At 66.4% G+C, this 56,576-nt stretch carries 59 protein-coding genes and 2 pseudogenes (1 of these 61 running past the window's edge); 46 read left to right on the forward strand and 15 right to left on the reverse strand.

The window, feature by feature from the left end:
- Positions 1-131: 131 nt before the first annotated feature.
- The 7 genes from R4P95_RS07850 (at position 132) to truB (ending at position 6,031) form a co-directional block, all read left to right on the forward strand.
- A complete protein-coding gene (locus R4P95_RS07850) occupies positions 132-422 on the forward strand; it encodes a DUF503 domain-containing protein (protein ID WP_109330827.1) in 291 nt (96 codons plus the stop codon).
- A 115-nt stretch (positions 423-537) separates the two neighbouring features.
- Positions 538-1,026: a 30S ribosome-binding factor RbfA gene (gene rbfA, locus R4P95_RS07855; RefSeq protein ID WP_109330825.1), complete on the forward strand. Its 489-nt coding sequence runs from the start codon at positions 538-540 to the stop codon at positions 1,024-1,026.
- Positions 1,027-1,036: 10 nt separating this feature from the next.
- The gene (locus tag R4P95_RS07860; protein ID WP_317746542.1) at positions 1,037-2,038 is read left to right on the forward strand and encodes a bifunctional oligoribonuclease/PAP phosphatase NrnA; all 1,002 of its coding nucleotides are present in this window, start codon (positions 1,037-1,039) and stop codon (positions 2,036-2,038) included.
- 12 nt (positions 2,039-2,050) lie between these two features.
- Entirely contained in the window at positions 2,051-3,433 is a 1,383-nt protein-coding gene (locus R4P95_RS07865) for an MATE family efflux transporter (RefSeq protein WP_397517643.1), read from the forward strand.
- Between the two features lie 68 nt (positions 3,434-3,501).
- The gene (locus R4P95_RS07870) at positions 3,502-4,431 is read left to right on the forward strand and encodes a metallophosphoesterase family protein (protein ID WP_109335170.1); all 930 of its coding nucleotides are present in this window, start codon (positions 3,502-3,504) and stop codon (positions 4,429-4,431) included.
- The gene (npt, locus tag R4P95_RS07875; RefSeq protein ID WP_213571705.1) at positions 4,428-5,081 is read left to right on the forward strand and encodes a 4'-phosphopantetheinyl transferase Npt; all 654 of its coding nucleotides are present in this window, start codon (positions 4,428-4,430) and stop codon (positions 5,079-5,081) included. Before R4P95_RS07870 ends, npt begins: the two co-directional genes overlap by 4 nt.
- A 35-nt stretch (positions 5,082-5,116) precedes the next feature.
- The gene (gene truB / locus R4P95_RS07880; RefSeq protein ID WP_213571706.1) at positions 5,117-6,031 is read left to right on the forward strand and encodes a tRNA pseudouridine(55) synthase TruB; all 915 of its coding nucleotides are present in this window, start codon (positions 5,117-5,119) and stop codon (positions 6,029-6,031) included.
- Position 6,032: 1 nt separating this feature from the next.
- Here truB and R4P95_RS07885 read toward each other — a convergent pair whose 3' ends face one another.
- Positions 6,033-6,746: a metal-dependent transcriptional regulator gene (locus R4P95_RS07885; protein WP_109330819.1), complete on the reverse strand. Its 714-nt coding sequence runs from the start codon at positions 6,744-6,746 to the stop codon at positions 6,033-6,035.
- A 164-nt stretch (positions 6,747-6,910) separates the two neighbouring features.
- Here R4P95_RS07885 and R4P95_RS07890 point away from each other — a divergent pair, with 164 nt between their 5' ends.
- The 3 genes from R4P95_RS07890 to R4P95_RS07900 all read left to right on the forward strand — a co-directional run bounded on the left by R4P95_RS07890 (position 6,911) and on the right by R4P95_RS07900 (position 10,853).
- Positions 6,911-7,885: a bifunctional riboflavin kinase/FAD synthetase gene (locus R4P95_RS07890; protein WP_213571707.1), complete on the forward strand. Its 975-nt coding sequence runs from the start codon at positions 6,911-6,913 to the stop codon at positions 7,883-7,885.
- Positions 7,886-7,996: 111 nt separating this feature from the next.
- Complete coding sequence (gene rpsO / locus R4P95_RS07895) at positions 7,997-8,266, forward strand: 30S ribosomal protein S15 (RefSeq protein WP_213571708.1); 270 nt, start codon at positions 7,997-7,999, stop codon at positions 8,264-8,266.
- Between the two features lie 313 nt (positions 8,267-8,579).
- Entirely contained in the window at positions 8,580-10,853 is a 2,274-nt protein-coding gene (locus R4P95_RS07900; protein WP_213571709.1) for a polyribonucleotide nucleotidyltransferase, read from the forward strand.
- A gap of 72 nt (positions 10,854-10,925) precedes the next feature.
- Here the strand turns inward: R4P95_RS07900 and R4P95_RS07905 are convergent, their stop codons facing one another.
- Entirely contained in the window at positions 10,926-11,339 is a 414-nt protein-coding gene (locus tag R4P95_RS07905; RefSeq protein ID WP_317746543.1) for an SRPBCC family protein, read from the reverse strand.
- Between the two features lie 136 nt (positions 11,340-11,475).
- Here R4P95_RS07905 and R4P95_RS07910 point away from each other — a divergent pair, with 136 nt between their 5' ends.
- The 7 genes from R4P95_RS07910 to R4P95_RS07940 all read left to right on the forward strand — a co-directional run bounded on the left by R4P95_RS07910 (position 11,476) and on the right by R4P95_RS07940 (position 17,916).
- Positions 11,476-12,177: a HemK2/MTQ2 family protein methyltransferase gene (locus R4P95_RS07910; protein ID WP_317746545.1), complete on the forward strand. Its 702-nt coding sequence runs from the start codon at positions 11,476-11,478 to the stop codon at positions 12,175-12,177.
- A gap of 92 nt (positions 12,178-12,269) precedes the next feature.
- Positions 12,270-13,616, forward strand: coding sequence for a pitrilysin family protein (locus tag R4P95_RS07915; protein WP_317746546.1), 1,347 nt, complete (start codon positions 12,270-12,272; stop codon positions 13,614-13,616).
- A 32-nt stretch (positions 13,617-13,648) separates the two neighbouring features.
- Positions 13,649-14,755 carry an alcohol dehydrogenase catalytic domain-containing protein gene (locus R4P95_RS07920; RefSeq protein ID WP_317746547.1) on the forward strand — a complete coding sequence of 369 codons (1,107 nt, stop codon included), beginning with the start codon at positions 13,649-13,651 and terminating at the stop codon, positions 14,753-14,755.
- 135 nt (positions 14,756-14,890) lie between these two features.
- Positions 14,891-15,649 (forward strand): 4-hydroxy-tetrahydrodipicolinate reductase, encoded by a 759-nt coding sequence (gene dapB / locus R4P95_RS07925; RefSeq protein WP_317746548.1) that lies wholly within the window; start codon positions 14,891-14,893, stop codon positions 15,647-15,649.
- Positions 15,646-16,128 carry a hypothetical protein gene (locus tag R4P95_RS07930; RefSeq protein ID WP_159926277.1) on the forward strand — a complete coding sequence of 161 codons (483 nt, stop codon included), beginning with the start codon at positions 15,646-15,648 and terminating at the stop codon, positions 16,126-16,128. Before dapB ends, R4P95_RS07930 begins: the two co-directional genes overlap by 4 nt.
- A 28-nt stretch (positions 16,129-16,156) precedes the next feature.
- Positions 16,157-16,615 carry a flavodoxin family protein gene (locus R4P95_RS07935; RefSeq protein WP_317746549.1) on the forward strand — a complete coding sequence of 153 codons (459 nt, stop codon included), beginning with the start codon at positions 16,157-16,159 and terminating at the stop codon, positions 16,613-16,615.
- Positions 16,616-16,683: 68 nt separating this feature from the next.
- Complete coding sequence (locus tag R4P95_RS07940; RefSeq protein WP_317746550.1) at positions 16,684-17,916, forward strand: winged helix-turn-helix domain-containing protein; 1,233 nt, start codon at positions 16,684-16,686, stop codon at positions 17,914-17,916.
- Positions 17,917-17,919: 3 nt separating this feature from the next.
- Here the strand turns inward: R4P95_RS07940 and R4P95_RS07945 are convergent, their stop codons facing one another.
- On the reverse strand, positions 17,920-18,354 hold the full coding sequence (locus R4P95_RS07945) for an SRPBCC family protein (protein ID WP_159926281.1): 435 nt from the start codon (positions 18,352-18,354) through the stop codon (positions 17,920-17,922).
- 103 nt (positions 18,355-18,457) lie between these two features.
- Complete coding sequence (locus R4P95_RS07950) at positions 18,458-18,937, reverse strand: toxin-antitoxin system HicB family antitoxin (RefSeq protein ID WP_213571716.1); 480 nt, start codon at positions 18,935-18,937, stop codon at positions 18,458-18,460.
- Positions 18,938-19,104: 167 nt separating this feature from the next.
- Here R4P95_RS07950 and thyX point away from each other — a divergent pair, with 167 nt between their 5' ends.
- The 6 genes from thyX to R4P95_RS07980 all read left to right on the forward strand — a co-directional run bounded on the left by thyX (position 19,105) and on the right by R4P95_RS07980 (position 27,346).
- A complete protein-coding gene (gene thyX, locus R4P95_RS07955) occupies positions 19,105-19,857 on the forward strand; it encodes an FAD-dependent thymidylate synthase (protein WP_213571717.1) in 753 nt (250 codons plus the stop codon).
- Between the two features lie 43 nt (positions 19,858-19,900).
- Positions 19,901-20,809, forward strand: coding sequence for a 4-hydroxy-tetrahydrodipicolinate synthase (dapA, locus tag R4P95_RS07960; RefSeq protein ID WP_109330791.1), 909 nt, complete (start codon positions 19,901-19,903; stop codon positions 20,807-20,809).
- On the forward strand, positions 20,806-22,794 hold the full coding sequence (locus tag R4P95_RS07965) for an RNase J family beta-CASP ribonuclease (protein ID WP_317746552.1): 1,989 nt from the start codon (positions 20,806-20,808) through the stop codon (positions 22,792-22,794). The genes dapA and R4P95_RS07965 overlap by 4 nt, the downstream gene beginning before the upstream one ends.
- A gap of 25 nt (positions 22,795-22,819) precedes the next feature.
- Positions 22,820-23,443: a TIGR03085 family metal-binding protein gene (locus tag R4P95_RS07970; RefSeq protein WP_213571719.1), complete on the forward strand. Its 624-nt coding sequence runs from the start codon at positions 22,820-22,822 to the stop codon at positions 23,441-23,443.
- A gap of 78 nt (positions 23,444-23,521) precedes the next feature.
- Entirely contained in the window at positions 23,522-26,155 is a 2,634-nt protein-coding gene (locus tag R4P95_RS07975) for a DNA translocase FtsK (protein WP_213571720.1), read from the forward strand.
- A gap of 207 nt (positions 26,156-26,362) precedes the next feature.
- On the forward strand, positions 26,363-27,346 hold the full coding sequence (locus R4P95_RS07980) for a TerC family protein (RefSeq protein ID WP_317746553.1): 984 nt from the start codon (positions 26,363-26,365) through the stop codon (positions 27,344-27,346).
- A gap of 42 nt (positions 27,347-27,388) precedes the next feature.
- Here R4P95_RS07980 and R4P95_RS07985 read toward each other — a convergent pair whose 3' ends face one another.
- Entirely contained in the window at positions 27,389-27,673 is a 285-nt protein-coding gene (locus tag R4P95_RS07985; protein ID WP_317746554.1) for a YciI family protein, read from the reverse strand.
- 71 nt (positions 27,674-27,744) lie between these two features.
- Positions 27,745-28,269 (reverse strand): amino-acid N-acetyltransferase, encoded by a 525-nt coding sequence (locus R4P95_RS07990; RefSeq protein WP_159926295.1) that lies wholly within the window; start codon positions 28,267-28,269, stop codon positions 27,745-27,747.
- Between the two features lie 117 nt (positions 28,270-28,386).
- On the opposite strand from R4P95_RS07990, the gene pgsA reads away from it, so the two are divergent.
- The 13 genes and pseudogenes from pgsA to recX all read left to right on the forward strand — a co-directional run bounded on the left by pgsA (position 28,387) and on the right by recX (position 38,551).
- Positions 28,387-29,049 carry a CDP-diacylglycerol--glycerol-3-phosphate 3-phosphatidyltransferase gene (gene pgsA, locus R4P95_RS07995; RefSeq protein WP_213571723.1) on the forward strand — a complete coding sequence of 221 codons (663 nt, stop codon included), beginning with the start codon at positions 28,387-28,389 and terminating at the stop codon, positions 29,047-29,049.
- Complete coding sequence (locus R4P95_RS08000) at positions 29,046-29,546, forward strand: nicotinamide-nucleotide amidohydrolase family protein (RefSeq protein WP_317746555.1); 501 nt, start codon at positions 29,046-29,048, stop codon at positions 29,544-29,546. Before pgsA ends, R4P95_RS08000 begins: the two co-directional genes overlap by 4 nt.
- A gap of 70 nt (positions 29,547-29,616) precedes the next feature.
- Positions 29,617-29,979, forward strand: a complete 363-nt coding sequence (locus R4P95_RS08005) for a helix-turn-helix domain-containing protein (RefSeq protein WP_213571725.1) — start codon at positions 29,617-29,619, stop codon at positions 29,977-29,979.
- Positions 29,980-30,134: 155 nt separating this feature from the next.
- Positions 30,135-30,956, forward strand: coding sequence for a phage shock protein PspA (gene pspA / locus R4P95_RS08010; RefSeq protein WP_159926303.1), 822 nt, complete (start codon positions 30,135-30,137; stop codon positions 30,954-30,956).
- 16 nt (positions 30,957-30,972) lie between these two features.
- The gene (gene pspM / locus R4P95_RS08015; protein ID WP_317746556.1) at positions 30,973-31,803 is read left to right on the forward strand and encodes a phage shock envelope stress response protein PspM; all 831 of its coding nucleotides are present in this window, start codon (positions 30,973-30,975) and stop codon (positions 31,801-31,803) included.
- A gap of 204 nt (positions 31,804-32,007) precedes the next feature.
- Positions 32,008-32,184: a hypothetical protein gene (locus tag R4P95_RS08020; RefSeq protein ID WP_201453468.1), complete on the forward strand. Its 177-nt coding sequence runs from the start codon at positions 32,008-32,010 to the stop codon at positions 32,182-32,184.
- A 16-nt stretch (positions 32,185-32,200) separates the two neighbouring features.
- Positions 32,201-32,917: a PIG-L deacetylase family protein gene (locus R4P95_RS08025; protein WP_213571729.1), complete on the forward strand. Its 717-nt coding sequence runs from the start codon at positions 32,201-32,203 to the stop codon at positions 32,915-32,917.
- A 211-nt stretch (positions 32,918-33,128) separates the two neighbouring features.
- A complete protein-coding gene (locus R4P95_RS08030) occupies positions 33,129-33,752 on the forward strand; it encodes a TetR/AcrR family transcriptional regulator (protein ID WP_213571730.1) in 624 nt (207 codons plus the stop codon).
- Positions 33,749-35,281 (forward strand): glycerol-3-phosphate dehydrogenase/oxidase, encoded by a 1,533-nt coding sequence (locus tag R4P95_RS08035; protein ID WP_397517642.1) that lies wholly within the window; start codon positions 33,749-33,751, stop codon positions 35,279-35,281. Before R4P95_RS08030 ends, R4P95_RS08035 begins: the two co-directional genes overlap by 4 nt.
- Positions 35,282-35,307: 26 nt before the next feature.
- Entirely contained in the window at positions 35,308-36,456 is a 1,149-nt protein-coding gene (locus R4P95_RS08040; protein ID WP_317746557.1) for a glycosyltransferase, read from the forward strand.
- A 35-nt stretch (positions 36,457-36,491) separates the two neighbouring features.
- Positions 36,492-36,671: pseudogene (locus R4P95_RS08045) on the forward strand (DUF3046 domain-containing protein); the annotation flags it as partial.
- Between the two features lie 310 nt (positions 36,672-36,981).
- Positions 36,982-38,025, forward strand: coding sequence for a recombinase RecA (recA, locus tag R4P95_RS08050; RefSeq protein ID WP_317746558.1), 1,044 nt, complete (start codon positions 36,982-36,984; stop codon positions 38,023-38,025).
- Between the two features lie 10 nt (positions 38,026-38,035).
- Positions 38,036-38,551 carry a recombination regulator RecX gene (recX, locus tag R4P95_RS08055; protein ID WP_249353691.1) on the forward strand — a complete coding sequence of 172 codons (516 nt, stop codon included), beginning with the start codon at positions 38,036-38,038 and terminating at the stop codon, positions 38,549-38,551.
- 61 nt (positions 38,552-38,612) lie between these two features.
- On the opposite strand, the gene R4P95_RS08060 is transcribed toward recX, so the two are convergent.
- The 4 genes from R4P95_RS08060 to R4P95_RS08075 form a co-directional block, all read right to left on the reverse strand.
- A complete protein-coding gene (locus tag R4P95_RS08060) occupies positions 38,613-39,515 on the reverse strand; it encodes an amino acid ABC transporter permease (protein ID WP_317746559.1) in 903 nt (300 codons plus the stop codon).
- On the reverse strand, positions 39,512-40,192 hold the full coding sequence (locus tag R4P95_RS08065; RefSeq protein ID WP_213571734.1) for an amino acid ABC transporter permease: 681 nt from the start codon (positions 40,190-40,192) through the stop codon (positions 39,512-39,514). Before R4P95_RS08065 ends, R4P95_RS08060 begins: the two co-directional genes overlap by 4 nt.
- 88 nt (positions 40,193-40,280) lie before the next feature.
- Complete coding sequence (locus tag R4P95_RS08070; RefSeq protein WP_213571735.1) at positions 40,281-41,114, reverse strand: glutamate ABC transporter substrate-binding protein; 834 nt, start codon at positions 41,112-41,114, stop codon at positions 40,281-40,283.
- An 88-nt stretch (positions 41,115-41,202) separates the two neighbouring features.
- The gene (locus tag R4P95_RS08075; RefSeq protein ID WP_109335165.1) at positions 41,203-41,931 is read right to left on the reverse strand and encodes an amino acid ABC transporter ATP-binding protein; all 729 of its coding nucleotides are present in this window, start codon (positions 41,929-41,931) and stop codon (positions 41,203-41,205) included.
- Between the two features lie 208 nt (positions 41,932-42,139).
- Here R4P95_RS08075 and miaB point away from each other — a divergent pair, with 208 nt between their 5' ends.
- Together miaB and R4P95_RS08085 are read left to right on the forward strand one after the other, a co-directional pair.
- Entirely contained in the window at positions 42,140-43,657 is a 1,518-nt protein-coding gene (gene miaB, locus R4P95_RS08080; RefSeq protein ID WP_317746560.1) for a tRNA (N6-isopentenyl adenosine(37)-C2)-methylthiotransferase MiaB, read from the forward strand.
- Positions 43,654-44,259 (forward strand): hypothetical protein, encoded by a 606-nt coding sequence (locus R4P95_RS08085; RefSeq protein ID WP_317746561.1) that lies wholly within the window; start codon positions 43,654-43,656, stop codon positions 44,257-44,259. The genes miaB and R4P95_RS08085 overlap by 4 nt, the downstream gene beginning before the upstream one ends.
- A gap of 18 nt (positions 44,260-44,277) precedes the next feature.
- Here R4P95_RS08085 and R4P95_RS08090 read toward each other — a convergent pair whose 3' ends face one another.
- The gene (locus tag R4P95_RS08090) at positions 44,278-45,663 is read right to left on the reverse strand and encodes a DUF349 domain-containing protein (protein WP_317746562.1); all 1,386 of its coding nucleotides are present in this window, start codon (positions 45,661-45,663) and stop codon (positions 44,278-44,280) included.
- A gap of 202 nt (positions 45,664-45,865) precedes the next feature.
- Between R4P95_RS08090 and R4P95_RS08095 the strand changes: the two genes are divergently transcribed.
- The 7 genes and pseudogenes from R4P95_RS08095 to R4P95_RS08125 all read left to right on the forward strand — a co-directional run.
- Positions 45,866-46,582, forward strand: coding sequence for a class III extradiol dioxygenase subunit B-like domain-containing protein (locus R4P95_RS08095; RefSeq protein WP_317746563.1), 717 nt, complete (start codon positions 45,866-45,868; stop codon positions 46,580-46,582).
- Positions 46,579-47,508, forward strand: a complete 930-nt coding sequence (miaA, locus tag R4P95_RS08100; RefSeq protein WP_317746564.1) for a tRNA (adenosine(37)-N6)-dimethylallyltransferase MiaA — start codon at positions 46,579-46,581, stop codon at positions 47,506-47,508. The genes R4P95_RS08095 and miaA overlap by 4 nt, the downstream gene beginning before the upstream one ends.
- Entirely contained in the window at positions 47,505-48,353 is an 849-nt protein-coding gene (locus tag R4P95_RS08105; protein ID WP_317746565.1) for a TrmH family RNA methyltransferase, read from the forward strand. Before miaA ends, R4P95_RS08105 begins: the two co-directional genes overlap by 4 nt.
- Before the next feature lie 60 nt (positions 48,354-48,413).
- Positions 48,414-49,283: a diaminopimelate epimerase gene (gene dapF / locus R4P95_RS08110; RefSeq protein WP_317746566.1), complete on the forward strand. Its 870-nt coding sequence runs from the start codon at positions 48,414-48,416 to the stop codon at positions 49,281-49,283.
- Between the two features lie 58 nt (positions 49,284-49,341).
- Positions 49,342-50,796 carry a GTPase HflX gene (gene hflX, locus R4P95_RS08115; protein ID WP_213571743.1) on the forward strand — a complete coding sequence of 485 codons (1,455 nt, stop codon included), beginning with the start codon at positions 49,342-49,344 and terminating at the stop codon, positions 50,794-50,796.
- Positions 50,789-51,904 carry a hypothetical protein gene (locus R4P95_RS08120; RefSeq protein WP_317746567.1) on the forward strand — a complete coding sequence of 372 codons (1,116 nt, stop codon included), beginning with the start codon at positions 50,789-50,791 and terminating at the stop codon, positions 51,902-51,904. Before hflX ends, R4P95_RS08120 begins: the two co-directional genes overlap by 8 nt.
- Positions 51,905-51,954: 50 nt before the next feature.
- A pseudogene (locus tag R4P95_RS08125) lies at positions 51,955-52,119 on the forward strand (DUF6596 domain-containing protein); the annotation flags it as partial.
- Positions 52,120-52,220: 101 nt separating this feature from the next.
- Here R4P95_RS08125 and R4P95_RS08130 read toward each other — a convergent pair.
- Genes R4P95_RS08130 through R4P95_RS08145 form a run of 4 tightly spaced genes read right to left on the reverse strand, consistent with a single transcriptional unit; the run spans position 52,221 to position 56,366 of the window.
- Positions 52,221-52,478: an HPr family phosphocarrier protein gene (locus tag R4P95_RS08130; protein ID WP_213571745.1), complete on the reverse strand. Its 258-nt coding sequence runs from the start codon at positions 52,476-52,478 to the stop codon at positions 52,221-52,223.
- A 43-nt stretch (positions 52,479-52,521) separates the two neighbouring features.
- Complete coding sequence (locus R4P95_RS08135) at positions 52,522-54,606, reverse strand: fructose-specific PTS transporter subunit EIIC (RefSeq protein WP_317746568.1); 2,085 nt, start codon at positions 54,604-54,606, stop codon at positions 52,522-52,524.
- Positions 54,607-54,621: 15 nt separating this feature from the next.
- Complete coding sequence (gene pfkB / locus R4P95_RS08140) at positions 54,622-55,602, reverse strand: 1-phosphofructokinase (RefSeq protein ID WP_213571747.1); 981 nt, start codon at positions 55,600-55,602, stop codon at positions 54,622-54,624.
- Positions 55,599-56,366 carry a DeoR/GlpR family DNA-binding transcription regulator gene (locus R4P95_RS08145; protein WP_159926334.1) on the reverse strand — a complete coding sequence of 256 codons (768 nt, stop codon included), beginning with the start codon at positions 56,364-56,366 and terminating at the stop codon, positions 55,599-55,601. Before R4P95_RS08145 ends, pfkB begins: the two co-directional genes overlap by 4 nt.
- Before the next feature lie 208 nt (positions 56,367-56,574).
- On the opposite strand from R4P95_RS08145, the gene ptsP reads away from it, so the two are divergent.
- A protein-coding gene (ptsP, locus tag R4P95_RS08150; protein WP_213571748.1) for a phosphoenolpyruvate--protein phosphotransferase crosses the window boundary here: on the forward strand, positions 56,575-56,576 show a 2-nt sliver of it. It continues 1,666 nt past the right edge of the window; only 2 of the gene's 1,668 nt are visible here; only part of the start codon is in view: it crosses the right edge, with 2 bases visible at positions 56,575-56,576; its stop codon lies off the right edge, out of view.

A 56,576-nucleotide genomic window follows, 5' to 3' on the forward strand; every position in this document is an offset into this window, starting at 1 on the left:
CCCCCCCGCGCGGGCCCGGGGCGGCGCCGGGCGGCGCGCGGTGGGCGCGGGGGCCGGGCGGGCGCGGGGGGCGGGCGCGGCGGGGGGGGGGGGGCGGGGCCACCCCCCCACGTCTCCCCGAAGGAGGAAAGTTGTACGTCGGTGCGCTCGAGCTCGACATCTTGCTCGGTGACGTGCGATCTCTGAAAGAGAAGCGTGCAATGGTCAAACCGGTTCTCGCGGAGCTGCGTCGCTACGGTGTGTCCGCCGCGGAAACCGGCGAACAAGATCGGTACCGCCGGTCGATGCTGGGCGTCACCATGGCGAGCTCGGCCGTCGATCACGTACACGAAGTGCTCGACACCTGCGAGCGGCATGTTGCAGATCTGCCGGAGCTGCAACTACTCGCCGTGCGGCGGAGAATTTTCGGGCCCGAGGACTGACTCGGTATGCCCTGCCCGGCGGGTCGTCACGACGCCCCGGCGTGCAGAATGAGAAAGACAGAGCAAAAGTAGGACCACAACTTATCGAGCGGCCAGGGAGAGGAGTCTGATTGTCATGGTGGATCCCGCCCGGGCACGCAAGCTCGCCAAGCGCATCGGCACCATTGTTGCGACGGCAATCGATCACGAAATCAAGGACCCCCGCCTGGCGTTCGTGACCATCACCGATACCAAGGTGACGGCCGACCTCCACGACGCGACCGTGTACTACACCGTGATGGGCGCCGACCTCGAGTCGGAACCCGATCTCGCTGCTGCGGCCGCAGGCCTGGAGAAGGCCAAGGGTGTTCTGCGCTCCAAGGTCGGTGCCGGTACCGGCGTGAGATTCACGCCGACGCTGACGTTCGTCGCGGACACCGTGCCGGACACCGCCCGTCATATGGAAGAACTCCTCGCCCGCGCTCGTGCCGCGGACGACGAGGTCGCCCGTGTCGCTGCCGCGGCGTCCCCGGCCGGAGACCCGGACCCGTACAAGGAGCCACGAACCGAGGACTCGGACGACGTGGATGTCGACGAGCCGTCCGGTTCCCGCCAGGCGGACTGACGCCGACGACATGACCCACACTCAGGAGACGTCCCTGTCTGATCTCGATCGCCACGAGGTGTATCTGCCGCAGGCGGTCGCCGTCCTCGAGAACGCGACGTCGGTGACGGTTCTGTGTCACGTTCAGCCCGATGCCGACACCATCGGCAGCGGCCTTGCGCTCGGATTGGTTCTCGAGCGCAAAGGTATCCCGGTGCAGGTGGCGTTCGCTGCTCCGGACGAACTGCCCGAGTCGATGCGCGAATTGCCCGGCACCCACCTGCTGGTGCCGGCGGATCAGGTGCATCGAAACGTCGATCTGCTGGTCACCGTCGACTGCGGCAGCGCAGGGCGGCTCGGCACGCTCGCCGGCCGCCTCCATGATGCGGCGGAGACGCTCGTCATCGACCACCATCGGTCCAACACCCGGTTCGGACGGATGAACCTGGTGGACGAGTCGGCGGAATCGACCACTGCAGTCCTGGCTCAGATGTTCGACCTGTGGGGCGTGGAGATCGACGCCGACCTCGCGCACTGCCTCTACGCCGGCCTCGTGACCGACACCGGTTCGTTCCGCTGGGTCCAGCCCGGCACCCACACCCTCGCCGAGCGGCTACTCGCGACCGGTATAGACGGTGCCCGGATCGCCCGGCGACTGCTCGACACCCATCCCTTCGGCTGGCTGCCGATGCTGTCCACTGTGCTGGGATCAGCCACATTCGTTCCCGGCGCCGCAGGCGGCCGTGGTCTGGTCTATGCCGTCATCCGACAGGCCGATGTGCGGGGTCTGCGCTCCGAAGAAATCGAAAGCGTCATCGATATCGTCCGCACCACTTCGGAGGCCGAGGTCGCCGCGGTCTTGAAAGAGGCCGCAGACGGCACCTGGTCGGTCTCACTGCGCTCCAAGTCCGACGTGGACGTCTCGCTCGTCGCCGGATACCTCGGCGGCGGCGGACACCGGTTCGCGGCCGGGTACACCGCAGTCACCTCCGTCGACGAGATCGTGGCGTCACTCGTCGAGTCGCTCGGCTGAGGTTCGGGTCAGTTGGCGGAAGTCTCGGAGAGCACGGGCGATCTAACGGCTGGGACGAAGGTTTCGGGCGATGTCGCTGCCCGCACGGTGTTCGGTCTTGCGCTCCCGGCACTGGGGGTGCTTGCCGCGGAACCGATCTATCTGCTGTTCGACATCGCTGTCGTCGGACGGCTCGGTGCGCTGGCACTCGCGGGTCTTGCGGTCGGCGGACTGATCCTGGCGCAGGTCAGCACCCAGCTGACGTTTCTGTCTTACGGGACCACGGCCCGCGCTTCGCGGATGCACGGTGCCGGCGACGAGCGTGGTGCCGTCCGCGAGGGGGTGCAGGCGACGTGGCTGGCGCTCATCATCGGCGTGACGGTGGTCGCGCTCGTTCATCTGCTGGCCGGTCCCGTGACTTCGGCGATCGCCGGTGGCTCCGACATCGCGCACGCGGCGGCGAGTTGGTTGCGCATCGCCGTGTTCGGCGCCCCGTTGATCCTGATCGCGATGGCCGGCAATGGCTGGATGCGCGGCATGCAGAACACCGTGCGGCCCCTACGGTTCGTGATCGCGGGCCTCGTCGTGTCGGCGATCGCCTGTCCGCTGCTCGTACACGGACTGTGGGGCGCCCCGCGCCTCGGACTCGAGGGTTCGGCCGTGGCGAATGTGATCGGCCAGGCAGTGTCGGCCAGTCTCTTCGTCGGTGCGCTGGTATTCGAACGAGTGCCGCTGCGTCCGCGGTGGGGCGTGATGCGGGCTCAGATGATCCTCGGCCGGGACCTGATCCTCCGGAGTCTGGCGTTCCAGGCGTGTTTCCTCTCGGCAGCCGCAGTCGCATCCCGGTTCGGGGCCGCAGCTGTCGCCGCACATCAGGTGGTCCTGCAGTTGTGGAATCTGGTCGCACTCACCCTGGATTCCCTCGCGATCGCGGCACAGGCCTTGGTGGGTGCCGCATTGGGCGCGGGGCACGCCCGCGGGGCCACCCGCCTCTCGTGGCGTATCACGCGGTGGTCCACGCTCTTCGCGTCGGCGTTGGCGCTCATGTTCGCGCTCGGTCACAGTGTCGTACCCCGCCTGTTCACCTCCGATACTGCGGTGCTGGACGACATGGCGGTGGTGTGGTGGTTCTTCGTTGCCATCATTCCCGTGGCCGGAGTGGTCTTCGCTCTCGACGGTGTGCTTCTCGGGGCGGGAGATGTCGTGTTTCTCCGGAATGCCACGCTGGCCTGCGCGTTGGTCGGCTTCCTGCCCTTGATCTGGCTGTCAATGCTCCGCGACTGGGGTCTGGCGGGAATCTGGACGGGGTTGACCGTGTTCATAGTGCTTCGGATGCTGGCGGTCGTCTGGCGCGTCGGCACCGGCCGCTGGGCGGTGACCGGTGCCGACCTTCAGGTCCGGTGCCCCGAGTCCTGACGCGGAGTGAAACGCGAACCGGTGAAGCGAGCGATCGACAAGGAAACAGATCGGGAAGGGGAGTGGACGTGGCAGCCAAGTTGATGGCCGTGAGCGACACCCATGTCGGACACCGGGGAAATCGCCCGATCACCGAGGAGATCTACCCGGATTCCCCGGAGGACTGGCTGATCGTCGCGGGTGACGTCTCCGAGAAGACCGACGACATTCGCTGGGCCCTGAAGCTGCTTCGGAGCAGGTTCGCCAAGGTCATCTGGGTGCCCGGCAATCACGAGCTGTGGACGACGGCCAAGGATCCGGTCCAGATGCACGGCGTCGCGCGCTACGACTACCTGGTCACGATGTGCCGCGAGATCGACGTCATCACTCCCGAGGATCCGTTTCCGGTGTGGGAGGCAGAGGACGGCCCGGTCACGCTGGTTCCGATGTTCCTTCTCTACGACTACACGTTTCTGCCCGCCGGAGCGGCCAACAAGGAGGAGGGCCTCGCGATCGCGCGGGAGAAGAACGTGGTGGCGACGGACGAGTTCCTGTTGTCGAGCGAGCCGTACGGCACCCGGGATGCGTGGTGCCGTCACCGCGTGGAGACGACGAAGGAGCGCCTCGATGCGCTGCCCGCCGGCACCCGGACGGTGCTGATCAACCACTTTCCCCTCGTGCGTGAGCCGACCCAGGTGCTGTGGTACCCGGAATTCTCGTTGTGGTGCGGCACCGAGATGACGGCGGACTGGCATACCCGGTACAACGCGGTCTGTGCGGTGTACGGGCACTTGCACATTCCGCGTACCACCTACTACGACGGCGTGCGGTTCGAAGAGGTCTCTCTCGGCTATCCGAGGGAGTGGCAGCGGCGTGGCCTTCCGGAGAAACTGCTCCGCCAGATCATGCCGGTGCCGGAGTATCCGCCGGGGACGCTCAACAAGTGGGGCGGTCACTTCAAGGTGACTCCCGAGCAGGAGGCGGAAGTGGAGAAGATGCGGGCGAGGGGGACTTTGTGATCGAGAGGATCCTGCCCTCCGGTGTGGCGTCTGCCGAGCTCTTCGAAGACCCACCGGGTTTGCGTCCGCATCCGCAGGAGGAGGCGCTGATCGGGCGGGCGGTCGAGAAACGCCGCCGCGAATTCACCAGCGCCCGGCACTGCGCGCGACTGGCCATGGCGAAGCTGGGTGTGGACCCTGCCCCGATTCTCCGGGGAGAGAAAGGCGCGCCGGTGTGGCCTCGCGGCGTCGTCGGAAGTCTGACGCACTGTGACGGCTACCGCGGCGCCGTGCTCGGGTATGCGATGCAGGTGCGGTCCGTCGGAATCGACGCCGAGCCGCACGAGGCTCTGCCCGAGGGTGTGCTCGACGCGGTGAGCCTCGAAGTGGAACGGAAGTGGCTGTCGGGGACGGACGACTCGGTGCACTGGGACCGGCTGCTGTTCTGTGCCAAGGAGGCGACGTACAAGGCATGGTTCCCGCTCACCGGGAGATGGCTGGGTTTCGAGGACGCACACATCACCTTCGAGGCCACGGACGGCGGCACGGGCACCTTTCATTCAAATCTGCTCATTTCGGGGGAGACCCTCGACGGGCCGCCGCTGGCGTCGTTCGACGGACGCTGGATGGTGTCGGACGGCCTCATCATCACAACAATTGCGGTGCAGTGAGAGTGCCGCTTGCCGGGCTGGCAGAATCGGAACACGTGCCTGCGCGTGAAAAGCCTTCGTCCGGTCTCGTCGGTGCCGGTCTGCTCATCGTCGACAAAGACGCCGGGATCACCAGCCACGATGTCGTGGCGCGGTGCCGCAAACTCCTCGGAACCCGGAAAGTCGGGCATGCGGGCACTTTGGATCCCATGGCGACGGGCGTCCTCGTCCTCGGTGTGGAGCGGGCGACGAAGATGCTCGGGCTTCTGGCGTTGACCACGAAGGCGTACACCGCGACTATTCGGTTGGGGCAGTCGACCGCCACCGACGACGCCGAGGGCGAGACTCTGGCGTCGGCCGATGCCTCTGCTGTGCGAGACGAGGAGATCGCCGCACACGTGGCGCTCCTCACGGGCGAGATTTCGCAAATTCCTGCGAGTGTCAGCGCCATCAAGGTCGACGGGCAACGCGCCCATGCCCGGATTCGTGCGGGCGAGGAAGTGGAACTGGCGGCGCGCTCGGTGACGGTGTCCCGCTTCGACGTGGTCGCGCGACGCGACGAGGACACGTTCGTCGATCTGGATGTCGAGGTGGAATGTTCGTCCGGCACCTACATTCGTTCTCTCGCCCGCGATCTCGGCGCCGCGCTCGGGGTGGGCGGTCACCTGACAAGGTTGCGGCGAACTCGAGTCGGGCCATTCACACTGGACCATGCCCGAACCCTCGAACAGTTGGCCGAGGAGCCGGCGGTCAGCCTCGACATCGACGCGGCAGCGCAGACTGCGTTCCCGCACCGACTCGTCGATGCTGCGGAGGCCGAGTCGATCAGTCAGGGCCGGTGGCTCGAGCCGGTCGGAATCAAGGGTGTGTACGCCGCCATCGACCCGGGCGGGTCGACCATCGCACTGCTGCAGGAGCGCGGCAAGCGTGCCAGTTCGGTGATGGTGGTTCGTCCGGCGACGCTGAGATAGCTCACACCAGCCAGATGGCCTGGGCCGCCGGGTTGCCCAGTTCGACGGAGTCCGGACCGGCGTCGAGCCGGACTGACACCGTCCCCGCGTAGTCGCGTCGCTCGAGCACCGTCACTTCGACGTCCAGTGCTACTCCGACCGAATCGAAATAGCGCAGCATGGCCGGGTCCGAGTCGGAGATCCGCGCGATCCGGCCGCTTTCGCCGTTCGCGAAGTGACTCAGCTGGCGGGCCGGGGGAGTCGGAACCGAACCGTCGACCGACGGGATGGGGTCACCGTGGGGATCCCGCTCCGGGTGTCCCAGCTTGGCGTCCATCCGGTTGATCATGAGATCGGACACGGCGTGCTCGAGTATTTCCGCTTCGTCGTGGACCTCGTCCCAGCCGTACCCCAGTTCGCGCACCAGATACGTTTCGATGAGCCGGTGGCGACGGACCATTCCGATGGCGGCCACCCTGCCCGCCTCGGTGAGTGCGATGGAACCGTAGCGGGCGTGATCGACCAGCCCCTGATCGGACAGCTTCCTGATGGCCTCCGACACGGTGGACGCCGACACGCCGATCTTCTCGGACAACAACTTGGTGGACACCCGCTCCTGCGACCACTCCCCGGTGGTCCAGATGACCTTGAGGTAGTCCTGCGCCACAGCCGACAAGGAGCCGGTCTCCGATGCCGTGTCCTCGGTCGCGATCTGGTCATTTTTGTTTCCGGCCACGCCCCGAGCTTAGGCAAGTCTTACCGGACAGACACATCGACACACCTCGAAGGCGGACTCGCGGGGGAAGAACGGCGAGGTGACGGCACGTCCGCCTACACGATCCCGGGGGACCGGCCGGTCCGGAGATGAACATCGGCGCGCCGCACCGTAGGCTGCCAGTCGTGCTGAGATGGCGTGGTCTCGACGAGGTTCCTGCCGACTGGGGTCGTTGTGTACTCACGATCGGCGTATTCGATGGCGTGCACCGAGGTCACGCCCAACTGATCAGCCGGGCAGTGTCGGCTGCACGCAAGCGTGGAATACCCAGCGTGCTCATGACTTTCGACCCACATCCCATGGAAGTGGTTCGCCCGGGCAGTCATCCCGCCCAGTTGACGACGCTGGCCCGCCGCGCCGAACTCGCGGAAGACCTCGGGATCGACGTGTTCTGCGTCATGCCGTTCACCGCCGAATTCATGAAGCTGACGCCGGAGCGGTATGCCCACGAAATTCTCGTGGAGCGTCTGCACGTGGCCGAGGTCGTCGTCGGTGAGAACTTCACCTTCGGCAAGAAGGCCGCGGGCAACGTCGACCTGCTGCGTCAGATCGGCGACCGGTTCGGGTTCGCGGTCGACGGCGTCACGCTGCTCGCCGAGCACGCCGTCACCTTCTCCTCCACCTACATCCGTTCGTGCGTGGATGCCGGTGACATGGCCGCCGCGACGGAGGCCCTGGGCCGGCCCCACCGGGTAGAGGGGGTCGTCGTCCACGGGGACGGTCGCGGGCGTCAGCTCGGTTATCCGACGGCCAATGTCGCGCCTCCGATGTACGCAGCCATCCCCGCGGACGGGGTCTACGCGGCCTGGTTCACCGTGCTCGGGCACGGCGTCGATCTGGGGACGGTCACCTCGGGGGAGCGCTACATGGCGGCCGTGTCGGTCGGCACCAACCCCACGTTCTCGGGCCGCACCCGCACGGTGGAGGCCTTCGTTCTCGATCGTGAGGCCGACCTCTACGGCCAGCATGTCGCTGTCGACCTGGTCGAGCGGTTGCGCGGGATGGAAAAATTCGACTCCGTCGACGATTTGATCGTCGCGATGGGGCGCGACGCGGAGCGCTCGCGCGAAATCCTGTCCGCCTCGGACAGCGCAACGTAATCGAGCCGCATTTCAGCTGGTAAAGTAGTCCGCTGGCGTGCGCTGCGGTTCGTGGTGGCCGCGTCGAATATCGATCCTTTCACGCGAACGTCATTACCAGGAGTGAAAACAGTGGCATTGACCACCGAACAGAAAAAGCAGGTTCTGGGCGAGTACGGCCTGCACGAGACCGACACCGGTTCGCCGGAGGCGCAGGTGGCCATGCTCACCAAGCGCATCGTCGATCTCACCGAACACCTCAAGATGCACAAGCACGACCACCACTCCCGCCGCGGCCTGTTGCTGCTGGTCGGACGCCGTCGTCGTCTGCTCAAGTATGTCCAGAAGGTCGACATCGAGCGTTACCGCTCGCTGATCGAGCGTCTCGGCCTGCGTCGCTGAGTTTCGTGGCACGGCGATCATTCGATCGCCAATCACTCCGGTAGCCGGCGTGGCCTTGCTTAGACTGGGCCTCGCTGGCTATCGGCGTTCGCTGCCGTAGGGCAGCACTACCGTATGCACCCGAGAATGTGGTGTCGGTCTTCGGTAGTGGTCGTCCGGACACGGTCCGGGGGACTTCGATCGACGGCCGCCTCCGCACAGCGACATCCCGAGATCTCGAGAGGGGGATGTCCCTCAGGTGCGCAGTTCTCGCCAGGAGGGTGAGAACGCCCGCGCGGGTACGGCGAAGACGAGAGGGAAGTGAAGAGAAAAGATGACAGAGAACTCCGCAGTAGAGATCGATGAGGGCGTGTTCGAATCCACCGCCGTGATCGACAACGGGTCCTTCGGCACTCGCACCATTCGATTCGAGACCGGCCGCCTCGCCCAGCAGGCCGCCGGCGCCGTCGTCGCCTACCTCGACGACGAGACCATGTTGCTGTCGGCCACCAGCGCCAGCAAGCACCCCAAAGAGCACTTCGACTTCTTCCCCCTGACGGTGGACGTCGAGGAGCGGATGTACGCGGCCGGTCGCATTCCCGGCTCGTTCTTCCGCCGTGAGGGCCGGCCCTCCACCGACGCCATCCTCACCTGCCGCCTGATCGACCGTCCGCTGCGCCCGTCATTCGTCGACGGCCTGCGTAACGAGATCCAGGTCGTCGTCACGGTGATGAGCCTCAACCCGCAGGACCTCTACGACGTGGTCGCCATCAACGCGGCGTCGGCGTCCACCCAGATCGCCGGCCTGCCGTTCTCCGGTCCTGTCGGTGGTGTGCGTGTAGCGCTCATCACCTCGGCGGAGAACAAGGCCGGCCAGTGGGTGGCATTCCCGACGGTCGAGCAGCTCGAGAACGCAGTCTTCGACATGGTCGTTGCCGGCCGCATCGTCTCCGGTTCCGGTGACGACGCCGATGTCGCGATCATGATGGTCGAGGCGGAGGCCACCGACAACGTGATCGCCCTGATCGCGGACGGCGCTCAAGCGCCGACCGAGGCGATCGTGGCCGAGGGCCTCGAGGCGGCCAAGCCGTTCATCGCGCGGCTGTGCACCGCTCAGCAGCAGCTCGCGGCGAAGGCGTCGAAGCCCACCGGCGAGTTCCCCGTCTTCCCGGCCTATCAGGACGACGTGTTCGCCGCGGTCGAAGAGGCCGCCGCCGAAAAGCTGAGTGCCGCACTCACCATTGCCGGCAAGCAGGAGCGCGACGACAAGACCGACGAGGTCAAGGTCGAGGTGCTCGAGCAGGTCGCACCCAAGTTCGAGGGACGTGAGAAGGAACTCGGCGCAGCGTTCCGTTCGCTGACCAAGAAGCTGGTACGTCAGCGCATCCTGCGCGACCAGTTCCGCATCGACGGTCGTGGAATCACGGACATCCGTTCGCTCTCCGCCGAGGTCGCCCTCGTGCCGCGGGCACACGGTTCCGCGCTGTTCGAGCGTGGCGAAACCCAGATCCTGGGCGTCACCACCCTCGACATGGTGAAGATGGCGCAGCAGGTCGACAGCCTCGGGCCCGAGACCACCAAGCGGTACATGCACCACTACAACTTCCCGCCGTACTCCACCGGAGAGACCGGTCGTGTCGGTTCGCCGAAGCGCCGCGAGATCGGACACGGCGCGCTGGCCGAGCGGGCACTCATGCCTGTACTGCCGAGCGTCGAGGAGTTCCCCTACGCCATCCGTCAGGTGTCGGAGGCCCTCAGCTCCAACGGTTCCACCTCGATGGGTTCGGTGTGTGCGTCGACGCTCGCGCTGCTCAACGCCGGTGTGCCGCTGAAGGCTCCGGTTGCCGGTATCGCCATGGGTCTGGTGTCCGATCAGGTCGACGGGGAAACCCGCTACGTGGCCCTCACCGACATCCTCGGTGCCGAAGACGCATTCGGTGACATGGACTTCAAGGTCGCGGGCACCAAGGACTTCGTGACGGCCCTCCAGCTCGACACGAAGCTCGACGGCATCCCGTCGAAGGTCCTCGCCGGCGCGTTGTCGCAGGCCAAGGATGCGCGTGCGACGATCCTCGACGTCATGGCCGAGGCCATCGACACTCCGGACGAAATGAGCCCGTTCGCTCCGCGCGTGACGGCCATCAAGGTGCCCGTCGACAAGATCGGCGAGGTCATCGGGCCCAAGGGCAAGATGATCAACTCGATCACCGAGCAGACCGGCGCCAACATCTCCATCGAAGATGACGGCACCGTGTTCGTCGGTGCGACGGACGGCCCGTCCGCGCAGGCCGCGATCGACATGATCAACGCCATCGCCAACCCGCAGCTGCCGAAGGTCGGCGAGCGCTTCCTGGGCACGGTCGTCAAGACCACCGCCTTCGGTGCATTCGTGTCGCTCCTCCCCGGCCGCGACGGGCTGGTGCACATCTCGAAGCTGGGCTCCGGCAAGCGCATTGCCAAGGTCGAGGACGTCGTGAGCGTCGGCTCCAAGTTGAGGGTCGAAATCGCCGACATCGACAACCGCGGCAAGATCTCGCTGATCCCGGTCGAGGAGGACGGCGCTGCGCCGGCCACCGAGCAGGACGAAGAGCAGGCAGCCGAGAAGTAGGTCTCCCCCGGCTCCTGCCGAGCGGCCCCGCACGTTACTCGTGCGGGGCCGCTCGCGTATTCGGGACCACTGTCAGGTGGCGGGTGCCGGGCCGGCGACGCGGGCGAGCCGCCGAACGAGAAGGGCGATGATCGGCCCGTAGGTGGCGGCCAACACCGGCTCCACCGGCCCGGGCGCCGACAGCGTCATCGTGATTCGCGAGCCGGAACCGAGAGGTTCGACGGAGTGCTCGAGGTCGATGGGACCCACCCGCCAGGTCCAGGACCGACCGGGCGTCTTGGCGGAGATGACCACCGGAACCGGAATGAACCACAGCACCCGTGCTGCCCCGCAGCGCCCGCACTGCACCTCCGGAGATCCCAGAGCCCAGGCACCGCGAATGTGCGGAGCCCATTCTGGCCACCGTGACGGCCGTGACAGCAGGGACCATATCGCGTCGGCCGGCGCGGGAGAATCGGCGGAATAGGAACGGGGCGCCCCCGTCATATACCCGATTCGCGAAGTCTTCAGCCGGCTCGGACGGGATCCGACGTGAACACCGGATGAAATGCGGCCAGTCGAGTTGCATGTAACTGTGGGTCCCTCCCACGCTGGTCATCAACGGCGTGGGAGGGAGCCGGTCATGTTGTTTCGCCTGCCCGGGGTCTATCGGCCTCAGCGGGACACCTGGTTGCTCGCCGAGGTACTCGCCGGACGAAAGCTCGGGCCGGGAACGCGTGTGCTCGATTTATGCTGTGGCACCGGCGCATTGAGTGTGGCCGCCTGTGAAGGTGGCGCGGGATGGGTCACCGCCGTCGACGTGTCTCGCCGCGCCGTGATCAGCACTTGGCTCAACTCCAAGCTGAACCGCCGGACCGTGCGGGTGGTGCGGGGCGATCTCGTCGACCCGGTGCGGACGCTGCGCTTCGATGTGGTGGTGGCGAATCCGCCGTACTCGCCGGCGTCGGACGACTCTGTTCGCGGTCGCGGTCGCGGGCGCGTTCTCGGGCTGGCCTGGGATGCGGGAATCGACGGGCGCGCCGTCCTCGACTGCCTCTGCGTCGCGGTCCCGGAACTCCTTGCTCCGGGCGGCACTCTTCTCCTCGTCCAGTCTGTTCTGAACGGTGTGGAGAAGTCGCGAACCATGCTCGAGGAGCGGGGTCTGCGGGTCGAGGTCGTGGCCTCGGAACACGTTCCGTTCGGCCCAGCACTCGCCGGCCGCGCGCGGATGCTGGAGGAGCGGGGAATGATTCTCCCTGGGCAGCGAACCGAGCGGATCGTCGTACTGGCCGCCACGGATGTGGGGTCGAGAGCCGGTTTACGCCCAGGTAGCTTCGACGAGTGATCCCGCCGGAGGCGGAAACGGGTCGGTCGGTGTCTCCGTGTAAAGTTTGCCGTTCGACGTCGCCCAGTTTTCGAGGACCGCTGAACCACTACATGGCCAAGATCGATCGCCGCCGCGTCGCGGCCCCCACTGCAGCGTCGACCCTGCGTGAACCGGATCCCGGTGTCGAGCGCACTGTGCTTCCCGGCGGTCTCCGCGTTGTCACCGAATACGTTCCCGGCGTGCGATCCGCATCCGTCGGTGTGTGGGTCGGTGTGGGATCCCGTGATGAGCAACCCACGGTCGCGGGAGCCGCGCACTTCCTCGAGCATTTGCTCTTCAAGGCCACTCCGTCACGCAGTGCCCTCGACATCGCCCAGGTGATGGACGGTGTAGGAGGCGAACTCAATGCTTTCACCTCGAAGGAACACACCTGTTTCTACGCGCACGTGCTGGATGAGGATCTGCCCCTGGCAGTCGACCTGGTAAGCGATGTGGTGCTTCGAGGCCGCTGCCGTTCCTCGGATGTCGACGTGGAGCGCCAGGTGGTCCTCGAGGAAATCGCGATGCGTGACGACGATCCCGAGGACTTGCTCGGCGATGCCTTCCTCACGGCCCTGTACGGCGACCACCCCGTCGGCCGTCCCGTGATCGGCAGTGTCGAGTCGATCGAATCGATGACTCGCACCCAGCTGCACTCGTTCCACGTTCGCCGGTACACACCGCCGCGGATGGTGGTGGCGGTGGCCGGGAACGTCGACCACGAGCACACGGTGGAGATGGTGCGCCGGGCGTTCGCCGGTCATCTCGAGGAGGCGGCCGAGCCCGCCCCTCGCCGCGCCGGTGCGTTGCGGCTGCGCACAGCGCCCACGCTGAGCCTCACCAACCGCGACAGCGAACAGGTCCATCTCTCCCTCGGCGTTCGGGCGTTCGGCAGGCACGAGTCGCATCGGTGGGCGCTGTCGGTGCTCAATGCCGCCGTCGGGGGCGGGCTCAGTTCCCGTCTCTTCCAAGAGGTGCGCGAAATCCGCGGGCTCGCGTATTCCGTGTACTCCGGCGTCGATACGTTCGCCGACACCGGTGCGTTCTCGGTCTATGCGGGCTGCCAGCCCGAGAACCTCGGCGAGGTCGCCACGGTCATCCGAGAGGTGCTGTCCACCGTCGCCGCCGACGGCATCACAGACGCCGAATGTGCCCGCGCGAAGGGGTCTCTGCGCGGGGGTCTGGTGCTCGGCCTGGAGGATTCGGGATCGCGGATGCACCGCATCGGCAAGAGCGAACTGAACTACGGCAACCATCGCAGCATCGCCGAAACCTTGGCGAAGATCGATGCGGTCACCACCGACGAGGTTCGTGACGTGGCGAGGGTGCTGTTGCAGCGCCCCTTCGGCGCCGCCGTCGTAGGGCCGTATCGGCGCAAACGTGATTTGCCCGCGTCGGTGCGTGGCATCGTCCGGTAACGAGCTACCCCCGACAACAGGAGGCGTGCGAGATGAAGATTCGTGGAGCAGTGCTCGAAGAGATCGGCCGAACACGACCCTTCGCGGAGTCCGCGCCCATCTCTATCGCCGAACTCGAACTGGACGAGCCGGGTCCGGGTGAAATTCTGGTCCGGATCGAGGCTGCGGGACTGTGCCATTCGGACCTGTCCGTCGTCGACGGCAATCGGGTCCGGCCGGTTCCGATGTTGCTCGGTCATGAGGCGGCCGGGCGTGTCGAGCAACTCGGCGCGGGCGTGGACGACCTCAGCGTCGGACGACGGGTCGTCATGACGTTCCTGCCGCGCTGTGGCCAGTGCGAGGGCTGCGCCACCGACGGCCAGATGCCGTGCGTGCCGGGTACGAAAGCCAACAACGACGGAACCCTGCTCGACGGCGGCTCGCGTCTGCATCGGGGCGACGAGTCGGTGCACCACCACCTCGGAGTGTCCGGTTTCGCCACGCATGCCGTGGTCAACCGCCATTCTGTCGTTCCTGTCGGTGACGACGTGCCCGCCGATGTGGCCGCGGTACTCGGATGCGCTGTTCTCACCGGAGGCGGAGCCGTTCTCAACGCCGGCAATCCGCGCCGCGGTCAGGCCGTCATGGTTGTCGGGCTCGGTGGGGTCGGAATGGCCGCGATTCTCACCGCCGTCTCGCGGGGTGCCGGCGAGGTCATCGGGGTCGACTCGGTGCCGGAAAAGCTCCAGGCCGCACTCGAACTGGGTGCGACGGCGGTATACACGCCTGCCGAACTGGTAGAGGCCGGCATACGGGCGCCCATCGTGATCGAGGCCGCCGGCAATGCGCGAGCTTTCGAATCGGCCGTGTCCGCCACCGCCCCCGGCGGAAAAACCATCACCGTCGGGCTGCCGTCCCCACAGGCGCGTTCGTCGATCTCGCCGTTGACCCTGGTGGCCGAGGCCCGCACAATCATCGGCAGCTACCTCGGATCGGCTGTTCCCGCCCGAGACATCCCCGTCTACGAGGATCTGTGGCGTTCGGGGAAGCTGCCCGTGGAGAAGCTGATTTCGTCCCGCATCTCACTCGACCAGATCAACCACGGCATGGACGAACTCGCCGAGGGCCGCGCGATCCGCCAGATCATCGTCTTCGATTGATCGCACCCGGCTACGGGTGTGGAAGCTACGGGTGAGGAGAGGAAGATCTCCCGGTCGGCCCCTGCACTTCGGTCGTCACCCGGTGGTTGCGTAGGCTTTCGGGCGAATCGATGTGACTGGACGGAGCGTGGAGAAGTGAGCGCAGCAGCACCCATCAGGGTCGGAGTTCTCGGAGCCAAGGGCAAGGTCGGCCGAGCGATCTGCGAGGCGGTGGAGCAGGCGTCGGACCTCGAGCTCGTGGCGGAGGTCGATCACGGCGACCGGTTGGAGGTGTTCACCGAGTCCGGTACTGAGGTTGTCGTCGACTTCACGCACCCCGATGTGGTGATGGACAACCTGAACTTCCTCGTTGCCAATGGCATTCACGCAGTGGTGGGAACCACGGGCTTCGATGACACCCGCCTCGACACGGTGCGGTCGTGGCTGGCCGATCAGCCCTCGGTCGGGGTCCTCATCGCTCCCAACTTTGCAATCGGAGCCGTTCTGTCGATGCGGTTCGCCGAGGCCGCCGCGCGCTTCTTCGACTCCGTCGAGGTCATCGAACTGCATCACCCCAACAAGGCGGACGCACCGTCCGGCACCGCCTACCGGACCGCGGCGCTCATCTCCGAGGCGCGCCGCAAGGCGGGCCTCGGCCTCAGTCCGGACGCCACCACCACCGAACTCGACGGTGCCCGCGGCGCCGATGTGGACGGTGTCCGGGTGCACTCGGTCCGGCTCGCCGGGCTCGTCGCGCATCAGGAGGTCATCCTGGGAACACAAGGGGAGACGCTGACCATCCGGCACGACTCGATCGACCGCAATTCCTTCGCTCCCGGCGTACTCCTCGGGGTGCGGCAGATCGCGTCCCGCCCCGGCCTCACCGTGGGTATCGACCCGCTTCTCGACCTGTGAAGAGTAACGAGTCGACCAAGACGGTCGTCACGATCGCATTGCTTGTCGCCGCGCTCGTGTTCTACTTCGTGCTGCTCGGTCAGCGCGGGATCGCCCTGATCCAGGACGGCGGGGTCGCCGCGGTGGGGCTCGGCGTCGGAGTTCTCATCCTTCCGTTCCTCGGTGCGTGGATCGTCTACGCGACACTCCGGGCAGGCCTGCAACATCAGAAACTCGCCCGTCGCATCGGCGACGAGGGTCTCGAACTGGACGTCACGAATCTGCCGAAGCGTCCGTCCGGACGAATAGACCGCGACGCTGCCGACGCCCTCTTCCAGCAGGTCAAGGCGGAATGGGAGGCGGATCCCGACAACTGGCGGAGCTCGTACCGGCTTGCCCGCGCTTACGACTACGCCGGCGACCGCGGCCGCGCCCGGGAGACGATGAAGCGGGCCGTGGAACTGGAACGTCTCGAACGCGAGAGCGGGGCGGGGCAGTAGTGCCGCAACCGGTCGTACGCTGACGACTGTGCCATCACTCCTCGTCGTCCACCACACCCCGTCGCCGGTCACCCGCGAGTGCCTCGAAGCGGTGCTGAAGGGTGCCCGGGACCCCGACATCGAGGGCGTCGAGGTGCGGTCGATACCCGCTCTCGGGGCCACCGTGCCCGACGTCCTCGCCGCCGACGGCTTCCTGTTCGGGACGTCCGCCAACTTCGGTTACATGTCGGGAGCGCTCAAGCACTTCTTCGATACGGTGTACTACCCCTGTCTCGACGCGGTCGCGGGCCGCCCCTACGGTCTGTGGGTACACGGCAACAACGACACAGCCGGCGCGGTCACGTCGGTACAGAAGATCGTGACCGGCCTCGCACTCACGCAAGCCGCCGAAGCGCTCGAACTCATCGGTGCGGTCGACGCGGCAGCACGTGAGCGCTGTTACGACCTCGGTGCGACGGTGGCAGTGGTTCTCGCCGAGGGCATCTGACGCCCGCTGGGACGTGTCGATCCGCGATCCTGCCTCATACTGTCAGTACCTGGTGACAGGATGCGGTCATGCGTGAGATGACCGCCGCCGCGGCCAGAAAGTCGGCACTGTGGGCGCAGGGATTTGCCGATGCCAGGCCGACGGGTATCCCTACCCGACGGCACATCCGCTCGGTTCTCGACCGGATCCGGTTGTTCCAGATCGATTCGGTGTCGGTGGCGGCTCGGGCCCACTACGTTCCGCTGTTCAGCAGAATCGGCGTCTACGACCGGGGACTGCTCGACTCGGCGGCGTGGTCGCACCGTGCCCGCACGCCGCGCATGCTCGCGGAGTATTGGGCGCACGAGGCGGCGTTCATCCCGGTCGAGGACTGGCCGTTGTTCCGGTGGCGTATGCACCGCTACCGGCACGGCAGGTGGGCAGGCGAGGCCCGGGTACTCGACCGCAATCCCACCCTCGCCGCCGATGTGCTAGACGTGATCCGGGCGGTGGGTCCCAGCAGCGCCCGCGACGTGGAGAAGCACCTCGAGGTCGATCGGCCCGATCGCAAAGGGCCGTGGTGGGACCGCAGCGACACCAAGGTCGTATGCGAGCAGTTGTTCGCCGCCGGGGCCCTCGCGGTCGACAAACGAGTCGCGTTCACCCGTCACTACGATCTCACCGATCGAGTGCTGCCCGAAAGCATTCTCGCGCAGGAGTATTCGGAGGAGGAGTCGATCCGGCGACTCGTCGGCCGGTCCGCACGGGCACTGGGAGTAGCGACGGAGTCGGACCTGCGCGACTACTACCGGCTGTCCCCGGCGCAGATCAAGCCCGCAGTCGAGGACCTCGTCGAGGACGGTGTGCTCCACGCGGTCACCGTGCGAGGCTGGGACGTTGCGGCCTACATGCATCGCGACGTCCGGACGCCGCGGCGGGTAGAGGGCGCTGCGCTGTTGTGTCCGTTCGATCCGCTTGTATTTTTCCGACCGCGGACGGAGCGGATGTTCGACTTCCGGTATCGCCTCGAGATCTACACTCCCGCGCACAAGCGGGTGCACGGTTACTACGTCTTTCCGTTCCTACTCGACGGCGAGTTGGTAGCCCGAGTCGATGTGAAAGCCGACCGAGCGAGGGGAGCGCTCAAGGTGCGGTCGGCCTTCGTCGAAGCGGGAGCGCGTCCCGAGCGGGTGGTGGAGCCGCTGCTGTCCGAGCTGTACCGGATGGCGGAGTGGCTCGAGCTGGGCGAAGTCACGGTAGACAAGCGTGGAGATCTCGCCCCACTTCTCGCGGCCGCGGCGAAGCGACCGCGAGAAGTGTGAGCGCTACAGGCTTTCGACGAACTTGGTGAGACCCTTGCTGGCCGTCTCGAGTGCAGTTTTCTGCGCCTTCTTCACGAGGAAACCGGGCAACGGGATCTTGGGATCGACCGTCAGCTCGAAAGTCACCTTGGTACCGGAGCCTGATTCGGTCAAAACATACGAGCCGTCCTGCGCATTTTGCTGACCGCTCTCGACGAGGTGCCACGACACGGTGTCGTCACCCTCGAAGGTGTAGTCGACCACCTGCTCGTCGCTGATGCCGAGAATGGAGACGTTCATCCGAACACGGTGGGGGCGGCCGTCGTCGTGGGTGCTTTCGATGGTCACCGACTTGTGGGCAGACGACCACTCGGGCAGCCGATCCACCGCGGCGATCGCGGCCATCACCGTGGCCGGATCGGCCTTGATCTCGAACTCTTTGACGCCGGAAACGGCCATATTTTTCGCTCCTTCGAGCCCGTGGCGACTCTCACCGTGTGGCTGTTGCGACGTAATTAGACCACCGTCGGTGCCGGGGCCATGGAGGGAGTGCGGCGCCGCTTCAGAAATTGTTGCCGAGGTTACGGCGCATATGGTCTTTGAGGGCGCCCTGCACTGCCTGGGACACCCACGAGTTCAGCGACACTCCGTTCTGTGACGCGGCCTCCTCTGCCTTCGACTTGATCTGATCCATCAGCCGCAGAGTGACGCGGCTGATGTCACCTGTGGCGTCATCGAAGGCCGCGCTGATGTCTTCGGCGGTGGTGGTGTTCTTGTCCTCCGCTCCTGCGGTGTCTGCGGTGGTACGGGCAATGTCGACCCCGACCTCGGTACCCTCCAGTCGCACCTTCACGGTGCGACTCTCGAGCACAGAAGACACCTCACCAGCGAATTCAGTGAGTGCGGACAGCAGGAGGAGCCGGGCCGCCGGTTCGACGGCTACCGCGAGCGCCGCCGCTGTGTCCCGGGTCCGGTCGTCGCCGAGGGCTGCGGCTGCCGTGAGGTCGTCGCGCAGCCGGGCGACGTAACTGTCGAGGTTCATGACGCCAGCATGACGTCATCTGTGACGTCGGTCAAGGGTGTCGGTCGAGGGGTGGCTGCGACCGCCGCACGGGCGCCCCCACCCGCACGGAGCCCGAATCACGGCGCAACTAGGGTTTATGCATCAGGAATGGATCCGTTCTCGGGTCCGGTAGGAGGATCACGCAGTTGCCGCAGACGGTGTCGCTCAGGGTGCAGCTCGTCGCGAAGACGGAGTTCCTTCCACCGGAGGACATCCCGTGGGAGACGGACGCCGACGGAGGGGAGGCGCTGGCCGAGTTCGCGGGACGCGCCTGCTATCAGAGCTGGTCGAAGCCCAACCCGCGCACGGCGACCAACGCCGGGTATCTTCGCCACCTCCTCGAAGTCGGGCACGAATCCGTCCTGGAACACGGCAGCGTCACCTTTTACATCACCGGAATCTCCCGCTCGTGCACCCACGAGCTGATTCGGCACCGGCATTTCTCCTACTCGCAGTTGTCGCAGCGGTTCGTGCGGGAGAACGACTCCAACGTGGTCGTGCCGCCCGCGATCGCCGGTGATCCCGAGCTCGAGGCACTCTTCGCCAGAGCGACGGACGCGAGCCGGGCGGCATACGGCGAGCTGCTCGAAGCACTCGAGGCCAAGCTTGCGGAGACCTCGAGCCTTCCCGTGCGGAACAAGGAGGCCCGCCAGGCCGCCCGGGCCGTATTGCCCAACGCGACCGAGACCCGGGTGGTGGTCACCGGCAACTACCGCGCGTGGCGTCACTTCGTGTCGATGCGGGCGACCGAGCACGCCGACGTCGAGATTCGTCGACTTGCTGTCGAATGCCTCAGGCAGTTGCAGAAGGCGGCACCTAATGTGTTCGGCGACTTCGAGATCGTCGACTGGGGAGACGGATCGGAAGTGGCGCGGAGCACGTTTTCCGCCGACCTGTGAGTGGTGTGCGAAAGTACCTGGGCCACCGGGTAGCCTTCTGACCATGACCTACGGTGATTCCGCTTCTCACGTCGAGCGTCCGTTCGGCACAGTTTCCACTGCGATGGTGACGCCGTTCACCTCCGACGGAAAGCTGGACGTCGACGCGGGTGTCCGCCTCGCGGCGTACCTCGTCGACAATGGATGCGATGCTCTCGTGCTCGCCGGTACCACCGGTGAGTCGCCGACAACCACCGAGAACGAGAAGCTCGAGCTGCTCCGCGCCGTCATCGACGCCGTCGGCGACCGGGCGAAGATCATCGCAGGCGCAGGAAGTAACGACACCGCCCACAGTGTCGAACTCGCGCGCGACGCCGCCCGCGCCGGGGCGCAGGGACTCCTCGTCGTCACCCCGTACTACTCGCGTCCGCCGCAGGCGGGTCTGTACGCCCACTTCACCGCTGTCGCAGATGCCACCGACCTTCCGGTGATGCTCTACGACATTCCGCCGCGCTCAGTCGTCCCCATCGAGACCGAGACGATCCGCCGCCTCGCCGAGCATCCGCGCATCGTCGCGGTCAAGGACGCGAAGGGCGATTTGAACGCCGGCGCCGAATTGATCGGAACCACCGACCTCCTCTTCTACTCGGGCGATGATCCGCTGAACCTGCCGTGGTTGGCGGTCGGCGCCACCGGTTTCGTCAGCGTGATCGGGCACCTCGTGCCGTCCCGGCTGCGTGAACTCCACACGGCATTCGCGGCCGGCGATATCGCCCGGGCGCGTGCCATCAACCTCAGCCTGATCCCGGTCATCCGATCCGTTGCGCGGTTGGGCGGGGTCAGTGCGTCAAAGGCAGGATTGCGATTGATAGGTCTCGACGTGGGCGAACCCAGGCTCCCTCAAGTGGCACCCACCCACGATCAGCTCGATCTCCTGGCCGCCGACCTTCACGCTGCGGGGGTACTCGCATGACCCGTCCCCCCCGTCGTCGCAGCGCAAGCCGTCAGGCCGGACCGCCGGCTCCCAGCCCGGCCGAGCAGCCCGCAGCACCTCCCGTGCCCGAGCCGTCGGCGGCGGCGGCGGAGCAACCGAAATCGGAACCCCCGCTCGCAGAGAGCCCCACTGCGCCGAAGCAAGCGAAGTCCGCGCCGGTGAAGGCTGCATCCACCAAGACGGGCGCCACCGGCAAGTCGCCCTCGCGCTCTCGTCGCGGTGGTAACGGCAACAAGCGTCCGGACAACCGGGCGGCAACTCCCGATCCGACCGCGCGGCTCGGTGCACCGCCCAAGGCTCCCTTCAAGGGACTGCGAGTGGTCGCCCTCGGGGGCATCGGTGAAATCGGCCGGAACATGACCGTCTTCGAGCATCAGGGCAAACTGCTCATCGTCGACTGCGGCGTGCTGTTTCCCGAGGATCAGCAGCCTGGTGTGGATCTGATCCTGCCGGACTTCCGGCACATCGAGGATCGCATGGCCGATGTCGAGGCCGTCGTCCTCACCCACGGTCACGAGGATCACATCGGGGCGATCCCGTTCCTGCTCCGCCTCCGGCCGGATCTGCCGGTCATCGGCTCCCGGTTCACGCTCGCGCTCGTCGCAGCCAAGTGCCGGGAACATCGTCAGCGACCCAACCTCGTCGAGGTGACGGAAGGCCAGCGCACGGCACACGGCCCGTTCGAGTGTGAGTACTTCGCGGTCAACCACTCCATCCCGGACGCGATCGCGGTCGCCATCAGGACCGACGCCGGAGTCGTGCTGCACACCGGTGACATCAAACTCGACCAGCTTCCGCTCGACGGCAGGCTCACCGACCTCGCCGGCTTCTCGCGTCTCGGCGACGAAGGAGTGGACCTGTTCCTGGTCGACTCGACCAACGCCGAGGTGCCGGGATTCGTCACACCGGAACGTGAGATCGGCGGCGTGCTCGACAACGTCATCGGTAAGGCGAAGCAACGTGTGATCGTGGCGTCGTTCGCCAGCCACGTCCACCGCATCCAGCAGGTCGTCGACGTGGCGCACCGCTACAACCGCCGGGTTGCGTTCGTGGGCCGATCCATGGTCCGCAACATGCAGATCGCACAGGATCTCGGCTACCTGAGCGTGCCCGACGGTCTGGTGGTCGACATCGACACCGCGGCGAACCTGCCCGACGATCGCCTCGTTCTCATCTCCACCGGCTCTCAGGGTGAACCGCTGTCGGCGTTGTCGCGGATGGCGCGGGGTGAGCACCGGCAGATCAATGTCCGGGCCAACGACCTGGTGGTCCTCGCCTCGTCACTGATTCCGGGCAATGAGAACTCCGTCTTCGCGGTGGTGAACGGTCTCGCCAAGCGCGGTGCCACCGTGGTCACGCAGCAGAGCGCCAAGGTGCACGTCTCCGGCCACGCGTCGGCGGGTGAGCTGCTCTACCTGTACAACGCGGTCCGGCCCACCAACGCCATGCCGGTGCACGGCGAATGGCGGCACCTGCGCGCCAACGCCGCGCTGGCCAAGGCCACCGGCGTTCCGGAAGAACGCATCGTGCTCGCCGAGGACGGCGTCGTGGTCGACATGGTGGACGGTCTCGCCGAAATCGTCGGGCAGGTGCCGGTCGGACACGTCTACGTCGACGGACTGTCCGTCGGTGATGTCGGCGACTCCACGCTGTCGGATCGATTGGTTCTCGGGGAGGGCGGGTTCATTGCGATCAACGTGGTGATCGACGACCACACCGGCCGCGCCGTCAGCACCCCGGAGGTGTCCGGGCGCGGATTCTCCGACGACCCGACCGCCCTCAAGGATGCCGCCCAGTTGGTCGAGGCGGAACTCGCGCGCCTGGCCACGGAGGGCATCAACGACGCGCATCGGATCGCCCAGGCGATCCGGCGGGTAGTGGGTAAGTGGGTTGCGGACAAGTACCGTCGCCGGCCGATGATCGTGCCCACCGTGATCGCGGTGCCGTCGTTCGACGGCAAATAGTTCCGCGGCAGGTAAATTCGTTCGGGTGACCTTCGCCCGAGATGAACGCCTTGCCCTGGTCGACTCGATGGCCGAGTTCGGCCCGGATGCGCCCACCCTCTGCGGGGACTGGACCAACCGGGATCTCGCTGCCCACCTCGTCGTCCGTGAACGGCGGCTCGACGCGGCCCCGGGAATCCTCGTCAGCCGTCTCGCCGGTTACACCGAGCGGGTCCAGAACGAGACGGCGACGCGCCCGTGGAGCCGGCTGCTCGACGAGGTCCGGACCGGTCCTCCGCGGTGGTCGCCGATGTACTGGGTCGACGCTCAGGTGAACCTGGGCGAGATGTTCGTCCACCACGAGGACGTGCGCCGTGCCCACGAGGGGTGGGAGCCGCGGATTCTCCCCACAGCGCGCCAGGACGCCCTGTGGGGTCTGGCACGCAAGGTGGGACGGCTCGGCTATCGCCGCGCGCCTGTCACGGTGGTGCTCGAACGTCCGTCGGGTGAGCAGGCGACGGTGCGCAACGCCGCGCCCCGACAGGTCGTTCTCCGAGGTGAACCGGCCGAATTGGCCCTGCACGCGTTCGGGAGAGACGCCGTGCGGATCGAAGCCGCGGGCGACGCCGAGGATGTCGCTGCGATCATGTCACTGGACCGTAGCTTCTGAGGCGCTCGGCACAGGTCGACGGCTGTTACGGGTGTTGCGGATGGTCCGGAAGGTGCCGCAGCGACTAATCTGAGAACCATGGCAGGTAAGGCGAGCGCCCGCGGTTCGAGCACGACGACGTCCACGGCAAGGACGGGCGTGCGGGGTGCCTCGTCTGCGTCCAAGCCGAAGTCGCGGACGACCCGCACTGTCAGCACTCCGCGTAAGGCCACCTCGCCGCGTGCCGGTGCCGCCCGCGGCGGTGGCAGAAAGCCGGCGGCGAAGAAGGCGTCCGGCGCGAGCCCGTTGAAGTCGGTGGGCCGCGGCATCGGCGCCGGATGGTCGCTGGTGGCCAAGGGTGTCGGGGCAACCACCCGCACCGTCGGTAAGGCTGCCGAGATCGAACAAGGACATCGGCGCGACGGAATCGCCCTCGGCCTGATCGCGATGAGTGTCGTCATCGCCGGAGGCATCTGGTTCTCTGCGGGCGGTCCTGTGGGGGAGTGGATCGAAACCGGTGTCCGGGCGGTATTCGGCGGCGCCTCCGCGGTGTTGCCCGTGATCGGCGTCGGCATTGCCGTCGTACTGATGCGAACGGAGCCGAAGCCGGAGATCCGGCCGCGACTGGTGCTCGGGTCGCTGTTGGTGGGGTTGCCCGCACTGGGTCTCTGGCACATTGCGAGTGGCGCCCCCACCGACGCCGACGGCCGCGCGCAGGGTGCGGGTTTCGTCGGCTATGCGGCGGGCGGCCCGTTGACGGACGGACTGACCGTGTGGTTGTCCGCTCCTTTGCTGCTCATGGCAGCGCTCTTCGGCGTCCTGCTGGTCACCGGGACCACGGTGCGCGAAGTCCCCGGCAAGCTGCAGGCGTACTTCGGCACTTCCTTCGGCCGCGACCACTACGCCGACTACGACAGCGAGTACTACGAGGACGGCGAATACGACCCCACGCTGTTCGACGCCGACGGCTACCCGGTGGACGACTACGCGTCCGGACCGAAGGGCGCACCGGCCGACAACTATCCCACCGACGAATACACCGTGAGCGACACGGCGAAGACGGAAGTCCTCGGACTCTGGGACGCCGAGACCGCGGCGGAGCCGGTGCCGCCGCCACCTGTTCCGACGCCGAAACCCGCTCGCCCCAAGACCAAGCCGGTGGTGGCGCCGAAGCCGGAACCCGAACCGGAGCCGCCGCTGCCCGAGGTCGACAAGTTCGTGACCGATCGGGTTGTGGAGGGTGACTACACGCTGCCTCCGACGTCGCTGCTGATCGACGGTGATCCACCGAAGAAGCGCAGTTCGGCCAACGACGCGATGATCGAGGCGATCACCGAGGTCCTCGACCAGTTCAAGATCGATGCCGCGGTCACCGGGTTCACCCGGGGCCCCACCGTCACCCGGTACGAGGTGGAACTCGGTCCCGGCGTCAAGGTCGAGAAGATCACCGCTCTGGCCCGCAATATCGCGTATGCCGTCGCCACCGACAACGTGCGCCTGCTGGCGCCGATCCCCGGAAAGTCCGCCGTCGGTATCGAGGTGCCCAACTCAGACCGCGAGATGGTGCGCCTGGCCGACGTCCTCACCGCGCCTTCGACGCGGAAGGACCACCATCCGCTGGTGATCGGCCTCGGTAAGGACATCGAGGGCCACTTCGTCAGCGCGAACCTGGCAAAGATGCCGCACCTGCTCGTGGCAGGGTCGACCGGCTCCGGTAAGTCCAGCTTCGTCAACTCGATGCTGGTGTCGCTGCTCTCGCGCGCGACGCCCGACGAGGTTCGGATGATCCTCATCGACCCCAAGATGGTCGAACTGACGCCGTACGAGGGCATTCCGCACCTCATCACGCCCATCATCACCCAGCCCAAGAAGGCCGCTGCCGCGCTGGCCTGGTTGGTGGAAGAGATGGAACAGCGTTACCAGGACATGCAGGCCAATCGGGTGCGTCACATCGACGACTTCAACTCCAAGGTGAAGTCCGGGGAAATCACTGCCCCACTCGGAAGTGAACGGGTCTACCGTCCGTATCCGTACATTCTCGCCATCGTCGACGAGCTCGCGGACCTCATGATGACCGCGCCGCGCGATGTCGAGGAAGCAATCGTGCGCATCACCCAGAAGGCGCGTGCAGCCGGCATCCACCTCGTGCTGGCCACGCAGCGACCGTCGGTGGACGTCGTAACCGGGTTGATCAAGACCAATGTGCCCTCGCGACTCGCCTTCGCGACGTCCTCGCTCACCGACTCCCGAGTCATCCTGGATCAGCCCGGTGCCGAGAAGCTGATCGGTATGGGCGACGGGTTGTTCCTCCCGATGGGTGCGGGCAAGCCGACCCGTCTTCAGGGCGCCTTCATCACCGACGAAGAAATCTCGGCGGTGGTCGATTTCAGTAAGAACCAGGCGGAGCCGGAGTACACCGAGGGTGTCACCGCGGCGAAGGTCGGGGAGAAGAAGGATGTCGACTCAGATATCGGCGACGATATGGACGTGCTGCTGCAGGCGGTCGAACTCGTCGTGTCCAGCCAGTTCGGTTCCACGTCGATGCTGCAGCGCAAACTGCGTGTCGGGTTTGCGAAGGCCGGCCGGTTGATGGACCTGATGGAAACTCGGGGTGTGGTCGGACCCAGCGAAGGCTCCAAGGCACGTGAGGTTCTGATCAAGCCCGATGAGTTGGACGGCCTGCTGTGGTCGATCCGCGGTGGAGATCCGAACGAGGCCCCGTCCGACGAGTAGAGCGGACGCAGTGTCCGAAATGTGCGATTCCGGCGCGATGTGGTTGAATGGTCAGCGACTTGGAGGGGAGTATCCCCACCTCTGTGGCAGCATCGTCAGCACGATCGGCACCATTGCCGATCCGGGGCTGCCAGTCGGTCGGACCTCGGTTCGACTCGGCGGGAGAGACCTCCGGTACCCAACGAGGTCTACCGGAGGTCTGTCTACATGCATGTCTCGCCGCTGGTCTGGGTCATCACCTGTGTGGTGATTCTCGGACTGTTCGTCTTCGACTTCTTCGCCCACGTGCGCACCCCGCACGCCCCGAGCTTCCGGGAGTCGGCCTTCTGGTCGACGGTGTACATCGCCATCGCGATCCTGTTCGGATTGATCGTGATGTGGCTCTGGGGCAGCCAGTACGGCGGGGAATACTTCGCGGGTTACGTCACCGAGAAAGCGCTGTCGGTCGACAACCTCTTCGTCTTCGTGATCATCATGGCGATGTTCTCCGTGCCGCGGGAGTTCCAGCAGAAGGTACTGCTGATCGGCATCGTCATGGCGTTGGTGATGCGCGGCATCTTCATTGCCGTCGGCGCGGCGGCCATCAACACCTACAGCTGGGTGTTCTACCTGTTCGGCGCGTTCCTCATCTACACCGCGTACACGCTGGTCCGTGACCACGGGCACGAGAAAGAGGTCGAGGAGGAACGCGACAGCAGGATCGTCGCCCTGGTGAAGAAGGTTCTTCCCACCACGGATTCCTACGACGGCGACAAGCTCGTCACCAGGATCAACGGCAAGCGCGTGGTCACACCGCTGCTTCTGGCACTCGTCGCCATCGGCTTCACCGACGTGCTGTTCGCCCTCGACTCGATTCCGGCGATCTACGGCCTCACTCAGGAGCCGTACCTGGTCTTCACCGCCAACGCGTTCGCGCTCATGGGACTGCGCCAGCTGTACTTCCTGATCGGTGGGCTGCTCGACCGGCTCGTGTACCTGTCTTACGGGCTGTCGATCATTCTGGCGTTCATCGGTGTCAAGCTGGTGTTGCACGCCCTCCACGAGAACACGCTGGGCTTCGTCAACGGCGGGGAACACGTCGCGGTCCCCGAGATCACGACGGGAACGTCTCTCGCCGTCATCGTCGGGGTGCTGGCCGTCACGACTGTGGCCAGCCTCCTCAAGACGCGGAACATGAGCTCCGTCACGTAGCGTTCACTCGCGGAACGCCGGTGGGGGCCGGTACTCGGCGGGTCAGAGACTGAACTCGCCGAGTACCGGGATCCACTCCACGATCCGGGACGCCGTCACCAGGTGGTGGACGGCAAACGGGTCGTGGGTGAACAGCAACTCCACGGTCTCGGCGTCGGCGGCGTCGACGATGATGAAGGCACCAGTGCCGTCGGCGAACGGACCCGAAGACAGTACGGTCTTGCGCTCGACGAGGTCACCGAGCCAGGCCCGGTGGGCGGCACGGTGTTCGTCGCGGCCGGCCGCGGTCTCGTCCGAATAGGTGTACTCCACTACGAACAGTGACATGTTTTCGCTCTCTGTAGGTATGAAAAATTCACTCGCGGCTGGGCCGATTTCGTCCCGGATGCCGGGATTCGTCAGAGTGTGAGGAGCATCCGGGTGTTCCCGAGGGTGTTCGGCTTGACATAGCTGAGGTCGAGGAACTCGGCGACACCGGTGTCGTACGAACGGCACATTTCGGCGTATACCTCCGCGGTGACGGGTGTGCCGTCGATCTCCACGAACCCGTGTTTGGCGAAGAAATCGACCTCGAAGGTGAGCACGAAGAGTCGTTCGAGTTCGAGTTCGCGCGCGACCTCGATCAGTTTTGCGACCACCTGGTGGCCCGCACCCCGGCCCTTCGCCTGCGGATCGACTGCGATGGTGCGCACCTCGCCCAGGTCGGCCCACAGGACGTGCATTGCGCCGCAACCGATTACAGCGCCGTCACGCTCGGCGACCCAGAACTCCTGGATGGATTCGTACAGGGTGACGAGATTCTTTTCGAGCAGAATCTTGCCGGCGTAGATGTCGATCAGACGCTTGATCTCGGGCACGTCGGAGGTTCGTGCTCGCCGCACGATCAGCTGATTGTCGGCGGTGTTCGGCGTCCGAGATGTCATGGCGTGAACATTAGCCAACAGCCCTACCGATATTCTTAGGCACGTGCCGGTACCGCCTCTGACTTCTCCCCGATCCCCAGGACGTCCAGGGGCGCAGTTCGACGCCGTGGTGTGCCGATGAGTACGCAGCGTGAGGATCGGCCGTCGGCAGATGACCCGACGGCTCCGAACCCCGCTGTCGAGCCGGCGAGTGAGACGCAGGTGCCACTACTCAACATCGCTAACATTCTGACGATCCTGCGGATCTTGCTGGTGCCGGTCTTCCTGGTCGTACTGCTGATCGGCGACGGTCACGAGCTGGTGTGGCGGCTGGTGGCGACAGGCGTGTTCGCGGTGGCGGCCATCACGGACCGGATCGACGGTCAGCTGGCCCGTAAATACGGATTGGTCACCGATTTCGGCAAGCTCGCCGATCCGATCGCAGACAAGGCGCTGATCGGTGCCGCACTGGTCGGTCTCTCCGTGCTGGGCGATCTGCCCTGGTGGGTGACGGTCGTCATCGCGGTACGTGAACTGGGCATCACCCTGCTGCGGTTCGCCGTGTTGCGCCACGCCGTCATTCCGGCAGGCAGGGGAGGAAAGCTCAAAACACTCGTGCAGACGATCGCGATCGGTTTCTACCTCTTGCCACTTCCCGACGCCTTCGATGTCGCCGGCTGGGTACTCATGGGCGCTGCCGTGGCACTGACGGTGATCACCGGGCTCGACTATGTCGTCCAGGCCGTTCGTCTACGCGCCGGGGTCCACCGAGTCGAGATGAGGGCGGGCACCGGCGCATGACCGACCCGTTGACCCCCGGCACCCGCGTGGGCGAACTGGTGGATCTGCTGACCCGGCGCGGTGAGACGGTCGCGACTGCGGAATCACTGACGGCGGGACTTCTCGCGGCGACCATCGCGGGCGTTCCGGGCGCCAGCAAGATCCTCCGCGGCGGCCTCGTCGTCTATGCGACAGATCTCAAGGAGACGCTTGCAGGCGTGGATCCCGTCTCGCTGGCCGCGGACGGACCCGTCTCGGCGTCCACCGCCGGCGGACTTGCCGAGGCTGCACGCGTGCGCTGCGCCGCCGACTGGGGGATCGGCCTGACCGGTGTCGCGGGCCCGGACACGCAGGACGGGCACCCCGTCGGCACGGTATTCCTGGGAATCGCCGGTGCCGGTGGGCACTCGGTGCTCGAACTGCGATTGGCAGGCGACAGATGGGGAATCCGTAAATCTGCGGTTTCTGCGGCCGTGTCGGAACTCCTCGATCGCATGCAGGAAACATCCGCAGGCTAAGGTCGGGAACCAATCGGTCCTGTTCGCGCGTTGAGTAGGCGAGACAGGTGACGGATGAAGGAGGAGCGAGATGGCGCTGCTATTGCGTGAGGCAATCGGTGACAGTCTTCGGCGCACGCGCGTTTCGCAGAGCCGGACCCTGCGTGAGGTGTCGAACAGTGCGCGAGTGAGCCTCGGGTACCTGTCCGAGGTCGAGCGGGGGCGTAAAGAGGCCTCGAGCGAGCTTCTGGCGGCGATCTGCGATGCGTTGGAGGTTCCACTCTCCGATGTCCTCGTCGACGTCAGCGAGTCGCTGTCCGACCGATCGTCGGCCGAGCGTGCGGCTGACGGAGCTTCGGCCGAGGTGTCCGCACGGGCCGGTTCGACGACCATCGCCCGCGACACGAGGGTCGTGATTCCCGCGCCGACGGCGCAGGCACTCGCTGCTGCGTAGCACCGCGCCCGCCGAACCGATAGATTTCACGTAACGCCGATCTCGTCTTCGGTGGTCAGACAGGCAGTCGGGGCGCAGCCCTTGTTCCGGTGCGTGACGGTCGCGCATCGGGTCGCGCATCGCGCGGCGCAACAGATGGAGGCAGGATCAAACCCATGGCTAATCCTTTCGTCAAGGGATGGAAGTACCTGATGGCGCTCTTCAATTCCAAGATCGATGAGAAGGCTGACCCCAAGGTTCAGATTCAGCAGGCGATCGAGGATGCGCAGCGTCAGCACCAGGCCCTTTCACAGCAGGCCGCGTCTGTCATCGGCAACCAGCGCCAGCTCGAGATGAAGCTGAGCCGTCAACTCGACGAGGTCGAGAAGCTGAACGCCAATGCCCGGCAGGCCGTCAACCTGGCTGATCAGGCGCAAGCTGCCGGTGACACCGAGAAGGCGATCCAGTACACCAACGCCGCCGAGGCCTTCGCTGCTCAACTGGTCACAGCAGAGCAGGGCGTCGAAGACCTCAAAGCTTTGCACGATCAGTCGCTCCAGGCCGCCGCGCAGGCAAAGAAGGCCGTGGAGCAGAACGCGATGGCACTGCAGTCCAAGGTTGCGGAACGCACCAAGCTGCTCAGTCAGCTCGAGCAGGCGAAGATGCAGGAGCGGGTCAGCGAGTCGCTGCGTTCGATGGACAGCACGCTGTCCGCGCCCGGCAATACACCCAGCCTCGACGCCGTGCGCGACAAGATCGAACGCCGCTACGCCGACGCACTGGGCTCCGCCGAACTCGCCCAGAACTCGGTCTCCGGTCGCATGATGGAAGTGCAGCAGGCCAGCATCCAGATGGCAGGCCACAGCCGCCTCGAGCAGATCCGCGCGTCGATGAAGGGTGATGCGCTCCCTTCCGGTGGGACCGCCGCCGCCCCGGCTACCCCAGCCGCCAATCAGCAGCCTCCCGCCGCGGGCCAGACCGGCACTGCGGGTCAGTAGCCGAACACTGATCCCCATGAGTTCCACCCGAGGTGGCCGACCCGGACGTGTCGTCCGGTCGGCCACTGTCGTATCCGGCCTCGCTGGAGTGCAGGGCGCCTTGCGGGACGCCGGTGAGTCGGTCGTCGAGGCTGCTCAGCGCTGGCGTGATCCGCGCGAACGCCTGTTACGGAGGAAGCGACGCGCTCGCCGGTGGGCGCAGCGCTACGGCGTCCTGTCCGGATCCTCGGCGACCGGTGCTGCGGGCCTCGCCCTCGCCGCTGCTCCCGAATGGTCGATGGTGATGGCCGGCGGCGGCGCGGTCGTGTTCGCGCTGCCGGCGGTGATGGCGCTGAACCGTTACCGGAAGCTCGACGCCGTCGTGCCGCCGCCGGGCCGCCCTGACCGACGGTCCCTTCCGTCGCCCTCCTCGGCCGCCCGGGAGCCGATGGAGCGGCTCGTGCACAGCGAGCGCGCACTCCACGGAATTCTGGGGGTGCTCAGTCGTTCGGCGGCGATCAGGCCGGATGACATCGAAGACACCCACCGCACAGCGCGGTCCGCGGCGGCCGCTCTGCACGCGGTCGCCGTCGATATCGCGGAGATGGAGAGCGCCGCCGCCGGAAGCCGGGCGGCAGCGCCGTCGCTCCACCGGGCCATCGCGTCCGCCGCTGCACAACTCGACGACGGCGTCGATCAATTCGAGGAACTGGTAGCTGCTGCCGCCGAAGTCACGGTTCCCGGCGCGTCCGGGGCGGTGGGCGGCCTTGCCACCGAACGTGCGGAGCTGGTGTCGGCTACCGAAAAGCTGGCCGGCCTCGCCGCGGCGCTCGGCGAGATCGACGACATCGTGCGCCGATACCGCTGAGCTCGGTCATGTCTTTCCCATGGCGTCGTGACCGGCGCCGTCCGGGCTCAGGGGAGTGGGGGACAACCCTGAACTTTCCCTGATCTTTGCGATGACCTGGTGCTTTACGAGCAGCTACGTGCCAGGCTGGTGTGCGTACCCGACGAGTGGGGTCCATCGGATGTCGCGCAGGAATCGATCGGGGAGATGTGAGTGGAGGAAGTCATGTTCTGGAAAATCGTTCTGGCGATCGTGCTGATCTGGATCGCGCTGGCCGTCGTCGGTGCCTTGATCGAGGGCCTGTTCTGGGTACTTGTCGTCAGTGCCGTCGTGTTCGGGGCATACCTCCTGTACAAGGCGATGTCCGGATCCGGCGAGAAGTCTGACATCACACGCCTCTGAGGTGCAGTCTCGAACCATGCAACCGGTACCTGAGGACTGGCATCGCGGGCTCGTCGTCGTCGCCCACCCCGATGACATCGAATACGGGGCGGCAGCGGCGATCGCCCGATGGACCGCACAGGGCAAGGACATCCGATATGTGCTCGCGACCAGTGGCGAAGCCGGAATCGCGGGACTGCACCCTCGTGAATCGGGTCCCATCCGCGAGGAGGAGGAGCGTCGCTCGGCGGCCGTCGTCGGGGTGTCCCAAGTGGAGTTTCTCGGCTACCCCGACGGGCGGCTCGTCGAAAGTCTGGATCTGCGCCGCGACCTCGCTGCGGCCATTCGGCGTCATCGCCCCGACATGGTGGTGACCGCACACTTCGGCGATACCTGGGGTCCCGGGCAGCCCAACAGTGCCGACCATCGCGCCCTCGGACGCAGTGTCCTCGATGCCGCAGCGGATGCCGCGAATGAGTGGATCTTTCCCGAACTGGGGGAGAGGGGACTGCCGCCGTGGCGCGGCGTGCGCTGGGTCGCGGTCAACACCATGCAACCCACTCACGCGGTCGACGTCACGGACACCGTCGATCGAGCCGTGCTGTCACTCGCCGAGCATGCACGCTATCTCGAAGCGCTGTCCGACATCCCCGTGGGAAAACAGGCGCGCGCCCAGGTCGAGGCGGTCACCGCCCCACAGCCCGGATTCGAAGCCGACCGCGCCGTCGGCTTCGACCTCTACTACTTCGAGTGACTCCGCCTTCCTGAAGCGCTGTGGCACCCCGCGCCGGCGTGGCGGGGGCTTGCGGTGTCGGTTCAAGACTCGGGCCTTGACGGAAACCCTACGATTCCCGAACTACGTGTCCGCGCCCTCCACTGACGGCCGACGCCCACAGTCTCGAGCACAGTTAAGTACTGCGGTGCCGAGGTGAGAACATCGCCGATGCGTTACGGTGTTACACACGATGTCTATCCGTAATCCTCTGTCGCGTGACGACAGCACGCCGAGCGTCGACGACGCCATACTCGACGCAGCTCGTTCCTGCATCCTCGACTTCGGGTTGCGCAGAACCACCCTGGCCGAGGTCGCGCGCCGGGCGGGGGTCAGCCGACCGACGGTCTACCGTCGTTGGGCGGACACCCGGGCGGTGGTCGCCGACCTCATGACGCGCGAGATCGCCGATCTCACCCCGGCATTCACACTCGACGAGCCGGTTTACGACCAACTCGTCGACGCTGTCGTCGATGTCTCCGCGGCGGTGCGACATCATCCGCTCTTCGTCAAGATTCTGCGCTCGGATCAGGAACTCTTCACGACATACGTCCTCGAGCGCCTGGGAACCAGCCAGAAAGCGATCATCGACCGGGTGGCACTCGCCGTGGTTGCCGGCCAGCGACAGAACTCCGTGCGCGCCGGCGACAGTCGCCACATCGCCACCATGGTGCTGCTCGTCGCGCAGTCCGCGGTCCAATCAGCGGCAATGGTCGCCGAGGAACTACCCGACGATGCGCTTACCGGAGAGCTGCGCCGGGCGATCGGTGCCTACCTTGCACCACCGAACCACGAGAGCGCTGGAGGACTTCGGTGAACGACGGAATTTCGACTCACCCCTCGGCGCTCCATGCCGACCGCAGGACCCGCGAACTGCACCAGCTGGCAGACGACGGGCGCATCGACGTACTCGTGATCGGTGGCGGCGTGACCGGCGCCGGTGTGGCCTTCGATGCCGCGACGCGGGGGTTGAATGTCGTGCTCGTCGAGAAACGCGACCTCGCGTTCGGAACCAGCAGGTGGAGTTCCAAGCTCGTGCACGGGGGATTGCGCTACCTGGCGTCGGGCAACGTCGGTATCGCACGGGAAAGTGCGATCGAACGGGGGATTCTGATGACCCGGACGGCCCCACACCTCGTCCGGGCACTGCCGCAGCTGGTTCCCGTCCTCGACTCCACCACCGTGTTCGGCAAGACCCTGGTTCGCGCGGGTTTCCTCGCGGGCGACATCTTGCGCGCCGGGGCACACACGTCGCCGACCATCCTGCCGAGGTCGCGGACGGTGCGTCCCGACCGTGTGGCCGAGCTCGCCCCAGCAGTGCGCAGGCAGGGGTTGCGAGGCGGTCTCGTCGCGTTCGACGGACAGCTCGTCGACGATGCTCGACTCGTGATCGGTCTCGCCCGTACGGCAGCGATGCACGGCGCGAAAATTCTCACACGGACGGGCGCGTACAAGGTGACCGGCACGTCGGCCACACTGCGTGACGAGTTGACCGGGTCGGAAATGGTGATCGAGGCGCGCACGGTGATCAACGCGGCGGGGGTCTGGTCGGGGGAGATCGACCCCGACATCAGTCTCAGGCCGAGTCGTGGCACGCACCTCGTGCTGTCCGCAGGCCGCCTCGGCAATCCCACCGCCGCGCTGACCGTGCCCATCCCGGGGGCGTCCAATCGTTTCGTCTTCGCGTTGCCGGCCCAATTGGGCAGGGTGTACCTCGGTTTGACGGACGAGGCGGCACCCGGGCCTGTGCCCGACATCCCGGCCGCGTCCGAGGAGGAGATCGACTTCCTGCTGGCCACAGTCAACACTGCTTTGGAGAACCCGCTGGGACGCTCGGATGTTCTGGGTACATTCGCAGGTCTGCGCCCTCTCCTCCACACCGGCGACGGCTCGACGGCCGACCTGTCTCGCAACCACGCGGTCCTGCATTCCAGCACGGGACTCGTCAGCGTGGTCGGTGGCAAGCTGACCACCTACCGCAAGATGGCGGAAGACGCGGTCGACGCCGTCGTCGAGCTCGCAGGACTGCCGGCGGGTCCCTGCCGCACTCGCGCACTGCCGCTCGTCGGTGCCGCCTCCCCGGACGCCCTGCGAAACGTGGCCGCGCCGCCGTCGCTGATCGCCCGCTACGGAACCGAAGCCGCGCTGGTCGCCGCCGACCCTGCCATGCTGGCGCCGATTGCGGACGGGTTGGACGTCAGCCGTGCCGAACTCGACTTCGGGGTCTCGCACGAGGGCGCGCTCGACGTAGATGATCTCCTCGACCGGCGTACCCGGATCGGGCTCGTCGCGGCCGACCGGGCGCGGGCGCTGGGCGCTGCCGAATCGGCGTTCGAGACTCGGTGACGACGGCCGTGTGACACCCTGTGCTCGTGCGAGTCGCTGTGGTCGCCGGGCCGGATCCCGGACATGCCTTTCCTGCCCTTGCCTTGTGCCTGGCATTCATCGAGGCGGGCGACGAACCGGTCCTGTTCACAGGCGCCCGCTGGATCGAGCCGGCACGGGCCGCCGGAGTGCCCACCGAACTGCTGAGGGGCCTCGCACCGCGGCCCATCGATGACGATCTCGACGTAGGCGCGCGCATCCACGGACGGGCCGCGCACATCTCCACCGAACTCTTGCCCGACCTGCGCGCGATGAACCCCGACCTGGTGGTATCCGACATCCTCACCGCGGGCGGAGGAATGGCCGCCGAGAGGTTGGGGATCCCCTGGATCGAACTGTCACCGCATCCGCTCTACGCACCGTCGAAGGGATTGCCGCCGATCGGTAGTGGTCTCGCTCCCGGGACCGGTGTCCGCGGCCGGATTCGCGATACCCTCATGCGGGCCGCGACGGCACGATCGATCCGGCAGGGTGAGCGGCAGCGCACGCAGGCGCGCGTCAGTGTCGGACTGCCGAGCGAGGACCCGGGGCCTGTGCGCCGACTTATCGCCACCCTTCCTGCGCTCGAGGTGCCGCGACCCGATTGGCCTGCGGAGACGTATGTGGTCGGCCCGCTGTTGTGGGAACCCACCGACGAGGTGCTACCCGTCCCCGACGGCAGCGATCCGCTGGTCATGGTTGCGCCGTCCACCGCCTTCACCGGCGCCGAAGGCATGCTCGAGACCACCCTCAGCGGACTCGGGGGAGCCGGAGTGCGGGTGATCGCCTCCATCCTGGAGGGAGCGCCGACGACGGTCCCGGCCTGGGCGCGCGCCGGGCTCGGACGGCAGGACGTCATGTTGCAGCATGCCGACGTCGTCGTCTGCGGGGGTGGCCACGGGATGCTCGCAAAGGCGCTGCTTGCAGGAGTTCCGGTCGTGGTAGTGCCCGGAGGCGGCGATCAATGGGAACTGGCCAACCGAGCCGTCCGGCAGGGGAGCGCCGTCATCGTCCGACCACCGAGCCCGGATGCTCTTCGTGCCGCGGTGGAACGGGTGCTGTCCCACGCGGCATTCACCGAGGCGGCACAACGGGCCGCGAAAACCGTCGCCGAAGTCGATGATCCCGTCGAAGTGTGCCGTGGAGCGCTGCGATGACAACCTGCGCCGCGCGCGTCCGCTAGCGTAGAAACGTGCGACTGACCGAATTTCACCAACTGGTCCGCGACGAGTTCGGGCAGATGCGCGGCGACGCACTGCTCGTCGACCACGTCCTCCTCGGCCTCGGTGGCAAAACCGCCGCCGAAGCCATCGAGGAAGGCCGCGAACCACGGGAAGTGTGGCGAGAACTCTGCGCCGAATTCGACGTCCCCCGCAGCGTAGATGAGCGGCACCGCCGCGGGGTAGATGAGCGGCACCGCCGCGGGGTAGATGAGCGGCAAGGCCGCAGTGCAGACGAGCGGCACCGCCGCGGTGGAGATGAGCGGCACCGCCGCGGTGCAGATGAGCGGCACCGCCGCCTGATCAGGCGGCCGGCAATCCGGGCGGCGTGTCGAACACCCGATCGCGACAATCGAACACACGTTCCCCTATGCTGGAGATGTTCAGTGGTCACGGTTCGTGTCGGTACCTGGATCTAACCTGACCGCAGAGCACAGACGAACTCGAGAATGGGGACCGACGATGGCACCACAAGCACACGATCGCGACAAGGCGCTCGACCTGGCGCTTGCGCAGATCGACAAGAACTTCGGCAAGGGCTCGGTGATGCGCCTGGGCGAAGGTGTGCGTCAGCCCATCGCTGTCATCCCGACCGGTTCCATCGCGTTGGACGTGGCCCTCGGCATCGGCGGCCTGCCCCGGGGCCGAGTCGTCGAAATCTACGGCCCGGAGTCGTCGGGTAAGACGACGGTCGCTCTGCATGCGGTCGCCAATGCCCAGGCTGCCGGCGGCATCGCCGCCTTCATCGACGCCGAGCACGCTCTCGATCCCGACTATGCCCAGAAGCTCGGTGTCGACACCGATGCCCTGCTGGTGTCGCAGCCCGACACCGGCGAGCAGGCACTCGAAATCGCCGACATGCTGATCCGTTCCGGCGCCCTCGACATTCTCGTGATCGACTCGGTGGCGGCGCTCGTCCCCCGTGCCGAGATCGAAGGCGAAATGGGCGACAGCCACGTGGGTTTGCAGGCCCGTCTGATGAGCCAGGCGCTGCGCAAGATGACTGGTGCGCTCAGCAATTCGGGCACCACCGCCATCTTCATCAACCAGCTGCGCGAGAAGATCGGCGTCATGTTCGGTTCCCCCGAAACGACCACGGGCGGTAAAGCGCTGAAGTTCTACTCCTCGGTGCGCCTGGACGTTCGGCGTATCGAGACCCTCAAGGACGGCACGGACGCGGTCGGTAACCGCACGCGCGTCAAGGTCGTCAAGAACAAGGTGGCCCCGCCGTTCAAGCAGGCAGAGTTCGACATCCTCTACGGCCTCGGAATCAGCAAGGAAGGCTCGCTGATCGACATGGGCGTCGAGCACGGGTTCATCCGCAAGTCCGGATCCTGGTACACGTACGAAGGCGACCAGTTGGGGCAGGGTAAGGAAAATGCCCGAAAGTTCTTGCTGGAGAACACCGATATCCGGGACGAGATCGAGAAGAAGATCAAGGAAAAGCTCGGGATCGGGGCCGACGTGACCGCTGTGACGGACGACGCTGCCCCGGTCGACTTCTAGGGAAGAGACCGTGCGTCCGACGGGCGAAGGTGGGACAGAGACGCAGGCCAAGGAATTGTGCCTGCGTCTCCTCACGGATCGTGCCCGAAGCAGAGCAGAACTGTCCGAGCGGCTCGCGAAGAAGGGCTACTCGGCCGATATTTCCGAACGTGTACTCGATCGCCTCAGCGAAGTCGGATTGGTCAATGACGCCGACTTCGCCCAGCAATGGGTCCAGTCGCGGCACACCTACTCCGGCAAAGGCAAGCGGGCGCTAGCCATGGAATTGCGCCGCAAAGGCATCGGCCAGGAGCACGCCAGCGAGGCGCTCGCACAGATCGACAACGAAGACGAACGCGAACGGGCCACAGAACTGGTCGCGAAGAAGCTGCGGACGCTTTCCGTCGACGACCGCGACCGGGCAGTTCGACGCCTCGTGTCGATGCTTGCGCGCCGGGGCTTTTCACAGGGAATGGCATTCGAGGTGGTCAAAGAGCAGCTCGATCACCTCGGCGACGACACCGACGGAATGTTCGACGACGGGTGAGCCCCGCAGCATTCCGGCAGTTACGGCAGGGTGGGACGGCGTTCCACCCTGCCGCTCCACATCACAGTCTCTTGTCGGTGATGTCCAGTCCCGGAACCGAGACCGCAGGAACGACCCCGATGTCCGCCGGGGGGATCGCTCCACCCTTGCGACCGGAACGCAGTCGCTTCTCCACTCGGGTCGCCACGACGGTCAGTGTCGAGTTGAGCACAATCATGATGATGGCCACGACAATCAACGCGGGCAGGTAGTTGCCGTAGAAGGCGCCGAGTTGCTGCCCCGAGCGCACCACCTCCACGTACCCGATGAGGTAACCGAGAGCGGAGTCCTTCAAAGCCACCACCATCTGCGAGATGATGGCCGGCAGCATCGCCGTGACGGCTTGCGGAAGGAGGATCGTCCGCATGATCTGGCCTTTGCGCATACCCAGGGCCATCGCCGCCTCACGTTGCCCCTTGGGGAGTGAGTTGATCCCTGCGCGCACAATTTCGGCGATCACCGAACCGTTGTAGAGAGTGAGACCCACGATGACGGCGGCGAGGGCCAGATACTTCGACTTGAAGACCTCGTATTCGGCGAAGAGCTGGTACGAGAAGATCATCAGAATCAGCACCGGGATGGAACGGAAAAGTTCCACGACCCCGCCGGCAATCCACCGAATCGGTCGATGATCCGACAGTCGGCCGATACCGAGAATCGCGCCGAGAATCAACGCAAACACGATCGACACGGCTGCAGCCACGAGCGTTCCGCGGATGCCGGGAATCAGATAGGTGGTCCACGATGTCGACTCGACGAAGGGATTCCACTTCGCGGACGTCAGCTGTCCCTTGTCGTCGAGCGCTACGAAGACGAGGTAACCGATGCCGAGGAGGACGACGGCCACCGCCACGGAGATCAAGCGGTAGGTGTTCCGCGCGCGGGGTCCGGGGGCGTCGTAGAGGACAGTGGCGGAATTGCTCATCGTGCAACCTCGAATCGCTTGCTCAGGTAGCCGAACAGAAGGCCCATCGGCAGTGTGAGAACCACGAATCCGAGGGCGAAGATGCCACCGACGACGAAGATTGCGGCCTCGTTCTCGATCATCTCCTTCATGAGAAGTGACGCCTCGGCGACGCCGATCACCGAGGCGATCGTGGTGTTCTTGGTCAAGGCGATGAGGACGCTACCCAGGGGTGCGGTCACGGCGCGGAAAGCCTGGGGCAGCACGATCAGGCGCAGATTCTGAGAGAACGTGAGGCCGAGTGACCGTCCGGCCTCGGCCTGCCCGACGTGCACGGTGTTGATACCGGACCGGAGCGACTCGCAGACGAAGGCCGCGGTGTAGACGCTCAAACCCAGAACGGCGAGCCGAAAGTTGTTCTCGGTGAAGAAAGTCGGTGACTGTTCGGGGGCGAGAGTGACGCCCATCGTCTGGAAGAGCCCGAACGAACAGAAAATGATGATGAGTGTCAGGGGAGTGTTCCGGAAGATTGTCACGTACGCGGCGCCGACGCCGCGTGCGACGGGAATCGGCGACACCCGCATCGCGGCGAGGATGGTGCCGAGTATCAGCGCGCCGATGGCCGAGAAGGCGGTGAGTTGCACCGTCGTCCAGAAGGCGTCGATCAGCTGATCGCTGTACTTGCTCAGTAGGTCCACTTACCGTCTCCCGAGATCCCGGTGGTTGGAGTCGAACCGTGTCGGACGGCCCGCCGAAGCGAGGCCGTCCGACACGGAGAGAAAATACTCAGTAACGATCGACGGTCGGCGGTGCAGGCAGCGGGTAGCCGGAAGCTCCGACGGTGTCGTTGAACGCGGTCTGCCACGAACCGTCCGCGATCATCGCGTCGACGGCGTCGTTGATCTTGCCGCGGGTTTCGTCGTCGCCCTTGGCGAGGCCGATTCCGTACCGCTCCTCGGTGAAGGGTTCACCGACCACCTTCAGCTCACCCGGGTACTGGGCGGCGTAACCGGCCAGGATGATGTCGTCGGTGGTCACGGCGTCGACCGCGCCGTTACGCAGGGCCTCGACACAGGCGGAGTAGGTGTCGAACTCCTGCAGCTGCACATCCTGGGCGTACTGGTCCTTGACCTTCTGCGCGGGCGTGGAACCCGTGACCGAGCACAACTTCTTTCCGCCGCGCAGTGAATCGGGGCCCGTGATGTCGGTGTTCTCCGACTTCACCAGAAGTGACTGTCCCGCAATAAAGTACGGTCCCGCGAAGTCGACCTTTTCCTTGCGGGCGTCCGTGATCGAGTAGGTGGCGACGATGTAGTCGACCTCACCGTTCTGGATCAGGGTCTCGCGCTGTGCGGACGGCGACTCCTTGAACTCGATGTTCTCGGGTGCGACGCCCAGCTTACCGGCCACGTATTCGGCCACCTCGACGTCGAAGCCGCTGAAGCTTCCGTCGGGGTTACGCTGCCCGAGACCAGGCTGGTCGAATTTGATGCCCACGGTCAACTTGCCCTCGGATGCACTCTGAGAAGCGCTTTTCTCCTCACCTCCGCCGCAGCCGGACGCGACGACGGCGACTGCCATGACGCCGATTCCCCAACGAATCGCGCGATTGATCCTCATCGAGTTCCTCTCCATAGAAATAACGGGTTGAGACAGGGCAGTCCACCGAAGCCCGCGAGCGGATGTCCGCCCGCGGCCCTCGACTGGATCAGTGGCTGAGAATCTTGCCGAGAAAGTCCTTCGCGCGCTCCGATTCGGGAGCAGTGAAGAAGGTGCTGGGATCGGAGTCTTCGACGATCTGGCCGTCGGCCATGAACAGGACGCGATCACCGGCCTTGCGGGCGAACCCCATCTCGTGGGTGACCACGAGCATCGTCATGCCTTCCTTGGCGAGCGAGGTCATGACGTCGAGGACCTCGTTGACCATCTCGGGGTCGAGTGCGGAGGTGGGCTCGTCGAACAGCATCACCTTCGGATTCATGGCGAGGGCACGCGCTATCGCTACGCGCTGCTGCTGTCCACCCGACAGCTGAGCGGGGTACTTGTCCGCCTGATTCGCAATGCCGACCCGTTCGAGCAGTTGGCGAGCGGTGGCCTTCGCATCCGCGGTGCTCTTCTTCCGGACCTTCATCGGAGCGAGCATCACGTTCTCGAGAATTGTCTTGTGGGCGAACAGGTTGAAGGATTGGAACACCATGCCCACGTCGGCGCGGAGCGCCGCCAGAGCCTTGCCCTCGGCGGGCAGGACCTTGCCGTCCACTGCGATGACCCCGGAGTCGATCGGCTCGAGGCGGTTGATGGTGCGGCAGAGCGTCGACTTCCCGGAACCTGAGGGTCCGAGGACGATCACGACCTGCCCGCGCGGAACTTCGAGGTCGATGTCCTGAAGAACATGGAGGGCGCCGAAGTGCTTGTTCACCGATTGCATCGAGATCATGGACGTGGCCGGACCCGTCGGGGGTGTCGGCGTCGCGTCGTCGGCTTGCGTCATAGTCGATGACCCTATGTGGTGGAAGCGGCAGTCTCGACATTTACTCCGAGAATCCTCGGGATGTCACGGAAACTTTACTGCCGGGTGCCGACGGTGTGTCGTGGTGCACAGCGGCCCCGACGAGGCGATTTGTCGAGGCCCGTACCCTGGGAACGTGGACACGATCGACCAGAACTCTCAGCGCAGCTACGAGGTGCGCACCTACGGCTGCCAGATGAACGTGCACGACTCCGAGCGCCTGTCGGGTCTGCTCGAGGACGCCGGGTACACCAAGGCGGCCACCGGGCAGACGCCCGACCTCGTGGTCTTCAACACGTGCGCGGTGCGCGAGAACGCCGACAACAAGCTGTACGGCAATCTGAGTCATCTCGCGCCTGCGAAGGAGAAGAACCCCGACATGCAGATCGCGGTCGGTGGTTGCCTGGCCCAGAAAGACCGCGAGGTCGTCGTGAAGAAGGCGCCGTGGGTGGACGTGGTGTTCGGCACCCACAACATCGGGTCGCTCCCTGCGCTGCTGGACCGTGCGCGTCACAACCAGCGAGCCGAGGTCGAGATCCTCGACGCCCTCGAGGCGTTCCCGTCCACGCTGCCCGCGAAGCGGGAGTCGGCGTATGCCGGGTGGGTGTCCATCTCGGTGGGCTGCAACAACACCTGCACGTTCTGCATCGTGCCCGCCCTGCGTGGCAAGGAAGTCGACCGAAGGCCCGGCGACATTCTCGCCGAGGTTCAGGCTCTCGTGAACGAGGGCGTCCTCGAAGTGACCCTCCTCGGCCAGAACGTCAACGCCTACGGCGTGTCCTTCGCCGACCCGGAGCAGCCGCGCGATCGGGGGGCGTTCGCCTCACTGCTGCGCGCATGCGGCGAGATCGACGGACTCGAGCGGATCCGGTTCACGTCTCCACACCCGGCCGAGTTCACCGACGACGTCATCGAGGCCATGGCGGAAACACCGGCGGTCTGCCCGCAACTGCACATGCCGCTGCAGTCCGGCTCCGACCGGGTACTGAAGGCGATGCGGCGTTCGTACCGGACGACGCGGTTTCTGGGCATCATCGAGAAGGTCCGCACTGCGATGCCGCACGCGGCGATCACCACCGACATCATCGTCGGTTTCCCCGGTGAGACCGAGGAAGACTTTCAAGGCACACTCGACGTCGTCCGGCAGGCCCGGTTCACCAGTGCCTTCACCTTCCAGTACTCCAAGCGTCCGGGCACGCCCGCCGCCGACATGGAGGGTCAGCTCCCCAAAGCCGTCGTTCAGGAACGGTACGAGCGTCTCATTGCACTTCAGGAGGAGATCACGCTCGAGGAGAATCGGAAGCTGGTCGGTGCCGAGGTGGAACTCCTCGTCGCTGCCGGTGAGGGTCGCAAGAACGCGGAAACGTTGCGGATGAGCGGACGCGCCCGCGACGGCAGGCTCGTCCATTTCCGTCCCGAGGGCAACATCGACGGCAACATCCGGCCGGGCGATGTCGTCACCCTGGTGGTGAGCGCGGCGGCCCCGCACCACTTGGTCGCCGACACCCCGGTCCTCACCCACCGTCGCACCCGCGCCGGTGACTCCTTCGAGAAGGGCGTCACGCCCAAGACTCCGCCTATCGGTGTCGGGCTCGGACTCCCGCAGATCGGTGCACCGGCACCACTACCCGCTCAGATGGGATGCAGCGCATGACCTCCTCGCATGACGACGATCGCACCAGCGGGGACAACGGTCCGAGCGGCGAGAGCGATCCGATCGAGAGCTATCTGAAAGATTTCGACGCGGCCGAGAAGAAGGTCGCCGGTGAGATCGACCCGGGAGTGCGAGCGCTGGTCGTCGCGATCGCTGTCGTGATTCTGCTGGGGTCCCTGACCTTGCCGCATTCCGGTGTCGCGAACGGCTGGGAGGTGTTGGTCTACGGGGACGATGCCCGCGCAGAAGTCATCACTTTGCCGTCGCGACTGTTCGTCTGGTTCGAAGTGGTGTTCGGTGTCGTCGCGTCGATGCTGGCGCTGATCACGCGCCGTTGGGCACTGGCCTGGGTTGCGCTCGCGGGAACCGCCGTGTCGATCGTCTTCGGGATGCTCGCCATCTGGACCCGCCAGACTCCGGCGCCGGGTGTCGAGGCGGCGGGTCCGGGTATCGGCCTGATCATCGGCTGGCTGACCGTGATCGTGCTGACCTTCCACTGGCTGAAAGTCGTGTGGAGCAGGACCGCGTTGCAGCTGGCCGCGGAAGAGGAACGCCGCGCCGCTGCCGCCGAAGCGGAGCGACGCGGCAACTGGAACGTCTGACGACGCCGTTCTCGCGACTTACTGTCCGCTGACGGCGCCTTCCGCGGCCTCGGCCCATTCACGCCACTGCTGCGCCTGAGCGAGTGCGCTTTCGGCGTCCTTGGTCTTACCCGCCGCGGTCGCCTTGGCGGCCTGTTCCTCGAACTGGCTGACGCGTTCGCGGAACTGCGCTGCCCGGGCGAGAGCCTCCGGATCAGTGCGTCGCCACTGTTCGTCGGCGGCGTCACGCACGCGCTTCTCGATGGCCCGCAACTTGCCCTCGAGGTCGTGCATCCGCTCGCGGGGCACCTTGCCGATGGCATCCCACTTCTCTTGCAAGTCGCGTAGTGCGGCCCGGGCAGCGTCGATGTCCTTGGTGGGATCGATGTGTCCGGCAGACTTCAGCAGCTCCTCCTTCGCGACCGCATTCTCCTCGAACTCGGCGTCGCGTTCGGAGGAGGCGGCGTTGCGCGCGGCGAAGAACAAGTCCTGAGCGCCCTTGAACCGCTTCCACAGTGCGTCGTCGGCTTCGCGGGGAGCGCGCCCGGCGGCCTTCCATTCGGCGAGGAGATCACGGAACGCCCCGGCGGTGGGTCCCCAATCGGTGGAGTCGGCCAAGGCCTCGGCGCGGGCGACGAGCTCTTCCTTCTTCGTCTTCGCCGCCGCGCGTTCGCGGTCGAGTTCGGCGAAGTGCGCGCCGCGGCGTCGGTTGAATGCCTCGCGCGCCTTGGAGTACCGCTTCCACAGCGCATCGTCGACCTTCCGGTCGATTCCGCGAATGGTTTTCCACTCTTCCAGGATTTCGCGGAGGCGATCACCCGCGGCCTTCCACTGCGTGGATTCCGCGCCGATCCGCTCGGCCTCGGCGGCCAGCTCCTCCTTGCGTTCGGTATGTGCCTGCCGCGACTTTTCCTTCTCGTATTTCGCGTGCGCGGCGGCTTCGTCCGAGCCGGCGATGACGGCATCGAGTCGGGCAGCGAGCGATTCGATGTCACCGATCACCGCTGCGGTCGGCAACGATTCGGCGAGTGCGATCGCCGCGGCCTTGGTCTTCTTCGCGTCTCCGGCTCCGGAGTTGAGCCGGGCCTCGAGGAGGGCCACCTCGGTGGCGAGGTCGTCGAATCGTCGACCGAAATGGGCCAGCCCCTCGGCAGCGTCACCGGCCTGCCACGAACCGATCTGCCGTTCACCGTCGGCGGTCTTGACCCATGCGGTGCCGTCGTCGTCCACCCGGCCGAACTTGCTGGGGTCGCTCCCGGGCGGGGCTGCGACGGCGGGGGCCGAGAGTGCATGCTTCGGCGTGGGGCCCGGTTTGGGTGCACCCGGTTTCGCGGCGCCGCCCGGTTTAGGGACACTCGGCTTCGGCGTGTCGTGCTGCTCGGCGGCAGGCTCCACGGCGGGCTGTGCGTCGCTACTGTCGGTCATCGCTTCCTCATCTCTGCCGCGCGTCACGGCTGCCTGAACGCATTACCGGCTCCATACCGACCCGGCAGGGCTTGTTCCATTCAACCCGGTACGGGCTCTGGGGACTATTGAATCAGGTCAGACGGGCACCGTTGGTACCGAACGAGTGCAGGCGCCGAATCGGATGTCGGGTCCGTTCGGGCGGTCGACTAGCGTGACGCGTGTGTTCACCGCCGCAATTCTCGTGCCCTCACCGCCGCTTCTGGTCCCTGAACTGGCGGGCGCAGCGGCAGCAGAGACGGCGTCGTTGAGGGACGCGGTGGCGGTGGCCGCCAAGGCGTTGTCGTCGCTCTCCTCCGAGTGGGTTGCGGTAGGTGCGGGCGCCACCACCATCGATGTGCCTTCCGAGGCGCAGGGCACGTACTTGGGCTACGGGGTCGACGTCCGGGTGACGCTGCGGCCCGGACACGCCGAGAATCCGGACCCGGAGCTACCGCTCGCGGCACTGACAGCCGGATGGATACGCGGAACCTGGGCGCCGGACGCGGTAGTCGACGCCCGTGTATTGGCCGCCGACCTGCCGGTCGAGCGGTGCGCCGAGTACGGCGCGGCACTGCGAGGCTTCCTCGACCGAGATGACGAGCCCCGCGGCCTCATGATTGTCGCGGACGGGGCCAACACCCTGACCGCGAAGGCGCCCGGTGCGTTCGACCCGCGAGCGGAGGGAGTGCAGGCCCGAATCGATGCGGCGCTGGAATCAGGCGACCGCGATGCTCTTCTGGCCCTCGAACCGGGGCTGTGCAACCAACTGGGGCTCGGTGGACGGGTTCCGTGGCAGGTGCTCGCCGGCGTGTTCGACGCGCCCCCTTCCTCGTGCCGGACGCTCTACAGCGCGGCGCCGTACGGAGTGGCGTACCACGTGGGGGAGTGGCGTCCATGACGTCGCCGGTTCCAGTGGCGGTGGTCGGGCCCACGGCCACCGGGAAATCGGAGCTTGCCCTCGACCTTGCCGAACGGTGGGGCGGGGAGATCGTCAACATCGACGCGATGCAGCTCTATCGCGGCATGGACATCGGGACCGCGAAACTGGCACCCCACGAGCGACGCGGCATCGTGCACCACCAACTCGACGTGCTCGACGTGACCGAGACCGCCACGGTGGCGAACTACCAACGGGCCGCAGTCCGTGACGTGGAGGCGATCGCGGCGCGCGGCGCCGTCCCCATCATCGTCGGCGGATCGATGATGTACGTGCAGTCCCTGCTCGACGAGTGGACCTTCCCGGCCACCGACCCTTCGGTGCGCGCGCGGTGGGAAGCCGTCCTCGCCGAGCACGGTGTCGCCGCAGTACATGCGGAGCTGAGCCGGGTGGATCCTGATGCCGCCGCATCCATCCTTCCGACCGACGGCAGACGTCTGGTGCGGGCCCTCGAGGTCGTCGAGATCACCGGTCGGCCGTTCGCGGCATCTGCGCCCCGCATCGGTGAACCACGATGGGGCACACGCATTGTCGGTGTCGACAGGGAGACCGCGGAGTTAGATCAACGCATCGGACTCCGGACCGAGCTGATGTTCGATCGCGGTCTCGTGGAGGAGGTGCGCGGTCTGATCGACGTGGGCCTGCGGGAAGGGGTGACCGCGCCGCGCGCCATCGGCTACGCGCAGGTACTCGCGTGGATCGACGGGAAATACGACTTGGACGAGGCCCGGGAGCGCACGTTCATCGGGACTCGTCGCTATGTGCGCCGTCAGCGGTCGTGGTTCCGCCGAGACACGCGTATCCGCTGGGTCGACGGCAGCGATCCACACCTCGCCGACACGACCGTCCGAATGCTGCAACAGCCGCCGACACCGGGAGAACGATGAGCCGCACGCCGTCCGGGCGGAACCGCCCGACCTCGAATCTCCTGGTCACCGCCCGCAATGCCCGCTTCCAGCAGTGGCAGTCCTACCTCACCAACCGCAGTAAACGCTCGAAAGCGGGGCGCTTCCTGATTCAGGGTGTGCGCCCCCTCACGCTGGCGCTCGACTACGGGTGGCCGATCGAATCGCTGCTGTACCGCGTCGACGGCCCACCCCTGTCGGAGTGGGCCCGCGACGTGCGCGGTGCCCGGTCGATCGAACAGATCGGTGTCAGTGCCGAACTGATGGGGGAGTTGGGCGAGAAGGCCGACACCGCCCCGGAACTGATCGCTGTGGCGAAGATCCGCGCACCGCGACTGAAAGATTTGGAGCTGCAGGCGAGTCCGTTGATCGTGGTCTTCGACCGGCCGAGCTCGCCGGGCAACCTCGGCACCCTTGTCCGGTCCGCCAACGCATTCGGTGCGGACGCGGTAATCGTGGTTGGCCACGGCGCCGACCCGTTCGACCCGCAGAGCGTGCGCGCCTCCACCGGTTCGCTCTTCGCGATGCCGGTCGTCACCGTGTCCTCGGTCGACGACATCCTCGCCTTCCGGGACACACGTCGAGCGGCCGGCACCGATCTGCACATCGTGGGAACGGATGAGACAGGTTCCGTCACGATCGACGCCCATGACTTCACCGGAGGCACGGTTCTGGTGATCGGCAACGAGACTCGTGGCATGAGCGCCGCGTGGCGAGCGGCCTGCGACACCGTGGTCAACATTCCCATCGGCGGCGCCGCCAGTTCGCTAGGTGCACCTTCGGCCGGTGCCGTTGCCCTCTATGAGATCGCCCGACAGCGACGATGAGCGGCCGCGAACTAGCGCGGTCCGGGTGGGCGCGCACCTCGGTTGGATAAGGTGGGACACATGGACTTCAGCAAGGGGCACGGAACCGAGAACGACTTCGTCGTCCTTCCCGATCTCGACGTGCGCCTCGACCTGACGGTGCCGCGGGTGAAGGCACTGTGCGATCGCCGGCGCGGACTCGGCGCCGACGGCGTCCTGAGGGTCGCCAAGGCGGGCGCGCTCGCCGAGGCCGGTGTCCTCGCCGACCTGCCCGACGGAACATCCGCCGACGACTGGTTCATGGACTACCGCAACGCGGACGGTTCTCTCGCCGAGATGTGTGGCAACGGCGTCCGGGTTTTTGCCCACTACCTTCTGTCCACCGGAATCGAGACACGCGATGAATTCGTGGTCGGGAGTCGTGCCGGGGGTAAGCCTGTTGTCGTCCACTCGGCCGCGGGTCCGCTCGGTGAGGTGACCGTCGACATGGGAAAGGTTCGCGACCTCGGATCGAGCACTGCCACCCTCGACGGCAAAGTGTTCAACGGAATCGGCATCGACGTCGGAAATCCGCATCTGGCGTGCGTCGACCCCCACCTCACCGCCGCATCACTCTCCGCGCTCGACCTGACCGCCGCGCCCGGCTTCGACCCCGGCTTCTTCCCGCACGGCGTCAACGTCGAGATCCTCACCCGCATCGATTCGGGTGCAGTCGACATGCGGGTCCACGAGCGTGGGGTCGGGGAGACACGCTCCTGCGGGACCGGAACGGTCGCCGCGGCAACAGCTGCTCTGCGTCACGAAGGCGCGGACTCCGGGGAGGTCATCGTCCGCATTCCCGGTGGTCAGGTCACTGTTTCGCTGTCCGACGGCCGGGCGACCCTGCGCGGGCCGTCCGTCCTGGTGGCGTCGGGCACTGTCGACGATTCGTGGTGGAACGCGCTCACCTGATCGCCCTGCGCGAAATGGACGTGCGCACCCTCGACATTCCGTGGGATCATGAGGGTGTATGACGAAATCACATCGCACAGAAGAATCGCCGATCTCGGACTCCGGTGAGTTCGCCCACGACGATGGGCGGCCCTCGGTCGGCGAGATGCAACTCGAGGATCGCAGCGCGCTGCGCCGAGTTGCCGGCCTATCCACCGAACTCACCGACGTCACCGAGGTCGAGTACCGACAACTCCGACTCGAACGCGTGGTCCTGGTCGGTGTCTGGACTCAGGGCACCGCAGCGCAGGCCGAGTCGAGCATGGCCGAACTGGCCGCTCTCGCCGAGACCGCGGGATCCGAGGTCCTCGAAGGCCTCGTGCAGCGGCGGGACAAGCCTGATGCCGCCACCTACATCGGCTCGGGTAAAGCGCAGGAGCTGCGCGAGGTCGTCTTGTCCACCGGGGCGGACACCGTCATCTGCGACGGTGAACTCACTCCTGCGCAGCTCACCGCACTGGAGAAGGTCGTCAAGGTCAAGGTCATCGACAGGACGGCCTTAATCCTCGACATCTTCGCCCAGCACGCCACGTCCCGAGAGGGCAAGGCCCAGGTGGCGCTGGCCCAGATGGAATACATGTTGCCGCGACTGCGCGGCTGGGGTGAGTCCATGTCCCGGCAGGCCGGTGGTCGCGCCGGCAGCAACGGTGGTGTGGGTCTGCGCGGACCGGGTGAGACCAAGATCGAGACCGACCGGCGTCGCATCCGTGAGCGGATGGCGAAGCTGCGGCGCGAAATCAAGGGTATGAAGGCCGCCCGCGACACCAAGCGCACCCGGCGCCTGCGCAGTGAGGTGCCGTCGATCGCCATCGTCGGTTACACCAACGCCGGAAAGTCGAGTTTGCTCAACGCGCTCACCGGCTCCGGGGTGCTCGTGCAGAACGCCCTGTTCGCCACCCTCGACCCGACCACCCGTCGGGCTGCGCTCGACGACGGCCGCGAGTACATCCTCACCGACACCGTCGGTTTCGTGCGGCACCTGCCCACACAGTTGATCGAGGCCTTCCGATCCACACTCGAGGAGGTGACGGATGCGGATCTTCTGCTGCACGTGGTGGACGGGTCCGACCCGTTGCCGCTCGATCAGATCCGCGCCGTCCATGCCGTGATCACCGAGGTGATCCGGGAGAACGACGCGCCGGCGCCGCCCGAACTCATCGTGGTGAACAAGATCGACGCAGCCGATCCGGTCACGTTGACCCAGCTGCGCGGACTGTTACCCGGTGCGGCGTTCGTCTCCGCCCGCACGGGTGAGGGAATCGCTGAACTGCGGACGCAACTCGACGAGGTACTGCTCAGACCCGAGATCGAGGTCAACGTGCGTCTCCCGTATTCGCGGGGCGACCTCATGGCGCGGATCCACTCCGATGGACAGATCCTCGAATCCTCGCACGAGGAGGACGGCACGTTGATCCACGCGCGTGTGCCGCAGGCCCTGGCGTCGGCGCTGCTGCAGTACGCCGGCAGTGCCTGAACGGTCCCGGTGGTTCACTGCGGGATCGGTCGCAGTCGTGGCCGTCTGTGCATCCCTGGCGACTACCGGGTCGGGTTCGGCGCAGCCGATCCTGGGTGATCAGATCACCGTGGAAGCGTCCGACTTCGAACCATTCTGCACCCCGCACACAGTCGATCCGGGGTCGGTCCCGGACGAAGCGTCGCTCGACGAGTTGTCCGGACTGGTGTCGGTGGAGGGCCGGTCCTACGCGGTCGGTGACAGCGGCTCCGATCGTGCTGTCGCCGACCTGGACGGCTCCTGCGGCGTCACCGGCTGGCTGTCGGTGCCCGTCGATCCCTACGACGTCGAGGATCTGGCAACCGGCCCGGACGGGCGTCTGTGGCTGGCCGACATCGGCGACAACGGTCGCAGGCGGGAGACGGTCGCGCTGATCGGAATGGACCGGGCGACCGGGGCAGGGCAATTGCACCGGCTCACGTATCCGGATGGCGCCCACGACGCCGAGACGGTGCTGGTCCAGCGTGACGGCACACCGCTGATCGTGACGAAAGAGGTCTTCGGGCCGGGCATCGTGTACCGGCCTGCGGGGGGAGTGTCTGTCGACGCCTTGGCCAGTCCCGGGCCGACCCCGCTCGAGAGGGTGGGGTCACTCGACGTCGCGGAACCGAACAGCGCCGGCAATGCGACCACGGGTGCAGGCACCACGGCCCCGGCGGTGTATTCCACCATGTTCACCGGAGGTGCGGTATCCGCGGACGGAACCGTTGCGGCGGTGCGCAGTTACTCCGACGTGTTCCTGTTCGCCGCCCCGGATGGTGATGTCGCGGCGGCTTTGGCCGCGGGTCCCACCGTCCGGGTGCACCTGCCTGCGCAGCCGCAAGGTGAGGCGGTGGCGTTCACCGAGGACGGGGATCTTCTCATTGCCTCCGAGGCGCGGGACGGTCCCATACCCCCGGTTCAGGTGCTCCGCGGGGCGGTGGCGATGGCGCAGGATCACGCGTCTTCCGAAGCGGCGTCCGATGAGGAGAAGAGTTCCTCCGCCGGGCTGTCGATCGGAGTGGGGGCAGTCGCGTTGTGCGGACTCATCGCGGTCGTGGCCTACGCGTGTCTTCGTCGCACCCGCTGAATAGGTGCGGCGTGAGGGCCGGTCGCCCAAAATGCCTCGATCGCAACGACCTGCAACGGCTCGATCTTGCCGAGGAAGCGATCCGGCTGGGGCGGATCCTTCGTAGGTTGTTGCCCGCCGAACGAGAGGTCGCCGGGCTCCTCGGACTGATGCTGTTGATTCATGCTCGGCGCGCGGCCCGAAGCGGCCCGGATGGAGAAATTGTGCTGCTCGAGTAGCCGGCGGCGCGGGGTAGCAACGCGAACGGGGCCCTGCCCGGCCGGGTGTGGCGGCGCGTGCAGGGCTCCGGACGCGGAACGATGCGGCTTCGCGTGTCCTATGCGTCGAGATCTGCCGCCACCAGCTGAGCCACTTTCTCGACGGCATCCGCATCGTCGCTGGTCACTGTCACATCGGTGCCCTTGGTGGCGCCGAGCGTCATGATGAGGAGTGCGGAGCCGGCATCGACCGGTTCGCTGTCCGCGACCGAGAGGGTGACGGGGACTCCGGCAGCGGCCACCGCCTCGGCGATGACGGCGGCGGGGCGGGCGTGCAGTCCGATGGACGAACCAACGGCGACTGTGGTGCTGGGCATGATCTCTCCTTGGTCTGTTGGGGTTGTCTCGCGGTGTTGTTTCCTATGCTGCGACTGTCGCAACGTCGGGGTCGAGTTCGGCGTCGGACGCGCCGGGTTTGATGAATTCTTTGGCTCCGACGACACAGAGAGCGGCGACGACCACGCCGGCGGCCAGGGAGACCAGGAACCACAGCAGGTTGCCGATGGCGAAGAACACGAAAATGCCGCCGTGGGGTGCGCTCAGGGTTACATCGAACGCCATGATGAGGCCGCCCGTGACAGCGCCGCCGGCCATCATCGACGGGATCACGCGCAGGGGATCGGCGGCGGCGAAGGGAATGGCGCCCTCGGAGATGAACGCCGAACCCAGGAGCCAGGCGGCCTTGCCGTTCTCCCGTTCGGCCTCACTGAACAGGCTCGGTCGCAGGACGGTGGACGCGAGGGCCATGGCCAGCGGCGGAACCATTCCGGCCGCCATGACGGCCGCCATGATGCGGAGCGAGGCGGGATCGTTGACGTTGAGTCCTGCCACCGCGAAGGCATAGGCGGCTTTGTTGACCGGACCACCGAGGTCGAAGCACATCATCAGCCCGAGGATGATGCCGAGGAAGATGACCGAGCTGCCGGACAGTCCGTTGAGCCAATTGGTCAGGCCGGACGTGATGGCGGCGAGGGGACGGCCGAGCACCAGGAACATCAGCGCACCCACGATGAGGGTCGCGAAGAGCGGGATGATGACCACCGGCATGAGGCCGCGCAACCACTGAGGAACGGCGATTCGGCTGATCCACAGGGCGACGACACCCGCGATGAGCCCACCGACCAGGCCGCCGATGAAGCCGGCTCCGACGAATACCGCTACCGCGCCGGCGGTGAAACCGGGCGCGATGCCGGGTCGGTCGGCTATCGCGAAGGCGATGTAACCGGCCAAGGCCGGAACGAGGAAGCTGAATGCCAGCGAACCGAGCTGGAACAGCACTGCACCCAGATAGGTGGTGAGACCGCCCTCGGGCAGGCTACCGAGGGAGTTGTTCAGGACGATGTCCTCGGCAGGTCCGGAGATTTCGTACCCACCGAGCAGGAAACCGAGGGCGATCAGCAGGCCGCCCGCGGCGACGAAGGGGATCATGTAGCTGACGCCGGTCAGCAGGACCTGACGTAGATGGGTGCCCCAGCCGATCGAGCCGGCCGGTTCCGCGGGCTCGGTGGATGCGGTGCCCGCCACCGTCGATGCCGACGGATTCAGCCCTGCGCGCAGAGCCTCGGTGATCATGACGTCGGGCTCGTTGATTGCGCGCTTGACGCCGGAGGCGACCACGGGCTTGCCCGCGAACCGCTCCTTGCCTTTCACGCCGACATCTGTGGCGAAAATGACAGCGGAGGCGCCGGCAATCAGTCCGGGGGCCAGCGGAGTGCTGCCACTCGAACCCTGGGTTTCCACGTGCACCTTCACCCCCGCACGCTCACCGGCGGCGACGAGGGAGTCGGCGGCCATGTAGGTATGCGCGATTCCGGTGGGGCACGCCGTGACGGCGACGATGTGGCGGGACACCTCATCGGCGGCCGGTTCGGGTGCGGCGGCAGCCGGTTCGGGTGCGGCCACAGCGGGAGTCGACGCCGCGGTCGGTGTCGGCGCGGGTGTCGAAGCCGCGGCAGTGGCCGGTGCCGGGGACAGCACGCCCTGGACGAGGGTGACCACGTCGGCCGGGGTGGACGCCTCCCGCAGTGCACCGACGAAGTCGGGACGCACCAGCGCCCGGGCGAGTGAGGACAGCAACTTCATGTGCTCGGCGCCGGCGCCCTCCGGGGCGGCGATGAGGAACACCAGGTCGGCGGGGCCGTCGGGGGCGCCGAAGTCGACCTTGGGTGCGAGCCGGGCGAAGCCGAGGGAAGCAGCCGACACGGCCTCCGCGCGGCAGTGGGGAATGGCGATTCCACCGGGAAGGCCTGTCGCGGATTGTGATTCGCGTGCCAGCGCGGCGTCGCGAAGAGCGTCCGCATCGGTAGCTCGGCCGGCGTCGGCCAACCGGGTGGAGAGCGCGGATATCACGTCCTCCTTGGATGTTCCGAGGTCGGAATCCAGGGAGATCAGATCTTCGCTGATGATCTGCGGCCCCGAATCGCGGTCGGGAGTGGAGTGAGACATGGGGTGTCCTTCGGGTCAGGCCGGATCGGGGGCGGGGGAGGTGAGGACGGTCACAGTGACGGCGTCCCTGTGCACGTGTTCGGGACTCGGCAGGGTGGTACCGGGGAGGGCCGCCGCCGCGCTGCCGTAGGCGACGGCGGATCGTAGGCACTCCGGAGGGGCTGCACCGGCGACGTGCGCCGCCAGATAGCCGGCCAGCGAGGAATCGCCGGCCCCGACGGTGCTTCGCGCGACGATGGGTGGCGGCGTCGCCCACCAGGATCCGTCGTTCGTCACGAGAACGGCACCGGCCGCTCCAAGGGTGACGAGTACCGTCTCGACGCCCCGATCGAGGAGCAGCCTTCCTGCGTGGGCGGCCGCAGTCGGATCGCCTTGCAGCGCGGCCTCTTCGAGTAGACGACCGTCGTAGCCGGTGAGCTGGGCGAGTTCCTCGCTGTTCGGTTTGACGAGGTCCGGTGCGGCGGAGGGAAAACGTTCCGCCAAGGCCAGTAGGGGCGCGTCGGAGGTGTCGACCGCCACTTTGCAGGACGCCGAGCGCAGCGACTCGACAAGCGTGCCGTACCAGTCGGTCGGAACGCCAGGCGGCAGGGAACCAGCCAGCACGACCCAGTCGGCACGCGCACCGAACTCGGAAAGCGCGGTGTGCAGATCGGCGAGGGACTGAGCCGTCATCGGGACACCGGGTTCGTTGATCTTCGTGGTCGTGCCGTCGGGTTCGGTGATCGTGATGTTGGTGCGGGCCGAGCCGGACATGGCCACGGTGACGTGCTCGATTTTGTTGTCCCTGAGGGTGGACGGCAACGGATCGCCGGCGTTGGCGGGGAGGATCGCCACAGTGGCGACGCCGGCGGAGGTCAGTGCGCGCGCCACGTTGACACCCTTGCCACCCGGATCGTTATGGGTGGCGACAGCGCGAAGGACGGAGCCGCGTTCGAGCCGTCCCCCGAGGGTCACGGTGCGGTCGATACTCGGATTTGCGGTCAGCGTGACGATCATGCGATCACCACCTCGATTCCCTGGTCGTGGAAATGGGCTCGGTCTGCGGGGCTGATGTCGGAATCGGTGACGAGAATGTCGACGCTGTGGATGGGTGCGAAACTCACCAGGTGCTCGCGCCCCACCTTGGACGAGTCGGCCACCACCACGACGTGGTTGGCGCATCGGACCATGGCCCGCTTCACCGCCGCCTCGTCGGTGTCCGGTGTGGACAGACCGTGGCCGACGCTCAGGGCGTTGGTGCCGATGAATGCGACGTCCACCCGAAGAACGTCGAGAATGCGTAATGCCTCCTCGCCGACTGCGGCCTGGGTGACACCCCGCACCCGGCCGCCGAGCAGGTGAAGGGTGACCGAGTTCAGTCCGGCAAGCCGGGCGGCAATGGGCACGGAGTTCGTGATCACTGTGAGGTCGGCGTCGGACGGCAGTTCCGGGATGATTCGGCCGGTGGTCGTTCCCGCATCGAACAGCACACTTCCCCCGGAGGGAGGCAGGAACGAGGCCGCGCGCTTGGCGATCCGGTCCTTCTGCTCGGCGCGGGTGTGGTCCCGCTCCGTCATGCCCGGTTCGGTGACCGTGAGAGATCCTGCGGGCACCGCGCCACCATGCACGCGTCGGACGTGTCCCAGCCGCTCGAGCAGGGCGAGATCCCGCCGGACCGTCTCGGTGGTGACGCCGAAGGTGTCGGAGAGATCCGCGACCGACATGCGGCCGCGTTGCGAGATCAGTGTGGTGACTGCCTGCTGACGTTCTTCCGGGTACACCGTCTCCCCGTTCCTTGTCTCGAAGAAGTTCGGTGAGGAAGTCCGATCGGGACAAAAGTCCGCTATGGTCCGCATCACACGAAATGTTGTGTCATGTTGTTTTACGCCCGACTGTGTTGACATGTCAAGAGTTGAGAGTAATCTCCGTCACAGAGTTGATGCGTGTGCGAACCACGCGATGACTGAACCGACCGGCCAGGAGGACCCGAT

This window comes from Rhodococcus sp. IEGM 27 (assembly GCF_033142305.1).
GTDB lineage: Bacteria > Actinomycetota > Actinomycetes > Mycobacteriales > Mycobacteriaceae > Rhodococcus_F > Rhodococcus_F oxybenzonivorans.

Coding starts and splice junctions, on each gene's coding strand:
- R4P95_RS08005 (WP_213571725.1), top strand. CDS start 29,617: ATGGCGCTGCTATTGCGTGAGGCAATCGGTGACAGTCTTCGGCGCACG.
- R4P95_RS07965 (WP_317746552.1), top strand. CDS start 20,806: ATGACCCGTCCCCCCCGTCGTCGCAGCGCAAGCCGTCAGGCCGGACCG.
- R4P95_RS07915 (WP_317746546.1), top strand. CDS start 12,270: ATGGCCAAGATCGATCGCCGCCGCGTCGCGGCCCCCACTGCAGCGTCG.
- R4P95_RS07945 (WP_159926281.1), bottom strand. CDS start 18,354: ATGGCCGTTTCCGGCGTCAAAGAGTTCGAGATCAAGGCCGATCCGGCC.
- rbfA (WP_109330825.1), top strand. CDS start 538: ATGGTGGATCCCGCCCGGGCACGCAAGCTCGCCAAGCGCATCGGCACC.
- dapA (WP_109330791.1), top strand. CDS start 19,901: ATGACCTACGGTGATTCCGCTTCTCACGTCGAGCGTCCGTTCGGCACA.
- R4P95_RS08130 (WP_213571745.1), bottom strand. CDS start 52,478: ATGCCCAGCACCACAGTCGCCGTTGGTTCGTCCATCGGACTGCACGCC.
- R4P95_RS07940 (WP_317746550.1), top strand. CDS start 16,684: ATGCGTGAGATGACCGCCGCCGCGGCCAGAAAGTCGGCACTGTGGGCG.
- R4P95_RS07905 (WP_317746543.1), bottom strand. CDS start 11,339: ATGACGGGGGCGCCCCGTTCCTATTCCGCCGATTCTCCCGCGCCGGCC.
- R4P95_RS08025 (WP_213571729.1), top strand. CDS start 32,201: ATGCAACCGGTACCTGAGGACTGGCATCGCGGGCTCGTCGTCGTCGCC.
- R4P95_RS08060 (WP_317746559.1), bottom strand. CDS start 39,515: ATGAGCAATTCCGCCACTGTCCTCTACGACGCCCCCGGACCCCGCGCG.
- R4P95_RS07860 (WP_317746542.1), top strand. CDS start 1,037: ATGACCCACACTCAGGAGACGTCCCTGTCTGATCTCGATCGCCACGAG.
- R4P95_RS08105 (WP_317746565.1), top strand. CDS start 47,505: ATGAGCCGCACGCCGTCCGGGCGGAACCGCCCGACCTCGAATCTCCTG.
- miaA (WP_317746564.1), top strand. CDS start 46,579: ATGACGTCGCCGGTTCCAGTGGCGGTGGTCGGGCCCACGGCCACCGGG.
- R4P95_RS07910 (WP_317746545.1), top strand. CDS start 11,476: ATGTTGTTTCGCCTGCCCGGGGTCTATCGGCCTCAGCGGGACACCTGG.
- pspA (WP_159926303.1), top strand. CDS start 30,135: ATGGCTAATCCTTTCGTCAAGGGATGGAAGTACCTGATGGCGCTCTTC.
- R4P95_RS08000 (WP_317746555.1), top strand. CDS start 29,046: ATGACCGACCCGTTGACCCCCGGCACCCGCGTGGGCGAACTGGTGGAT.
- pgsA (WP_213571723.1), top strand. CDS start 28,387: ATGAGTACGCAGCGTGAGGATCGGCCGTCGGCAGATGACCCGACGGCT.
- R4P95_RS08075 (WP_109335165.1), bottom strand. CDS start 41,931: ATGATCTCGATGCAATCGGTGAACAAGCACTTCGGCGCCCTCCATGTT.
- R4P95_RS08070 (WP_213571735.1), bottom strand. CDS start 41,114: ATGAGGATCAATCGCGCGATTCGTTGGGGAATCGGCGTCATGGCAGTC.
- R4P95_RS08090 (WP_317746562.1), bottom strand. CDS start 45,663: ATGACCGACAGTAGCGACGCACAGCCCGCCGTGGAGCCTGCCGCCGAG.
- R4P95_RS07920 (WP_317746547.1), top strand. CDS start 13,649: ATGAAGATTCGTGGAGCAGTGCTCGAAGAGATCGGCCGAACACGACCC.
- R4P95_RS07980 (WP_317746553.1), top strand. CDS start 26,363: ATGCATGTCTCGCCGCTGGTCTGGGTCATCACCTGTGTGGTGATTCTC.
- recA (WP_317746558.1), top strand. CDS start 36,982: ATGGCACCACAAGCACACGATCGCGACAAGGCGCTCGACCTGGCGCTT.
- R4P95_RS07975 (WP_213571720.1), top strand. CDS start 23,522: ATGGCAGGTAAGGCGAGCGCCCGCGGTTCGAGCACGACGACGTCCACG.
- R4P95_RS08135 (WP_317746568.1), bottom strand. CDS start 54,606: ATGTCTCACTCCACTCCCGACCGCGATTCGGGGCCGCAGATCATCAGC.
- R4P95_RS08030 (WP_213571730.1), top strand. CDS start 33,129: ATGTCTATCCGTAATCCTCTGTCGCGTGACGACAGCACGCCGAGCGTC.
- dapF (WP_317746566.1), top strand. CDS start 48,414: ATGGACTTCAGCAAGGGGCACGGAACCGAGAACGACTTCGTCGTCCTT.
- pfkB (WP_213571747.1), bottom strand. CDS start 55,602: ATGATCGTCACGCTGACCGCAAATCCGAGTATCGACCGCACCGTGACC.
- R4P95_RS07990 (WP_159926295.1), bottom strand. CDS start 28,269: ATGACATCTCGGACGCCGAACACCGCCGACAATCAGCTGATCGTGCGG.
- pspM (WP_317746556.1), top strand. CDS start 30,973: ATGAGTTCCACCCGAGGTGGCCGACCCGGACGTGTCGTCCGGTCGGCC.
- R4P95_RS07950 (WP_213571716.1), bottom strand. CDS start 18,937: ATGAACCTCGACAGTTACGTCGCCCGGCTGCGCGACGACCTCACGGCA.
- R4P95_RS08020 (WP_201453468.1), top strand. CDS start 32,008: ATGTTCTGGAAAATCGTTCTGGCGATCGTGCTGATCTGGATCGCGCTG.
- hflX (WP_213571743.1), top strand. CDS start 49,342: ATGACGAAATCACATCGCACAGAAGAATCGCCGATCTCGGACTCCGGT.
- R4P95_RS08085 (WP_317746561.1), top strand. CDS start 43,654: ATGACCTCCTCGCATGACGACGATCGCACCAGCGGGGACAACGGTCCG.
- R4P95_RS07985 (WP_317746554.1), bottom strand. CDS start 27,673: ATGTCACTGTTCGTAGTGGAGTACACCTATTCGGACGAGACCGCGGCC.
- R4P95_RS07900 (WP_213571709.1), top strand. CDS start 8,580: ATGACAGAGAACTCCGCAGTAGAGATCGATGAGGGCGTGTTCGAATCC.